53 protein-coding genes and 1 pseudogene (2 of these 54 running past the window's edge) are annotated in these 57671 nt (G+C 75.3%); 20 read left to right on the top strand and 34 right to left on the bottom strand.

All coding sequences use genetic code 11. The annotated features are described in order from the left end of the window. A protein-coding gene (locus WCD58_RS09105) for an NCS2 family permease (RefSeq protein WP_337702040.1) crosses the window boundary here: on the bottom strand, positions 1 to 672 show its start. Its footprint begins 774 nt before the window's first position; 672 of the gene's 1446 nt are visible here — the first part of the coding sequence; it begins with the start codon at positions 670 to 672; the stop codon falls past the left edge of the window. A 79-nt stretch (positions 673 to 751) separates the two neighbouring features. Here WCD58_RS09105 and WCD58_RS09100 point away from each other — a divergent pair, with 79 nt between their 5' ends. After that, entirely contained in the window at positions 752 to 1018 is a 267-nt protein-coding gene (locus WCD58_RS09100) for a DUF2530 domain-containing protein (protein WP_337701815.1), read from the top strand. Here the strand turns inward: WCD58_RS09100 and WCD58_RS09095 are convergent. The 3 genes from WCD58_RS09095 to WCD58_RS09085 form a co-directional block, all read right to left on the bottom strand. Then, a complete protein-coding gene (locus WCD58_RS09095) occupies positions 996 to 1838 on the bottom strand; it encodes an SDR family oxidoreductase (protein WP_337701813.1) in 843 nt (280 codons plus the stop codon). The two genes, WCD58_RS09100 and WCD58_RS09095, sit on opposite strands and share 23 nt — an antisense overlap. Before the next feature lie 75 nt (positions 1839 to 1913). Beyond that, the gene (locus WCD58_RS09090; protein ID WP_337701811.1) at positions 1914 to 4934 is read right to left on the bottom strand and encodes a sacsin N-terminal ATP-binding-like domain-containing protein; all 3021 of its coding nucleotides are present in this window, start codon (positions 4932 to 4934) and stop codon (positions 1914 to 1916) included. Positions 4935 to 4990: 56 nt separating this feature from the next. Beyond that, positions 4991 to 5806, bottom strand: coding sequence for a DUF3027 domain-containing protein (locus tag WCD58_RS09085; protein WP_337701809.1), 816 nt, complete (start codon positions 5804 to 5806; stop codon positions 4991 to 4993). A gap of 93 nt (positions 5807 to 5899) precedes the next feature. Here WCD58_RS09085 and WCD58_RS09080 point away from each other — a divergent pair, with 93 nt between their 5' ends. The 3 genes from WCD58_RS09080 to WCD58_RS09070 all read left to right on the top strand — a co-directional run bounded on the left by WCD58_RS09080 (position 5900) and on the right by WCD58_RS09070 (position 9795). Further along, positions 5900 to 7420, top strand: coding sequence for an MFS transporter (locus tag WCD58_RS09080; protein WP_337701807.1), 1521 nt, complete (start codon positions 5900 to 5902; stop codon positions 7418 to 7420). Continuing rightward, entirely contained in the window at positions 7417 to 7926 is a 510-nt protein-coding gene (locus WCD58_RS09075) for a DUF2771 family protein (RefSeq protein WP_337701805.1), read from the top strand. The genes WCD58_RS09080 and WCD58_RS09075 overlap by 4 nt, the downstream gene beginning before the upstream one ends. Positions 7927 to 8064: 138 nt before the next feature. Continuing rightward, on the top strand, positions 8065 to 9795 hold the full coding sequence (locus tag WCD58_RS09070) for a ricin-type beta-trefoil lectin domain protein (protein WP_337701803.1): 1731 nt from the start codon (positions 8065 to 8067) through the stop codon (positions 9793 to 9795). 61 nt (positions 9796 to 9856) lie between these two features. Here WCD58_RS09070 and WCD58_RS09065 read toward each other — a convergent pair whose 3' ends face one another. After that, positions 9857 to 10243: a cold-shock protein gene (locus WCD58_RS09065; protein ID WP_337701801.1), complete on the bottom strand. Its 387-nt coding sequence runs from the start codon at positions 10241 to 10243 to the stop codon at positions 9857 to 9859. 155 nt (positions 10244 to 10398) lie between these two features. Continuing rightward, a complete protein-coding gene (locus tag WCD58_RS09060) occupies positions 10399 to 12048 on the bottom strand; it encodes an AMP-binding protein (protein ID WP_337701799.1) in 1650 nt (549 codons plus the stop codon). 132 nt (positions 12049 to 12180) lie between these two features. On the opposite strand from WCD58_RS09060, the gene WCD58_RS09055 reads away from it, so the two are divergent. Then, positions 12181 to 13365, top strand: a complete 1185-nt coding sequence (locus WCD58_RS09055; RefSeq protein WP_337701797.1) for a phosphorylase family protein — start codon at positions 12181 to 12183, stop codon at positions 13363 to 13365. Between the two features lie 49 nt (positions 13366 to 13414). Here the strand turns inward: WCD58_RS09055 and WCD58_RS09050 are convergent, their stop codons facing one another. Continuing rightward, the gene (locus tag WCD58_RS09050) at positions 13415 to 14074 is read right to left on the bottom strand and encodes a hemerythrin domain-containing protein (RefSeq protein ID WP_337701795.1); all 660 of its coding nucleotides are present in this window, start codon (positions 14072 to 14074) and stop codon (positions 13415 to 13417) included. Between the two features lie 48 nt (positions 14075 to 14122). Further along, positions 14123 to 15502 (bottom strand): FAD-dependent monooxygenase, encoded by a 1380-nt coding sequence (locus WCD58_RS09045; RefSeq protein ID WP_337701793.1) that lies wholly within the window; start codon positions 15500 to 15502, stop codon positions 14123 to 14125. 60 nt (positions 15503 to 15562) lie between these two features. On the opposite strand from WCD58_RS09045, the gene WCD58_RS09040 reads away from it, so the two are divergent. Further along, entirely contained in the window at positions 15563 to 16177 is a 615-nt protein-coding gene (locus WCD58_RS09040) for a TetR/AcrR family transcriptional regulator (RefSeq protein WP_337701790.1), read from the top strand. Between the two features lie 41 nt (positions 16178 to 16218). Here WCD58_RS09040 and WCD58_RS09035 read toward each other — a convergent pair whose 3' ends face one another. From WCD58_RS09035 to WCD58_RS09020, 4 genes are all read right to left on the bottom strand, one after another. After that, a complete protein-coding gene (locus WCD58_RS09035) occupies positions 16219 to 17292 on the bottom strand; it encodes a sulfate/molybdate ABC transporter ATP-binding protein (protein ID WP_337701789.1) in 1074 nt (357 codons plus the stop codon). A gap of 134 nt (positions 17293 to 17426) precedes the next feature. Further along, a complete protein-coding gene (locus WCD58_RS09030) occupies positions 17427 to 18245 on the bottom strand; it encodes an ABC transporter permease (RefSeq protein WP_373696196.1) in 819 nt (272 codons plus the stop codon). Further along, positions 18242 to 19027 (bottom strand): molybdate ABC transporter substrate-binding protein, encoded by a 786-nt coding sequence (modA, locus tag WCD58_RS09025; protein ID WP_337701787.1) that lies wholly within the window; start codon positions 19025 to 19027, stop codon positions 18242 to 18244. Before modA ends, WCD58_RS09030 begins: the two co-directional genes overlap by 4 nt. Beyond that, complete coding sequence (locus tag WCD58_RS09020) at positions 19024 to 19428, bottom strand: TOBE domain-containing protein (protein WP_337701785.1); 405 nt, start codon at positions 19426 to 19428, stop codon at positions 19024 to 19026. Before WCD58_RS09020 ends, modA begins: the two co-directional genes overlap by 4 nt. 131 nt (positions 19429 to 19559) lie before the next feature. On the opposite strand from WCD58_RS09020, the gene WCD58_RS09015 reads away from it, so the two are divergent. Next, positions 19560 to 20765 (top strand): acyl-CoA dehydrogenase family protein, encoded by a 1206-nt coding sequence (locus WCD58_RS09015; RefSeq protein WP_337701783.1) that lies wholly within the window; start codon positions 19560 to 19562, stop codon positions 20763 to 20765. Positions 20766 to 20820: 55 nt separating this feature from the next. Here the strand turns inward: WCD58_RS09015 and WCD58_RS09010 are convergent, their stop codons facing one another. Further along, positions 20821 to 21474, bottom strand: coding sequence for a response regulator transcription factor (locus WCD58_RS09010; RefSeq protein ID WP_337701780.1), 654 nt, complete (start codon positions 21472 to 21474; stop codon positions 20821 to 20823). A gap of 336 nt (positions 21475 to 21810) precedes the next feature. Here WCD58_RS09010 and WCD58_RS09005 point away from each other — a divergent pair, with 336 nt between their 5' ends. Together WCD58_RS09005 and WCD58_RS09000 are read left to right on the top strand one after the other, a co-directional pair. Next, on the top strand, positions 21811 to 22986 hold the full coding sequence (locus tag WCD58_RS09005; RefSeq protein ID WP_337701778.1) for a DUF8814 domain-containing protein: 1176 nt from the start codon (positions 21811 to 21813) through the stop codon (positions 22984 to 22986). After that, positions 22970 to 23998, top strand: coding sequence for a hypothetical protein (locus WCD58_RS09000; RefSeq protein WP_337701776.1), 1029 nt, complete (start codon positions 22970 to 22972; stop codon positions 23996 to 23998). Before WCD58_RS09005 ends, WCD58_RS09000 begins: the two co-directional genes overlap by 17 nt. Here the strand turns inward: WCD58_RS09000 and WCD58_RS08995 are convergent, their stop codons facing one another. From WCD58_RS08995 to WCD58_RS08980, 4 genes and pseudogenes are all read right to left on the bottom strand, one after another. Then, the gene (locus tag WCD58_RS08995) at positions 23999 to 24502 is read right to left on the bottom strand and encodes a hypothetical protein (protein ID WP_337701774.1); all 504 of its coding nucleotides are present in this window, start codon (positions 24500 to 24502) and stop codon (positions 23999 to 24001) included. Continuing rightward, complete coding sequence (locus WCD58_RS08990) at positions 24499 to 25551, bottom strand: efflux RND transporter periplasmic adaptor subunit (RefSeq protein WP_337701772.1); 1053 nt, start codon at positions 25549 to 25551, stop codon at positions 24499 to 24501. Before WCD58_RS08990 ends, WCD58_RS08995 begins: the two co-directional genes overlap by 4 nt. 77 nt (positions 25552 to 25628) lie before the next feature. Beyond that, a complete protein-coding gene (locus tag WCD58_RS08985; RefSeq protein WP_337701771.1) occupies positions 25629 to 25841 on the bottom strand; it encodes an NAD(P)H-binding protein in 213 nt (70 codons plus the stop codon). 131 nt (positions 25842 to 25972) lie between these two features. After that, positions 25973 to 26200 (bottom strand): annotated as a pseudogene (locus WCD58_RS08980) (NAD(P)H-binding protein); the annotation flags it as partial. 94 nt (positions 26201 to 26294) lie between these two features. Here WCD58_RS08980 and WCD58_RS08975 point away from each other — a divergent pair. From WCD58_RS08975 to WCD58_RS08955, 5 genes are all read left to right on the top strand, one after another. Continuing rightward, complete coding sequence (locus WCD58_RS08975) at positions 26295 to 26897, top strand: TetR/AcrR family transcriptional regulator (protein ID WP_337701768.1); 603 nt, start codon at positions 26295 to 26297, stop codon at positions 26895 to 26897. Between the two features lie 218 nt (positions 26898 to 27115). Continuing rightward, complete coding sequence (gene moaA / locus WCD58_RS08970) at positions 27116 to 28207, top strand: GTP 3',8-cyclase MoaA (protein ID WP_337701766.1); 1092 nt, start codon at positions 27116 to 27118, stop codon at positions 28205 to 28207. Continuing rightward, positions 28207 to 28491, top strand: a complete 285-nt coding sequence (locus WCD58_RS08965; protein ID WP_337701764.1) for a MoaD/ThiS family protein — start codon at positions 28207 to 28209, stop codon at positions 28489 to 28491. The genes moaA and WCD58_RS08965 overlap by 1 nt, the downstream gene beginning before the upstream one ends. Before the next feature lie 96 nt (positions 28492 to 28587). Beyond that, a complete protein-coding gene (locus WCD58_RS08960; protein WP_337701762.1) occupies positions 28588 to 29064 on the top strand; it encodes a methylated-DNA--[protein]-cysteine S-methyltransferase in 477 nt (158 codons plus the stop codon). 88 nt (positions 29065 to 29152) lie between these two features. Beyond that, complete coding sequence (locus WCD58_RS08955; RefSeq protein WP_337701760.1) at positions 29153 to 30640, top strand: AMP-binding protein; 1488 nt, start codon at positions 29153 to 29155, stop codon at positions 30638 to 30640. Positions 30641 to 30647: 7 nt separating this feature from the next. On the opposite strand, the gene WCD58_RS08950 is transcribed toward WCD58_RS08955, so the two are convergent. Both WCD58_RS08950 and WCD58_RS08945 read right to left on the bottom strand, forming a co-directional pair. Further along, positions 30648 to 31115: an HAD family hydrolase gene (locus WCD58_RS08950; protein WP_337701758.1), complete on the bottom strand. Its 468-nt coding sequence runs from the start codon at positions 31113 to 31115 to the stop codon at positions 30648 to 30650. A gap of 4 nt (positions 31116 to 31119) precedes the next feature. Further along, the gene (locus tag WCD58_RS08945) at positions 31120 to 32007 is read right to left on the bottom strand and encodes a DNA-3-methyladenine glycosylase family protein (protein WP_337701756.1); all 888 of its coding nucleotides are present in this window, start codon (positions 32005 to 32007) and stop codon (positions 31120 to 31122) included. Between the two features lie 61 nt (positions 32008 to 32068). On the opposite strand from WCD58_RS08945, the gene WCD58_RS08940 reads away from it, so the two are divergent. Next, positions 32069 to 32467 carry a VOC family protein gene (locus WCD58_RS08940; protein ID WP_337701754.1) on the top strand — a complete coding sequence of 133 codons (399 nt, stop codon included), beginning with the start codon at positions 32069 to 32071 and terminating at the stop codon, positions 32465 to 32467. On the opposite strand, the gene WCD58_RS08935 is transcribed toward WCD58_RS08940, so the two are convergent. The 12 genes from WCD58_RS08935 to WCD58_RS08880 all read right to left on the bottom strand — a co-directional run bounded on the left by WCD58_RS08935 (position 32453) and on the right by WCD58_RS08880 (position 46435). Further along, positions 32453 to 33118: a helix-turn-helix domain-containing protein gene (locus WCD58_RS08935; protein ID WP_337701752.1), complete on the bottom strand. Its 666-nt coding sequence runs from the start codon at positions 33116 to 33118 to the stop codon at positions 32453 to 32455. The two genes, WCD58_RS08940 and WCD58_RS08935, sit on opposite strands and share 15 nt — an antisense overlap. 72 nt (positions 33119 to 33190) lie before the next feature. Beyond that, positions 33191 to 34207 carry a P1 family peptidase gene (locus tag WCD58_RS08930; RefSeq protein ID WP_337701750.1) on the bottom strand — a complete coding sequence of 339 codons (1017 nt, stop codon included), beginning with the start codon at positions 34205 to 34207 and terminating at the stop codon, positions 33191 to 33193. Positions 34208 to 34212: 5 nt separating this feature from the next. Continuing rightward, positions 34213 to 34857, bottom strand: coding sequence for a thiamine phosphate synthase (thiE, locus tag WCD58_RS08925; protein ID WP_337701748.1), 645 nt, complete (start codon positions 34855 to 34857; stop codon positions 34213 to 34215). A 91-nt stretch (positions 34858 to 34948) separates the two neighbouring features. Beyond that, on the bottom strand, positions 34949 to 35830 hold the full coding sequence (locus WCD58_RS08920) for an SRPBCC family protein (protein WP_337701747.1): 882 nt from the start codon (positions 35828 to 35830) through the stop codon (positions 34949 to 34951). A gap of 107 nt (positions 35831 to 35937) precedes the next feature. After that, positions 35938 to 36789 carry an FAD binding domain-containing protein gene (locus WCD58_RS08915; RefSeq protein WP_337701745.1) on the bottom strand — a complete coding sequence of 284 codons (852 nt, stop codon included), beginning with the start codon at positions 36787 to 36789 and terminating at the stop codon, positions 35938 to 35940. Then, a complete protein-coding gene (locus WCD58_RS08910) occupies positions 36786 to 39263 on the bottom strand; it encodes a xanthine dehydrogenase family protein molybdopterin-binding subunit (protein ID WP_337701744.1) in 2478 nt (825 codons plus the stop codon). The genes WCD58_RS08915 and WCD58_RS08910 overlap by 4 nt, the downstream gene beginning before the upstream one ends. Beyond that, a complete protein-coding gene (locus WCD58_RS08905; protein ID WP_337701741.1) occupies positions 39263 to 39784 on the bottom strand; it encodes a (2Fe-2S)-binding protein in 522 nt (173 codons plus the stop codon). The genes WCD58_RS08910 and WCD58_RS08905 overlap by 1 nt, the downstream gene beginning before the upstream one ends. Positions 39785 to 40192: 408 nt before the next feature. Then, complete coding sequence (gene ppdK / locus WCD58_RS08900) at positions 40193 to 42868, bottom strand: pyruvate, phosphate dikinase (RefSeq protein WP_337701739.1); 2676 nt, start codon at positions 42866 to 42868, stop codon at positions 40193 to 40195. A gap of 105 nt (positions 42869 to 42973) precedes the next feature. Further along, positions 42974 to 43609, bottom strand: a complete 636-nt coding sequence (locus tag WCD58_RS08895; RefSeq protein ID WP_337701737.1) for an MOSC domain-containing protein — start codon at positions 43607 to 43609, stop codon at positions 42974 to 42976. Next, a complete protein-coding gene (locus WCD58_RS08890; protein ID WP_337701735.1) occupies positions 43606 to 45261 on the bottom strand; it encodes a glycosyltransferase in 1656 nt (551 codons plus the stop codon). Before WCD58_RS08890 ends, WCD58_RS08895 begins: the two co-directional genes overlap by 4 nt. A 96-nt stretch (positions 45262 to 45357) precedes the next feature. Then, positions 45358 to 45990 carry a phosphoribosyltransferase family protein gene (locus WCD58_RS08885; protein WP_337701733.1) on the bottom strand — a complete coding sequence of 211 codons (633 nt, stop codon included), beginning with the start codon at positions 45988 to 45990 and terminating at the stop codon, positions 45358 to 45360. 10 nt (positions 45991 to 46000) lie between these two features. Next, positions 46001 to 46435, bottom strand: a complete 435-nt coding sequence (locus WCD58_RS08880) for a PaaI family thioesterase (protein ID WP_337701731.1) — start codon at positions 46433 to 46435, stop codon at positions 46001 to 46003. 92 nt (positions 46436 to 46527) lie between these two features. On the opposite strand from WCD58_RS08880, the gene WCD58_RS08875 reads away from it, so the two are divergent. Then, entirely contained in the window at positions 46528 to 47388 is an 861-nt protein-coding gene (locus WCD58_RS08875; RefSeq protein WP_337701729.1) for an ATP-grasp domain-containing protein, read from the top strand. On the opposite strand, the gene mftE is transcribed toward WCD58_RS08875, so the two are convergent. The 3 genes from mftE to WCD58_RS08860 form a co-directional block, all read right to left on the bottom strand. After that, positions 47381 to 48058, bottom strand: a complete 678-nt coding sequence (gene mftE / locus WCD58_RS08870) for a mycofactocin biosynthesis peptidyl-dipeptidase MftE (protein ID WP_337701727.1) — start codon at positions 48056 to 48058, stop codon at positions 47381 to 47383. The two genes, WCD58_RS08875 and mftE, sit on opposite strands and share 8 nt — an antisense overlap. Positions 48059 to 48128: 70 nt before the next feature. Further along, on the bottom strand, positions 48129 to 50012 hold the full coding sequence (locus WCD58_RS08865; RefSeq protein WP_337701725.1) for an oxidoreductase: 1884 nt from the start codon (positions 50010 to 50012) through the stop codon (positions 48129 to 48131). Next, entirely contained in the window at positions 50009 to 51907 is a 1899-nt protein-coding gene (locus WCD58_RS08860) for an oxidoreductase (protein WP_337701723.1), read from the bottom strand. The genes WCD58_RS08865 and WCD58_RS08860 overlap by 4 nt, the downstream gene beginning before the upstream one ends. A gap of 58 nt (positions 51908 to 51965) precedes the next feature. On the opposite strand from WCD58_RS08860, the gene WCD58_RS08855 reads away from it, so the two are divergent. The 4 genes from WCD58_RS08855 to WCD58_RS08840 all read left to right on the top strand — a co-directional run. Further along, positions 51966 to 52535, top strand: coding sequence for a DUF1707 SHOCT-like domain-containing protein (locus tag WCD58_RS08855; protein ID WP_337701722.1), 570 nt, complete (start codon positions 51966 to 51968; stop codon positions 52533 to 52535). Positions 52536 to 52727: 192 nt separating this feature from the next. Continuing rightward, complete coding sequence (locus WCD58_RS08850) at positions 52728 to 56714, top strand: Pls/PosA family non-ribosomal peptide synthetase (protein WP_337701720.1); 3987 nt, start codon at positions 52728 to 52730, stop codon at positions 56712 to 56714. Next, a complete protein-coding gene (locus WCD58_RS08845) occupies positions 56711 to 57325 on the top strand; it encodes a BPL-N domain-containing protein (protein WP_337701718.1) in 615 nt (204 codons plus the stop codon). Before WCD58_RS08850 ends, WCD58_RS08845 begins: the two co-directional genes overlap by 4 nt. Beyond that, positions 57325 to 57671, top strand: partial view of a M1 family aminopeptidase gene (locus tag WCD58_RS08840; RefSeq protein ID WP_337701716.1) — the 5' end (the start) only. 997 nt of this gene lie beyond the right edge of the window; the window shows 347 of its 1344 coding nt (coding positions 1-347); it begins with the start codon at positions 57325 to 57327; its stop codon lies off the right edge, out of view. The genes WCD58_RS08845 and WCD58_RS08840 overlap by 1 nt, the downstream gene beginning before the upstream one ends.

Raw genomic sequence — 57671 nt, 5'->3', positions numbered from 1 at the left:
CGTGGTGAGGACGCCGACCAGGATGCCGGCGCGCACGCCCCGCGCGACGAGCACGCCGGTGAGCAGCAGGCCGAAGCAGAACACGGCCGTCGGCCAGGACGCGATCGAGCCCTCGATGCCCAGGCCGACCGGCACCGTGGTGTTCGCGGCGTCGGGCAGCCGCCGCACGAACCCGGCGTCGACGAAGCCGATGAACGCGATGAACGCGCCGATCCCGGCCGCGATCGCGATCTTGAGTGGATCGGGGATCGCGTTGAACACCGCGGTCCGGAACCCGGTGAGACCCAGAATCACGATGATGATGCCGTTGACCACCACGAGGCCCATCGCCTCGGGCCAGCTCACCTGCGGCGCGATCGTGACCGCGACCAGGGTGTTGATGCCCAGGCCCGTCGCCATCGCGAACGGGAAGTTCGCGACGAGGCCGAAGATGATCGTCATGACGCCCGCGACCAGGGCCGTCACGGCCGCGACCTGCGGCACGGTCAGCGTCGCCCCGAGGATGTCGCGCTTCGCCGACGGCGAGGCCGGGTCGATGCTGCCGAGGATCAGGGGGTTGAGGACCACGATGTAGGCCATCGTCACGAAGGTGACGACGCCGCCGCGGACCTCCTGGCCGACCGAGGTCCCCCGCTCGTTCAGGCGGAAGAAGCGCTGCAACACGGGCGGCAGGCTAACCGGTTCACGCGAATCCTATGTGCGTGATCTTCACGGCCACAGCCGGGAATTCCACTCACGTAGGGTGTCCGGCGTGGCCCGCCGGTTCGATCTGCACGCCGAGCCGCCGCCCCTGCCGCGCCGGCTGACCGATCCGGTCCCCGTCGTGCTCGCGGGCTCGGCGGTGTGGGCGGCCGCCGCCGTCGTGCTCGGGGTCCTCGCCGCGCTCGGCGTGCGCCCGCTCGACGTCTGGTTCGCCGCCGCGCTCATCGGGGTCGGGCTGGGCGCGATCGGGCTCGGCGTGCTCGCCCTCCAGCGCCGCGCGATCCGCCGCGGGGTCAAGGGCGCGCAGAAGCTCTGACGGCCCGGAACGCGTCGGCGTTCTCCCGCGCCCAGAGCGCGAAGGTCCGGGGCGCACGGCCGGTCACCTCGGCGACGGTGGGCGCCGGGTGCGAGCCGATCGGCGGCGGGTCCTGCTCCAGCGCGATCGTGAAGTCGATCATCTCCGGCGTCAGGCCGGCGGCGGCGAGGTCGGCGCGGGCGTCCTCCTCGGAGAGCCGCGTCAGCGTGACCGGCTGCCCGGTGGCCGCGGCGATCGCGGCCAGCTTCTGCTCCAGGGTCAGCGCCTCGCCGCCGGTGAGCAGGTACTGCTGCCCGGTCGGCGCCGCGCCGGTGAGGACCGCGAGCGCGACCGCAGCGATGTCGGCCTCGTGCACCATCGCGCTCGTGCGGCCGACGTCGTGGACGCGGACCTCGCCGGTCGTGCGGATCGCCTCGGCGTGGTCCAGGGCGTTGGCCATGAACTCGACCGGCGAGAGCAGCGCCCACGGCACCCCGGCGGCGTCCAGCGCGGGCTCGACGGTGCTGGTGTCCCAGCCGCCGAGGACGCTGACCCGGGCCACGCCCGCCGCCACCAGCGCGTCGACGATCTCGGCGCCGTTCTCGAGGGTGGCGCCGAACTCCCCGCTGAACGTGATCAGGTGCGCGGCCCCGACCCCCGCGAAGGCCTCCGTCAGGGTGCCGACGTCGGTGAGGTCGCCGCGCACGACCTCCGCCTCGGCCGGCAGGTCGGCGCGGGCGGGGTCGCGGGTGAGCGCGCGCACCGCGTGCCCGGCCTCGAGCAACTGGCTCACCAGCGAACGCCCCACCGTGCCCGTCGCCCCGGTCACCAGGATCGTCATGCGGTCCTCCTCCTCGATCGGCTGCTGAGCTGATCGTCGCCGGAGGGGCGGACGGATTCGGTCCGCTATCGCGTCTCAGCCGGCCAGAGCGGCGAGCAGTCCGCGCACCGGGTCGTCGGCGTGCACGACGCCGTCGTCGTCGACCCACGCCGACGGCGTGTACTCGACGGGCGCGCCGCCGCGCTCGTCGTCGACGACCAGCACGCGCAGGCGCTCGTGCAGCACCAGCGCGCCGGCGGGCAGCGGGCGGCGCAGCGCCGACGCCCAGGCCACGGCCGCGGGCAGCTCGTCCCACGGCACCGCGCGCCCGCCCTCGCGCACGGTCACCCGCACGCGCTCGGACGCGGGCGCGAGATCGAGCAGGTCGGCGAGCAGCGCCGGGTCGCCGGTGCCGGGCAGCACCAGCACCCCGGGCGGGAGGACGCCCCCGAGCTGGGCGCGGTCGAGCACGGCGGGCGGGACGCCCCGGTGCGGGTCGGCGTCGTGCACCGCGCCGTCGGCGGTGCGCACGCGGTCGGGCGGCTCGACGTCGGCGACGCTGACGCGCCCGGCGGCCACCGCGTCGGCGAGCGCGGCGTGCGCGGCGGCCGCACGCGCCGGGGGCACCACGCGGGCGGGCTCGGCGAGGCGGGCGAGCAGGTCGCCGGCGTCCTCGGTCGAGTCCACCCGGGCCCGGGTGCGCACGCCGATCGCCGCGAGGAACGCGGGGTCGAGGCGGGCGGCGACGTCGCTGGGGACGGGGTCGTAGAGCCCGTCCACCGCGCCCGCGCCGGGCAGGCGCCAGGCCGTCGGCGCGTGCCCCGCGAGGCGCCCGTGCCGCCCGAGCCACCAGGCCGTGTAGGGGCGGGGACCGTCGGACGGGTCGACCGCACCCACCGGGCGCGCGCCGCCGAGCGCCTCGCGAACCTCCCGGTCGCCGGCCAGCACCGACCAGGCGGCGTCCCACCGGCCCTCGGCGACCAGCTCGAGGTCCCGCACGGCCACCATCGGACCCGGTGCGTCGCCGTCGGGACCGTCCGGGCGCTCGGCCACCGGGTCGATCTCCTCCGCCCACCACGTCTCCTCGTCGTCGAGGTCGTGGTCGGGGCCCGCGGGCTCGTCGTCGCGCAGGATCGCGAACCCGTCGAGCACGCCGACCGCGGTGAGCACGTGGCGCGGGTGGGCCCCGGCGACGGCGGGGTCGAGCACGCCGAGCGGCCCGTCGGGGTCGACGAGCCCGCGCAGCGCGCCGTCGGGCAGCACGAGCTCGTCGGCGCGCCGGTAGCCGCCCTCGGCGTCGCGCAGCGCGATCGCCCCCAGCCCTCGGTCGGCGTCTCCCCCGGCCGCCACGAGCGCGAGCACCAGGGCGCCGAGCGCGTCGAGGGTCTCGGTGTCGACGCCCGCCTCGGCGTCGTCGACGGAGCGGTCGACGGCCTCGCGCAGGGCCGGGTCGGCGAGCAGGGCGGCGCCGTCGACGCGGCGGGCGCCGAGGGCGACGAGGAGGTCGCCCACGGTGTCGTCGTCCCGCCCGCCCCCGTCCGCCAGCCCGGGCGCGGCGACCCGGAGCCCGGGGACGCCGGCGGCGGCGAGGCGGGCCGCGAGAGCCGGGTCGTCACCGGCCAGCAGGACCCCTCGCGCACCGCCGACCACCCGGCCGTCGGCCAGCGGGACGGGCAGGGCCGCGAGCTCGTCGCGCACGCCGGGCGTGGTCAGGAGCGCGAGCCGCCCGTAGAGCGCACGCCACCAGCCCACCGGGCGGTCGAGCCCGGCGAGCGCGTTGGCGAGCGCGGCGGGCCCGACCCGCGTGACCCCGACCGCGGCGAGCGCCGGGGCGTGCCGGGGCGCGGCGAGCCGGGTGTCGACGAGCCCGGGCAGGACGTCGGCGAGCTGATCAGCGAGCGCCGCGTCCTCGAGGTCGAGCACCTGCGCACCCGCCGGGGCGAGGTCGTCGCCGGACACGGCCGGGAGCCAGCTCGACGTCCGCAGCGCCTCGAGCACCGCGTCGCGCAGCGTGGCGTCGACCGCCGACGCGGGCAGCGCGGGCCGGGGCACCAGCGCCGGGCGCTCCTCGGCCGGGCGGGCGCGCACGAGGTCGGGGTAGCGGGCCGCGGCGGCGCGCAGGACGTGCTCGGTGACCGCGCCGGCCCGCACGTGGCGGCGGTCGGGGTCGAGCGGCACCGTCGCGAGCAGGCGCGCGGGCAGGGTGGTGCGCTCGTCGGTCGGGGTGGGGGCGTGGAACACCTCGTCGGTCGGGGTGGGGGCGTGGAGCACCTCGTCGGCGGAGGCAGGCGTCGCCCAGGTCGCCCGCCACCCGGTGCGCGCGCGGTCCTCGACGGCCAGGTCGGCGAGCAGCCCGGCGGGGATCGTGCCCTCGGCGCGCAGCACGTGCCAGGCGCGGTCGCCGACGCGCACGAGGTCGCCCTCCTCGCTGCGCGTCACCACCCCGTCCGGGAGGTCGACGGCGTGCAGGGCGGGCAGGGCGAGCAGGAGGTCGGGCGCCTGGGCCGCGGCGGTGGCGAGCAGCTCGCCGGCGTCGACGCCGGGGCGCAGCGGCAGCCGGACCTCGGTGTCCGTGCCGGGGGACGGCGCGGACTCGCCGGCGTCCGTGGGCCACACCAGCCGCAGGGCCGGGGCCGCGCCGTCGCGGCGGGCGAGCTCGTCGGTGAGGGCGGGGACGCCCAGGTCGGCGACCTCGGCGGCGGTGCGGGCGCGGTCGAACACGACCCCGCCGCCCCGGGTGACGACGCGCGGGGCGTCGCTGATGGCCGTGACCGCCGCGAACCCGACGCCGAACCGCCCGACCCCGCCGCCGTCGCGCTTGGCCGACGCGCGCAGCGACGCGAGGCCGGCGACGCCGTCGGCGTCCAGGGGGACGCCGGAGTTGGCGACACTCAGGACTTCGGAAGCGACCCGCACCCGCAGCACCGTGGTCGTCCCCGCCCGTTCCGCGGCGTCGGCGGCGTTCTGCGCGAGCTCGACGAACCAGCGGTCGCGGTACCCGCCGCGGAGCAGGTCCTCCTCGGCGTTGGCGTCCTCGCGGAAGCGCGCCGGCGAGGCAGCCCAGGTGTCGAGGACCGCCCGTCGCAGGGCGGTGGTGCCGAAGGGATCGGGGCTCACGGCTTCCCTTTCCCGCTCGGTGCCGTCACTCCCGCGACGACCGGGAGGGGCGGTGCTCAGCCGCCCGATCCGGCGGTCTCGGTCTCCATCTCGACCCCGTCGTCGTAGACGAGGTCGGCGACCGCGACGATCGCGCCGCTGTCGACCTGCAGCTCGGAATGGCCGCCGCAGCCGTACTCGGCGTGCACCACGCGGCCGTCGGCGGGCACGTTGCCGTTGCCGCACACGCCGAACGCGGCGCGCAGCGAGCCGGCGACCGGGAGGTAGAACCCGCAGGTCCCGCAGTGCGCGGACGCCGCGCGGGCCATGTCCGCGCCCGGGCCGAAGGCGCCGTCCGACCAGCGCACGGCCGCGTCGAGGCGACCCTCGCGGCTCATCACGCGCGGGCGGCCCATGCCGAGCTCGTCGCCCACCTCGCGGACGCCGGAGCCCGCGCCGTCGTCGTCCTCGGACTCGGGGTCCAGCGCCGCGGACGCGGGCACGAGGCGCTCGTCGTCGTCCTCGACCGGCAGCAGGTCGCCGGGGCCGAGGTCGTCGGCGGTGAGCCGCTCGGTCCACGGCACCCAGGTCGGCGCCACGACCGACTCCGGCCCGGGCAGCAGCACGACCTCGCTGACCCCGACGTCGCTCTCGGGGCCCGCGACGGTGACCGCCCAGTACCAGCCGCGGTAGCCGGGCTTGTCGGCCGCGAAGTAGTGGGTCGCGGCGTCGGGGACGTCCTCGGCGCGCACGGCGACCGACGCACCGACCTGGGCGGCGTCGCCGTCGGCGGTCTCCACCGCCGCGGCGCGCGCGAGGTCGGCCGCCGCGGCCAGGTGGGCGGCGACGGTGGGTGCGACGTCGAGGGTCGGGTCGGCGAGCTCGGGGACCACACGACGATTGTGCCCGTCCGTCGCGTGCGCGCGAGAGGCGGGCGCCCGCCACACGCGGTCGAGCGCCGGTCACCGCTCCGTCATCATGGGCGGGTGACCGGACCGTCCCCGCATCCGTACGGTCCACGGCCCCGGCGCCGCCCCGGGCGCCTGCCACCGACGGCCCGGTCGACGCGCCCGTTCCCTCCCGGGGACGACGAGGGGCCGCAGGACGAGGACACCCGCTACTCCACGCGCTACGACCCGCGCGCCGAGACGCAGTACGACGCGCCCCGCCCGGAGCAGGACGACGACCCCGGCCCCCGGAAGATCACCGTCACGCGGGTCGCGGCCTGGCGGGCCCGCCGCCTGACCCAGCAGGGCGCGCGGGCGTTCCACCGTGCGGCGTCGGCCGACGGCGCCGACCGCTCGGGGCTCACCGCCCTGACCTACGCCTGGATGGCGAACTACGCCTCCGACGCGACCCTGGCCGTCGCGCTCGCCAACACCCTGTTCTTCTCCGCCGCCAGCGCCGAGAGCAAGAGCCGCGTCGCGCTCTACCTGCTCATCACCGTGGCGCCGTTCGCGCTGGTCGCGCCCGTGATCGGACCGGCGCTCGACCGCCTGCAGCAGGGCCGGCGCGCCGCGATGGCGGCGTCCACGGCCGGTCAGGGCGTGCTGGCCGTGGTGCTCGCGCTGTGGATGGACACCTGGGCGCTCTACCCCGCCGCGCTCGGGATCATGGTGCTGTCGAAGTCGTTCGGCGTGCTCAAGGCGGCGGTGACGCCGCGGGTCCTGCCGCCGGGCATCACGCTGGTGACGACGAACTCGCGGCTCACCGTGTTCGGACTCGTCGCCTCCGGCGTCGCCGGGGGCGTCGCCGCGGGGGTCGCGTGGCTATTCGGCTCCCCCGGCGCCGCCTGGCTGACCGCGGCGATCTGCCTCGCGGCCGTGTGGCTCTGCCTGCGCATCCCCGCCTGGGTCGAGGTCACCGAGGGCGAGGAGCCGACGCGCATCCTCCCGGTGCACGACGAGACCGGGCAGCGCCGCCGCACGCCGCTGAGCCGCGACGTCGTCACCGCGCTCTGGGCCAACGGCACCATCCGCAGCCTCACCGGGTTCCTCATGCTGTTCTCGGCCTTCGTCGTCAAGAACGAGACCGAGGGTGCGCCGGGCGACCAGCTGATCCTGCTCGGGGTCGTCGGCGCCGCGGCCGGGGCGGGCGGGTTCGTCGGCAACTTCATCGGGGCCCGCCAGCGGTTCGGGCGCCCCCGCGTGCTGATGATCGTCTGTCTGGTGCTCGCGCTGGCCGGGGTCGTCCTCGCCGCGACGGTCACCGGCCTGGCCACCGCCGCCGTGGCCGCCCTGGTCGCCGCGTCGATGAGCGCGCTGCTCAAGGTGTGCCTCGACGCGATGGTGCAGCGCGACCTGCCCGAGGCCAACCGGGCGTCGGCGTTCGGGCGCTCGGAGACGATCCTGCAGCTGTCCTGGGTGTTCGGCGGCGCGCTCGGGGTGCTGCTCCCGCCGACGTGGTGGATCGGGTTCACCGTCATCGGCGTCGTGATGGCGATCGGTACCGTGCAGACCGTGCTGATCACGCGAGGGACGTCGATGGTGCCGCGGGTGGGGCGGTGAGGTCGCTCTCCCGGCGCACGGTCGTGATCGGCGCCGTGCTCCTCGTCGCCGTCGTGGCCGTGATCGTCGTGCTCGTCGTGCGGGCGACCGCCGGCCCGACCTCGCCCGGCGACGTCACGTTCGCCGCGGGCGGGGCGACGACGTCGGTGGGCGCGAGCCAGTTCTGCGACGTCCAGGTCACCGAGTGCGGCGACGACCCGGAGGCGAACGCCGTCCTGCGCGTCCCGCCGAACACGCCACTGACCGTCACCGTGCCGGAGGAGGTCGTGGGCACCCCCTGGCAGCTCGCCTTCACCTTCCGCGACCCGGCCGGCGCGATCCAGCAGGGCCGCAGCCCGGTGTTCGCGCCGGGCACGACGCCGAGCTTCACCCTGATCCTGCCCGTGGCGTCCGACCAGCTCGAGAGCGCCGAGGTCCAGCAGTACGGCGCGCGGATCAGCCAGGGTCCGAACGGGCTGGAGTTCGCCACCCGCTCCACCTGGGTGCTCAGCGTCGACGACCGCTGACACGCCGGGCCCGCCACCGGGTCCAGTGACATCCCGTCGAGTGGCGTCGCGTGCTTTCACCCGTTCGGCTCTGGGTACGTGTCTCCGCGAGGGCCACGGTGCACGACCACACAGGCGGCTCTCGGGGGGAGTACGGACATGGGGACGACGCGCGTCAGATCGGCACGATGGCTCGCCGCCGCCGGGGTGATCGTCGCGACGGTGCTCGCGTTCTCCACCGTCGTGGCGGCGCCGCAGGCCGAGGCCGCGACCGTGCTCGGCCAGTTCCGCAACGCCGCGGGCCGGTGCCTGGAGAACCTGAACAACGCGACCACCGCGAACAACAAGATCCAGATCGCGGCCTGCGGGGCCGCCACCAACCAGGCCCAGCAGTTCAGCCGGTGGGCGAACGACGAGGCGATCAAGACCCCGGCCGGGCGCTGCCTCGGCACGCTGAACAACGGCACGGCCGCGGGCACGTCGGTCGTGCTCCAGACGTGCGCGCCCACCAACAACAGCCAGCACTGGGTCGTGCGCACCGACGGGCTGATCGTCAACCGGCAGGCCGTGCGCTGCCTCGCCCCGCTGAACAACAGCACCACGGCCGGCACCCGCATGGTGCTCGCGACCTGCACCACGGCGACCGCGATGCGCTGGACCGTCCCGGCGGCCTCGACGCCCACGACGCCGCCGACCACGACCACCACCACGCGGCCCACCACCACGACGACGGTGCCGCCGACGACCACGACGACGACCACACCGCCGGCGACCCGTGACCCGCTGCGCCAGCCGTTCGCGTCGTCCTCGATCTGGAACATGCCGATCGGCAGCGGCGCCACCTACGTCCCCGCGAACCTGCCCGCGCTGCCCGGCGGCAGCACCGGCGCCCGCGTCCCGCAGGTCGACGACGAGCCCCTCGTGCTCACCCCGACCGCGCCGCTGACGCCGATCCTCGCGAGCCCCGGCGGCTGGGGCGGCGACCGCTGCGTCACCGACCCGGCGACGACGCTGGCGACGGTGCCGATCCCGGCGAACTACGTGCTGCCCAGCGACAACAAGAACCAGAGCGCCGCGTTCATCGCCGCCGACGGCCGCACGGTCGTCCAGACCCAGCCGCTGGCCCGCTGCGCCGCGGGCGGCCCGGCCACGAGCTACGTGCGCTACCCCGACCAGGACATCTACGGCCCCGGCATCCAGGGCTCGCACGGCGGGTCGGGCATGAGCGCGCTCGGCGGCTCGATCCGCATCGGCGAGCTCCGGCCGGGGCAGCAGGGCCCGCGGCACGCGCTGAAGATCAACCTGTACGCGCGCGGCGAGCTCGGCCGGTGCGCGTCGCGCCCGGAGTGCTTCCGGTGGCCCGCGGTGAAGTCCGACAGTTACGCGGTCGGCTGGTACGGCGCGGTCGGCAACAACACGAACACCGCGATGCGCATGGGCTCGCTGCTCGCGATCCCGCCGTCGGTGAACATCGGCTCGCTGGGCCTGACCACCGAGCCCGGTCGTCAGATCGCCTGGACGCTGCAGAACTACGGCGCCTACGTCGTCGACGACACCTACGGCCCGTCGTTCGCCTTCAACGCCGAGAACGGGCCCGCGGGCAACATGCGCACGCAGTTCCGCGCGGACTACGGCCAGGACTTCGAGGTGTACGCGAGCTCCCCGAACGCCTGGAGCCGCGACGTGCAGAAGCTCCGCCAGGTGCTGCAGGTGGTCGACAACAACGGCCCGAGCAGCGTCGGCGGTGGGGGCACGCCGCGCCAGCCCCTGCTGCCCGAGCTCGTCGCACCGCTCGTGTCGGTCCCGCCGACGCTGCCGACCCCGCCGGCGACGACGCCGTCGAGCGCACCGGTGCCCGCCACGTCGACACCGGCCATCCCGGCCAACTGAGGGGCGGAGGCTCGGGCGAGTGGTCCGGGTCGTCCTGACGACCCGGATCACTCACCTGGCGTCAGCCCTCGAGCTCCCGGGCGACGGCGCGGACGACCTCGGCGAGCCGCTTGGTGTTGCGGCGGTCCGGGTAGCGGCCACGGCGCAGGTCGGGCTGCACCTTGGCCTCGAGCAGCTTGATCATGTCGTCGATGAGGCCGTGGAGCTCGTCGGGCGAGCGGCGCGCGGCCTCGGCGACCGACGGCGCGGGGTCGACGAGCTTGACCTGCAGCGCCTGCGGGCCCCGCCGCCCCTCGGCGATCCCGAACTCCACGCGCTGCCCGGACTTCAGCGACTCCACCTCGCGGGGCAGCGCTCCCTTGGGCACGTAGACGTCGGACCCGCCCTCCTGCGACAGGAAGCCGAAGCCCTTCTCGGCGTCGTACCACTTGACCTTGCCGGTCGGCACCGTCGTCTCCCGGGTTCACATCGTCACGACAAAACGCCCCGGCGACCGCCGGAGCGCAGAGGCCCAGTTTATCCCCGCGCGGCCACCGCGAATCCGTGCGAGTTTCGCCGGGCACACGGCGGCCGACGGGGGTCACGACCCTGCCGGCGTGAGCCTCAGGCCGTCGGAGCGCTCGCGAGGCCGAGGAGCTCGACCGACTCCTCGCGCATCTGCACCTTGCGGACCTTGCCGGTGACGGTCATCGGGAAGTCCTCGACGACGTGCACGTAGCGCGGGATCTTGTAGTGGGCGAGCTTGCCGGTGGCGAACTCGCGCAGCGACTCCGCGGTGAGGGCCTCGGTGCCCGCCTTCTGACGCACCCACGCCATGAGCTCCTCGCCGTAGCGCTCGTCGGGGACCCCGATGACCTGCGCGTCGACGATGTCCGGGTGGGTGTAGAGGAACTCCTCGATCTCGCGCGGGTAGATGTTCTCCCCGCCGCGGATCACCATGTCCTTGATCCGGCCGGTGATGTTGATGTAGCCCTCGTCGTCCATGACGCCCAGGTCGCCGGTGTGCATCCAGCGGGCGCGGTCGATCACCTCGGCGGTCTTCTCGGGCTGCTCCCAGTAGCCGAGCATCACCGAGTAGCCCCGCGTGCACAGCTCCCCCGGCTCGCCGCGCGGCACGGTCAGGCCGGTCTCCGGGTCGACGATCTTGGACTCGAGGTGGGGCATCGTGCGCCCCACGGTGGACACGCGGCGGTCCAGCGAGTCGTCGACACGGGTCTGGGTGGACACCGGGCTGGTCTCGGTCATGCCGTAGGAGATGGCGACCTCGGACATGCCCATCCGCTCGACGACCTGCTTCATCACCTCGATCGGGCACGGCGAGCCGGCCATGATCCCGGTGCGCAGGCTGGTCAGGTCGTAGGACTCGAAGTTCTCCAGGCCCAGCTCGGCGATGAACATCGTCGGCACGCCGTAGAGCGAGGTGCACCGCTCGGCGGCGACGGCGTCGAGCGTCAGCGTCGGGTCGAAGCCGGGCGCGGGGATGACCATCGTCGCGCCGGAGCTGGTGCACGCGAGGTTGCCCATGACCATGCCGAAGCAGTGGTAGAAGGGCACCGGGATGCACACCCGGTCGGCGTCGCTGTAGCCGATGAGCTGCCCGACGAAGAAGCCGTTGTTGAGGATGTTGTGGTGCGACAGCGTCGCGCCCTTCGGGAACCCGGTGGTGCCCGAGGTGTACTGGATGTTGATCGGGTCGTCCGTGCTCAGCGTCGCCTGCACGTCGCGCACCCGCGAGACGTCGCCGTTCCGGACGAACAGCTCGTTCCACTCGTCGGAGTCGATGATCACGACCCGCTCCAGCGCGGCACGCTCGGGTCGGACCTCATCGATCATCGCGGCGTAGTCGGACGTCTTGAAGCTGCGCGCGGCCACCAGCAGCGAGATCCCGGCCTGGTCGAGCACGAACGCCAGCTCGTGGGTGCGGTACGCCGGGTTGATGTTGACGAGGATCGCGCCGATCTTGGCCGTCGCGTACTGCAGCAGCGTCCACGGCGAGCAGTTGGGCGCCCAGATGCCCACCCGGTCGCCCTTCTGGACGCCCAGGTCGAGCAGGCCCACCGCCAGCGCGTCCACCTCGGCCACGAACTGCGCCCAGGTGAAGCGCTCGCCGCGGGCCCGGTCCACCAGCGCCTCGGCGTCCGGGCGCGCCCCCGCGGTCCGGTCCAGGTTGTCGCCGATCGTGTCGCCGAGCAGCGGGATGTCGGAGATCCCGGACGTGTAGCTGGGCACGAGGGGCTGGGCTGGCGCCGTCACGATCTCTCCTCCGAGCATGCGGTGTGGTCCCGGCCACGATGTCACGTCGATCGCCCCGTCGTCACCGGATGTACCGACGGCCGGCGCCCTCCGGGGGCCGCCACCATCGGGTGCGGCTGCGACGATGCCGCCATGGGTGACGTGGTCGAGGTGGACGGCACCGGCCTGAGCAGTGAGGACGTGGAGAAGGCGACCGACCGGCTCGTCGACGTGCTCGTCGCCGCCGACGAGGACGGCTGGTACGGGCGGCTCGAGGTCGTGCGGCCGTGGTCGGAGCACAACCCGCACCTCGACGGGGAGTTCGCCCGCGCGGGCGCGATCCGCCGCTACCTGTGCCGCGAGCTGGCGTCGCTGCTGGCGACGGGCGCACGCATCACCGCACGCCCGTCGCGGGCCCAGCCGCCGTTCGACGACCCGGAGTTCTTCGTCGCGCTCGACGAGGACCGCGTCGACACCCGCTCGAAGAAGTTGTTCCTGTTCTCCCCCGAGCGGATGGCGCTCTCGATCGACCGGATCGGCCACTACACGGGCACACCGGCCGCGTCGTTCCAGCGCCACGTGCTCTTCACCAACTACGCGATGCACGTGGAGGCGTTCCTCGAGCGCTTCCCGGACGCCGTGCGCCCCGACCGTCCCGGCGCGCAGATGCCCGCCTACCACCACGTCACCGAGGCCGGCGACGGCGTGAGCCTGGTGAACATCGGCGTCGGGCCCGCCAACGCGAAGACCGCGACCGATCACGTGGCGGTGCTCCGGCCCGACACGATGATCATGATCGGGCACTGCGGCGGGCTGCGGAACCACCAGCACAAGGGCGACTTCGTGCTGGCCACGGGCTACCAGCGCGCCGACCACGTCCTCGACGAGGTGCTCCCGCTCGACGTGCCCGTGGTGCCCAACCACCGGCTGAACTCGTTCCTGCTCGACGCCCTGCAGCAGGCCGGCATGACCTACCGCCTGGGCATCGTGCACACCACCGACAATCGCGACTGGGAGTTCAACCAGCAGGCGACCCTGCGCGCCATGCGCCTGAGCCGCAGCGTCGCCGTCGACATGGAGTCGGCGACGATCGCGACCAACGGCTTCCGGTACCGCGTGCCGCACGCGACGCTGCTGTGCGTCTCGGACAAGCCGCTGCACGGCTCGCCGAAGCTCGCCGCCGGCGCCCAGGAGTTCTACGAGGCCTCCAAGCGCCACCACCTCGACCTCGCGCTGACCGCGCTGGACTCGGTGCGCCGCGAGCACCCCGAGGGCCTGCCCGGCCAGGAGATCCGTGCGGTCGACGAGCCGCTGTTCGGCGGCCCGCCCGACCTCTAGGCGCCCCGGGTACGTGAGCACTTTCCGGCGCTATAGCGCCGGAAAGTGCTCACGAGGGGCCGAACAGGCGCCGGACGCGGGCGCGGAAGCCGCGCCCGGTGAGCGCGAGGATCGCCCGCAACGGCGCCGGGGCGCCGGCGAGGAGCGCTCGGCGTTCGTCCGGGTCGGCGTGCGAGACCACCCACGGCACGACGAACGTCAGCGTCGCGAGCCCGAGCGTGCCGCGGAAGCGCTCCTGGAGCCGCGCGTAGTCCTCGACGCGGACCCGGTCGACGATGATCGGGAAGACGTCGCGCTCCTCGTCGGCGATGTGGCGGGCGAGCAGGTCCGCGAGCTCGTGGAGGGTCTCCGCGAGCGCGGGGGTCGGAGCCGCCGCGAGCGCACCGGCCCGGTCGAGCAGCGGGTCCAGCCGCTCGTGGTCCTCGGTGAGCGCGACCAGGCCGGTGCGGTCGCCGGCCACCGCCTCGAGCAGGGGCCAGACGTCGTCGTCCTCCACGCGGTGGTGGTTGACGATCTCGGCGGTCATCCCCCGCAGGTGACGGCGCAGCAGCCGCAGGCGCCGTCGGTCCGGGGCTCTGACCAGCTCCTCGGCCACGGCGGCGAGGCGGGCCGTGTCGGTGGTCATGGCGCGGTGCACCACGCGGTAGTCGAGCAGGTCGGGCACGGGCTCGCCGGGCCGGCGGGAGGTGGCGGTGTACGCAGCGGTCATGGTGGTCCCCTTCGCGGGTTCAGGTGGGTCTCGGTCGGAGCACGGCGTTCAGGCGGCCGCGAGCGGTCGCGCCGTGGTCGCCCGGTGGCGGGCGACGGGCACGCCGTCGGGGCGGGCGAGCAGGGCGCCGTCGGCACCGAGCCCGAGGGCGCAGGCGGTGCCGGCGTCGAGGGTGTGGACGGTGACGGGCGCGCTCCCCGAACGGCCGGCGGCGAGGAGCCGGGCGCCGGCGTCCGCCCGGGGCCCGGCGAGCACCGTCCAGCCCTCGCCGAGCAGGTCCAGCGTCGAGCGCCCGTCCGGGAGCACGAAGTGCGGCAGGCGGGCGCCGAGGTCGACGGCGAGCTCGGCGGCGACGTCGCGGCGGCTGCCGTCGGGGTCGGTCGAGCGCGCGACGACGTGCTCGGCGACCGGGCGGCGCTCGACCTCGTAGGTGTCGAGCAGCTCCGGGCCCGCCCAGCCGCGCAGCACCCAGGCCAGCTTCCAGGCGAGGTCGACGCCGCTCTGCAGCGCGGTGTTCATCCCGGTGCCGCCGCGCGGGGTGACGCGGTGCGCGGCGTCGCCGGCGAGGAAGACGTCGCCGGCCCGGAAGGTGTCCGCGACGTGGGCCGCGGCGTGGATCCGGCGGACGCTCTCGACGCGCACGTCGAGGTCGGGCACACCGGCACTGCGCCGGAGCAGGTCGGCGGCCTCGTCGGGGTCGTCGGTGTCCTGCCCGGGCACGTAGATCCACCGGTCGTCCCCGGCGGGGAAGAAGAGCCCCGGCGAGTCCGAGACCCAGTACAGCCCGAAGCGGACCGCCCCCAGGACCTGCGCGAGCGGCGCGTGCACGACCGCCTGGGTGCCGGACAGCACGCCGTCCTCGTCGCCTTGGACGTCGATGCCCACCGCCCGGCGCACCGCGCTGTGCGCGCCGTCGGCGCCGACGAGGTAGCGGGCGTGCACCTTCCGGCCGTCGGCGGTGGTAGCGACGACGCCGTCGGGATCCTGGGTGATCGTGTCGATCTCGATCCCGGAGGCCGTGCGCACGGAGGGCAGCGTCGCGAGGTGGCGGCGCAGCACCGCCTCGAACCGGTCCTGGGCGACGACCGCCGGCGCGGTGGGGCTGACCAGGGCGGCCTGCTCGCGCGTGGGGTAGCCGACCGCGACCGCCCGGCCCTCGTCGGCGGTCGCGAGCGAGGCGCACTCCCACAGCCACACGTCGGCGTCGGGACCCTGCGCGCGGACCGCCCGCTCGAGTCCCCAGGAGCGCACGTGCTCCATGGCCCGCGTGCTGATCACAGTGGCCCGCGGCCACGTGGACGGCGTCGGGCGCTTCTCGACGACGACCGTGTCGATGCCGTGCCGCCCCAGCGTGACGGCGGCGGCGAGGCCGGCGGCACCACCGCCGACGACGAGGACGTCGCACTTCCAATGAACATGTTGTCTCATGGAAGACAGGCTGTGCAGTCGAATACAGAGTGTCAAGCGAAATCTGCTAGGTTCGGCCTCGTGGCCACCCGGAAGTACGAGCAACGGTTGCGCGCCGTGTCCGCCGAACAGACGCGCCGGGACGTGCTCACCGCGCTGGAGGAGCGCCTGCAGGAGAAGCCGGGCGCCGCGGTGAGCCTCGAGGACGTGGCCCGGCGGGCCGGGGTGTCGCGGTCGACGGTGTACCTGGTGTTCGGGTCGCGGGCGGGCCTCTTCGACGCGCTGGCCGACGACCTGTGGGTGCGGTCCGGGCTCCCCGACCTCACCGAGGCGGTGGCTCACCCGGACGCCCGCGAGCACCTGCGCGGCGGTCTGCGGGCCGGCACGATGATCTACGCGGCGATGCGGGACGTCGCCGCGGTGCTGTTCGCGATGTCGGCGCTCGACCCGGACTCGGTGGGCGGCGCCATCGTCCGCATCGAGGACCACCGCTGGGGCGGCATGCTCCACCTCGCCCACCGCCTCGCCGAGCAGGGCGTGCTGCGCGACGACGTCACCGAGGCGGACGCCGCCGACACCCTCTGGGTGCTCGCGGGCTTCGAGAGCTTCGACGCGCTCTACACGGGCCGCAAGCTCTCCGCCGAGGAGGTCGCGCGCCGCCTCGTCCTCACCGCCGAGCGGGCCCTCTGCACGTGAGTGCTTTCCGCCCCTATAGGGGCGGAAAGCGCTCACATGGGTCAGCGGCGGCGCGGGTGCACGGCGACCTCGGTGGCCTTGACCGCGAACCACAGGTCGTCGCCCGGCTCGACGCCCAGCTCGGCGACCGCGGCCGGGGTGACGTCGGCGGCGAGGCCGTCGGCCCACGGCGGGCCGTCCGGCGACGCCGCCGCGCGCAGGCGCACGACCTCGCCCTGCGGCTCCAGCGCCGCGAGCCGGACCGGGAGCACGTTGCGGGGACTGCCGTCGGGGCGGTGGCGGTGCACGGCGACCGCGCTCGGCGGGAACACCGCGACCGCGGGCTCCCCGCCGGCGATCTTCTCCGAGGCGATGCCGTGCACCGTGGTGCCCTCGGGGGTGGTCAGCCCGTCGCCCGACGCGGTGCCGGTGACCAGGTCGAGCCCGGCGATCCGGGCGGCGAACGCCGAGCGCGGGCGCGCGAGCACCTCGGCGGTCGGGCCCGCCTCGACGACCCGGCCCTCGGCGAGCACGACGAGCCGGTCGGCGAGCACCACGGCGTCGACGACGTCGTGGGTGACGAGCAGGGTGGTCTGGCCGGTGTCACGCACGAGGCGGCGCAGCACCGAGCGCACGGCGGGCGCGGCGTCGACGTCGAGGGCGGCGAACGGCTCGTCGAGGAGCAGCAGGTCGGGCTCGACGGCCAGGGCGCGCGCGATCGCCACCCGCTGCGCCTGACCTCCCGACAGCGCCGACGGCCTGCGGTCGGCGAGCTCCCCGATGCCCACCTCGGCGAGCCGCTCGCCCGCGGCCTCCAGCGACTCGCGCCGCCCGCGCCCGGCACAGCGCGGGCCGAACGCGACGTTGTCCCGGGCGGTCAGGTGCGGGAAGAGCAGCGCCTGCTGGCTGAGCAGCCCGACCCGGCGCCGGTGGGCGGGCACGGCGAGCCCGGTCGCGGTGTCGGTGAGCGTCCGCCCGCCGAGCGTGATCCGCGCGTCCTTGGGGATGTAGAGCCCCGCGAGCGTGCCGAGCAGCGTCGACTTCCCGGACCCGTTCGGCCCGAGCACGGCGACGACCTCGCCGGGCGCGACCTCGATCTCCACGTCCAGCGTGAACCCGCCCCGGCGCGTCGTCACCCGCGCGCGCAGCCCCCCGGATTCCGACCGAAGGTCCCCTTCGGTCGGTCTACCGGGCGAGGGGTGCCCTTCGCCGGAACCGCCGGCACGGTCGGCACGGTCGGCGGCCCACGGTCGGCGCCGGATCGGCGGCCTCATCGCACGCCCGTCACGTCGCGCGTGCGGGTGGTGACGATGATGAGGACCGCGACGACCACGAGCACGAGGGACATGGCGACCGCGCCGTCGAGGTCGTTCTGCGACTGGATGTAGATCAGCAGCGGCAGGGTCTGCGTGGTGCCCTGCAGGTTGCCGGCGAAGGCGATCGTCGCCCCGAACTCGCCGAGCGCCCGCGCGAACGACAGCACCGCGCCCGACACGAGGCCGGGAAGCACCACGGGGATCGTGACCCGGCGCAGGGCGGTCAGCGGCGAGGCACCCAGGGTCGCCGCGACGACCTCGTAGCGCTCGCCGGCCGTGCGCAGCGCGCCCTCGAGGCTGACGACGAGGAAGGGCATCGCGACGAAGGTCTGCGCGATGATCACGGCCTCGGTCGAGAACGGCACCGTGATGCCGAACCACGCGTCGAGCAGCTGCCCGACCGGCCCGGTGCGCCCGAGCAGGAACAGCAGGGTCAGCCCGCCCACGACCGGGGGCAGGACCAGCGGGAGCAGCACCACCGAGCGCAGCACCGGCAGACCGGGCAGGTGCGACCGGGCGAGCACGAGCGCCAGCGGCGTGCCCAGCAGCAGGCAGAACGCGGTCGAGATCAGCCCGGTGACCAGCGAGAGCCACAGGGCGTCGAGCGCCGCGGGGGTGCTGATGAGCGCGAGGAAGTTCGGCCAGTCGGTCCGGACCACCAGCCCGGCGACCGGGACCGCGATGAGGCCGAAGCCCAGCGCGGCGGGCACCCACACCGGCCAGGGCAGCGCGAGGGAGACCGCGCCACCCCCGGCCGGACGTGCGCGCGTCACTTCAGCGCGAACCCGGCCTGCTGCAGGACCGCGTCGCCCTGGGGGCCGGTGACGAACTGGATCCAGCTGTTCGCGAGGTCGGCGTTCCGGCTGCCGGCGACCGCGCCGACGAGGTAGTTCTGCGCCGCGCCCTGGGCCGTCGCCTGCGGGAAGTCGATGCCCTGGACCTGCCCGTCCGACGCCCGCACGTCGGTGACGTAGACGAGGCCGGCGTCGACGTTGCGGGTGACGACGCGCTGGAGCACCGAGCGGACGTCCTGCTCCTCGCTGACCGGGTCGAGCGTGACCCCGGCGGCGCGCTCGGCCGCCTCGGTCGCGGCGCCGCACGGGACGGCGGGGGCGCAGACCGACTCGGTGACCTGCGGCCCGACCAGCGAGGTCAGGTCGACGATCCCCTTCGGGTTGCCCGGCTGGACCGCGATCTGCAGCTTGTTGGTCGCGTAGGTCACCGGCTCGCCCTGGATGCGCCCGGCCTGCTGCGCGGTCTGCATCGTGCGCGTGCTCGCGGTGGCCAGGACGTCGGCGGGCGCGCCCTGCACGACCTGCTGGGCGAGCGTGTCCGAGCCGCCGAAGTTGAACACGACGGTCGTGCCCGGGTTGGCCTGTTCGAACTGCGGCTTGAGCTGGTCGTAGACGTCGGTCAGCGAGGCCGCCGCGGAGACCGTGAGGGTGCGGGTCGGCGGCGCCTGTTGTTCCCCACCGGAGGATCCGCCGCAGGCGGCGACCCCGAACGCCAGGGTGGCGGCCGCAGCGGCCAGGACGAGTCTGCGGGCGCTGCTCACGCCATGCCTCCGGGGGTCTCGACGATGATGTGCGACGCCTTCACGACCGACACGGCCAGCGACCCGACCTCGAGCCCGAGCTCCTCGACGGCCTCGGTGCTCATGAGCGAGACGACGCGGTGGGGCCCGCACTGCATCTCGACCTGCGACATGACCTTGTCGCTGACGATCTCGGTGACGAGCCCGACGAAGCGGTTGCGGGCCGACCGGCCCACCCCGGAGGGGTCGGGGGTGGCGTGGGCCTGGGCCCGGGCGAACGCCGCGAGGTCCGCCCCGGCGATCACCTTGCGGCCACTGGCGTCGGCGGTCACGGGCAGGGAGCCGCTGTCGGTCCAGCGCCGCACCGTGTCGTCGCTCACGCCGAGCAGCCGAGCGGCCTCGGCGATCCGGAAGTGCGTCACGGCGGGCAGTGTATGACCGTGAACGCGTCTGTACAGCCCCGCGTGAGCCGCATGTCCGGCGTGCGGCCGTCCCGACGGGTCGTCCGGCGCTTCCCTCGCGCGGTCGGGCCGGGCGGTGGGAAGGTGCGGAGGTGGACTTCGCCCCCAGTGCCGCGGCTCAGGACTACACCGACCGGATGCGCGCCTTCCTCGACGAGGTGGTGCTGCCCGCCGAGAAGGTCTACGACGCCTGGCGCGAGGAGCGCCGCGGGACGTCGGCCGAGCACGACCTGCCGCCGGTGATGGAGGAGCTCAAGAGCGAGGCCCGCGAGCGCGGGCTGTGGAACCTCTTCCTGCCCGACGTCTCGGGGCTGTCGAACCTCGAGTACGCGGCGGTCGCGGAGGTCTCGGGCTGGTCGCCGGTGATCGCGCCCGAGGCGATCAACTGCCAGGCGCCCGACACCGGCAACATGGAGACCCTGCACCTGTTCGGCACCACCGAGCAGAAGCAGCAGTGGCTCGAGCCGCTGCTCTCCGGCGAGATCCGGTCGGCCTTCGCGATGACCGAGCCCGCCGTCGCGTCGTCGGACGCCACCAACATCACGACCTCGATCCGCCGCGACGGCGACGAGTACGTGATCACGGGCAAGAAGTGGTGGATCTCCGGCGCGGCCGACCCGCGCTGCCAGGTCTTCATCGTCATGGGCAAGACCGACCCGGACGCCCCGACCCACCGCCAGCAGTCGATGATCCTCGTGCCCCGCGACGCGCCGGGCCTGACGATCACCCGCCCGCTGCCGGTGTTCGGCTACCAGGACCAGCACGGGCACTGCGAGCTCGAGCTCAACGAGGTGCGCGTGCCGGCGTCGAACCTCCTCGGCGAGGAGGGCGGCGGCTTCGCGATCGCCCAGGCGCGCCTCGGGCCCGGCCGCATCCACCACTGCATGCGCCTCATCGGCATGGCCGAGCGCGCCGTGGACGCGATGGTGCGCCGGGCCAACGACCGCGTGGCGTTCGGCAAGACCCTGGGCGAGCAGGGCGTCGTGCGCGAGCAGATCGCCGAGAGCCGCATCGAGATCGAGCAGGCGCGCCTGCTGGTGCTCAAGACGGCCTGGCTGATCGACAACGTCGGCTCGCGGGGTGCCGCCACCGAGATCGCGGCGATCAAGGTCGTCTGCCCGCGGATGGCGTGCGCCGTCATCGACCGCGCGATCCAGATCCACGGCGGCGGCGGGGTGTCCGACGACTTCCCGCTCGCGTACGCCTACGCCTGGGCGCGCGCCCTGCGTCTGGCCGACGGCCCCGACGAGGTGCACCTGCGCTCCGTGGCGCGCCAGGAGCTCAAGGCGCACGGCTGACCGGTCTACGTGAGCGAACTTTGGGGCTATCACCCCAAAGTTCGCTCACATGGGGTCAGGCGCCGGCGCGACGTGTCGGCGCGGGCACGAACAGGCCGAGGCGCCAGGCGTGGCTGACCGCCTGCGCACGGTCGCTCGCGGCCAGCTTGCGGAACAGGTGCCCGGTGTGGGACTTGACGGTGTGGTCGGAGAGGTAGAGCCGCCGGCCGATGTCGGCGTTGGTGAGCCCGCGGCTGACGCCGATGAGCACCTGCACCTCGCGCACCGACAGGTCGAGGCGCTTCTGGGCGTCCAGGTCGACGACGACGTCGTGCAGGCCGTCCTCGGGCGTCGAGAAGCCCTCGACCGGACCGCGCGCCGACGGGACCGCGGGCCGGGGCACCAGGTCGTCGCCGGCCGCCGTGGAGGCGAGGCTGCGGACCAGCGTGCGGATCATCGCGCGCGGCGCCTCCCAGCGCAGGAAGCCCGCGGCGCCCTCGGCGAGCGCCTGCTGGGCGGGCGCGTGCGCCTCCCCCGACCCGGCGACGAGCACCGCGGTGCCGGGGGCCTCGGCGAGCACGCGGCGCACCACGTCCAGCCCGCTCGGCTCGGTCTCGGCCAGGCCGAGGACCGCGATCGCCCGAGGGGTCGCCGCGAGGCGCGTCAGCAGGTCGTCGGCGTCGCGGGCGACCGCGACCGCCTCGGGACCCGCGACGGTGTCGACCAGCATCTGCAGCCGACGTCGCGCCTGTGGCCGCCCGTCGTGGACGACACACGTCTCTCCTGAGCCCCCGCTCTCGTGCACCCCGATAGACGTACCTCATCAGGGTGACGACCGGCGTGGCGACGCGCGGGGTGGAGATCAACCGAATCACAGTGTTGTAAGTCCCCTGCCCGGCTATCACCCACATGCGTCTCCCTGCTTTCGCTTGTCCACACAGAGTGGACGACCTTGCATGGGCGCCGACGTCCTCGACTCCACCGGGGACCCGGATTCGCGGGAGCACTGATGGCGGGAGGCCGGACCGGACACCGGACCCGGAGGGCAACCGGTACCGCCGTGGCGGTGGGCGCGGTCCTCGCGTCCGTCCTCGCCGCTCCCGTGGCGAGCGCCGTGCCCACGAGCGAGTCGTGGGTCGCCGAGCTCGCGATCGAGGGCGGCGACGACAGCAACGTGGTCACCGCCGACGAGGCCGTGCGGCTGCGCGACCGCGCCCCCCGCGCGACGAGCACCGGTGAGGCGCCGGCCGAGGGACAGCTCCTGCTCGCCCCGCGCCGCCCCGCCGCCGTCACCGACCAGGTGTCCGCCGAGGTCACCGCCGACGTCCCGGCGGGCGCGCAGGTCGTCGTCGCCGTGCGCGGCATCCGCGAGGACGACACGTGGAGCGAGTGGCGCGAGGCCGAGCCGGGCCGCCCCGCGCGCCTCGAGCAGGCGACGTTCCAGATCCAGGTGCGCGTCACGCTCGTCGCCGCGCCGGACGGCTCCGGGCCCGCGCTGCGCCGGCTGGGGCTGACCGCCGAGCAGGGCCCGCTGCGCTTCGCGGCGCCGGCCCCGGCGACCACCGTCCCGCTGACCTCCCGCGTCTTCGCGACCCGGATCGGGCTCGTCGGCAACGACACCGCCAACGGCCACGAGGTCGTGCGCGACGACCGCTTCGCCGCCCTGCCCTCCCGGCGCAGCCTGAGCCCGCGCGGTGAGGGCGACTACACCGCGCGCGTCTGCGCGTCCGAGACCCGCTGCACCTGGGTGCCGCTCTGGGACGTCGGCCCGTGGAACACCCGCGACGACTACTGGAGCGAGAGCGCGACACGGCAGGAGTTCAACGACCTGCCCCGCGGGCGTCCGCAGGCCGAGGCCGCGTTCACCGACGACTACCGCGGCGGCCGCGACGGCTCCGGGCGCCGCATCGCCAACCCCGCGGGCATCGACCTCGCCGACGGCACGTTCCGCGACGACCTCGGGCTCACCGACAACGCCTGGGTCACCGTCACCTACCTCTGGACGGGCACCGGCCCCTCGGGCACCGCGATCGACCGCACCGCGCGCCTCGAGGTCCGTGCCGCGCCCGCCGCCGACGCGGCCGTCGTCGGGGTCGTCGCCCCGCAGGCCCGCATGTCCTACGAGTGCGCGGTGGACGCCGCGGGCGGTCGCACCGGGGTCGGCACCCGGTGGATCCGCCTCGGGCCCGCCCAGTTCGTCCCGGCCGACCAGGTGGAGGCGCGCGATGTCCCGTCCTGCTGACTCCCGGCGCGCCAGCGCCCTCGCCGTCGCGGCCGGTGCCGTGGGGCTCGCGCTCGCGCTCGCCGTGCCCGCGGGCACGGCCGGTGCTGCGACCGACCCGCCGCGCACCGAGAGCTGGTCGCCCGAGCTCGCGATCGACGGCGGCGACGACCGCGGCGTCGTCCTCGACGGCGGCGCCATCCGGCTCGACGACACCGGCGCCCGCGACGGCGAACTGGTCCTCGCGCCGCGGCGCACCACGGGCGTCGTCGACTCCGTCGCCGGCGTCCCCACCGCCGACGTCCCGACCGGCGCGTCGGTGGTCGTCGAGGCGCGCGGGCTGCGCGGCGACGGCACCTGGGGCTCCTGGGTCACCGTGCCCCGCGAGGGACAGGCCCGCCTCGGCGGTCCGAGCACCGAGCTGTCGGTCCGCGTGCTGCTGCGCCGCGCCGACGGCGGCGACGGCCCCGTCCTGCGCGCCCTGTGGCTGACCACGACCGCCGTGCCGGCGCCGGTGACCACCGAGACGCGCACCGAGACGCGGACGAAGACGGTGACCCCGGACCCGACGACGACCACCACATCGACGACGTCGACGACGTCGACGGAGCCCACCACCACGACCACCGAGCCGACCACGACGACCACATCCGTCGAGCCGACGACCACGCAGCCGACGACCACGACGACGGCACCCACGACCACCACCACCGAGCCGACGACCACCACGACGACCGCCGGGTCTCAGCCGTCCCAGCCGTCCCAGCCGTCGCAGCCCAGCCGGCCGTCGCAGCCCAGCCGTCCCTCGCGCCCGTCGCAGCCCCCGGCCGACACGACGACGTCCACGACGACGAGCACGACGACCACCACCACCACGACCACGCCCGTCACGCCGCCGCCGGGTCTCGTGCCCGATCTCGGGATCCCGCAGCTCCTCCCGGCACCGCTCCCGCCCGCGACGCCGGTGAACGACGCCGGGGCCGGCACGTGGTGGGGCCAGGACGTGCTCGACTGGCTCGACCGGGCTCTGTGATCACCGGCCCGCGGCCGGAACCCCCACGCTCTCGGCGGTGACGACGCCGTCGGCGTCGGGCACGCCCAGCACACTCACCCGCGTGCCGCGCGTGAGGCCGCCGACCTGCTCGGGGCGCTGCTCCTGGCCGACGACGCGGGTGGCGGGCGAGGTCCGCACGGGCACGAGCCTGCCCTCCGGGGTCCGCACGGCGATCAGGCCGTCGCCGGTGCTCTCGAGCGTGCCGACGAGCGGGACGCCGACGCCCGCGGGCGGCGCGCAGGACAGGCAGCCGACCGCGAGGTAGCGGTCGGCGATCACTCCCCCGACGACGCCGAGCACGAACACGGTCAGCATCGCCAGGGCCGTCACCCAGCGCCGCGGGCGGGGCCGCTCCCGGCCCGCGGGCGGCTCGTCCTCGCCGTCGGGCCGCGAGCCCGGGTCGGTCGCGTACTCCCGGGCCCGGTAGTACTCGTCCTCCCAGTCGTCGCTGTGGTCGTACCCGGAGTCGTCGCGGTCGGTCACGGCCGCGGCCCCGGGTCGCGCGGGACGAGGACGCGGTCACCTTCCCGCAGCCCGGCACGGATCTCGATCGACGTGGCGTCCGCGATCCCGGTGGTGACCCCGACGACTCGGTCGGGGCCGCGGCCGTCCGCCGGGCGCACGAGCACCGTGCCCCGCCCCGGACCCGTGGGCCGCACGGCGGCGGGCGGCACGACGAGCACCCCGACCGCGCGGTCGACGACCACCCGCACGTCGGCGACCTGGCCGACCCGCAGCGTCGGCGGGGGCAGCGACGCCGCGACGGAGACGCCGTAGGCGCCGTCCGGGCCCGGCGCCGGCTCGACGCCGACGACCTCGCCGAGCACCGGGTCGCCGACGCCGTCGACGACCGCCGACGCCGGCTGCCCGGTCGCCGCGCGGGGGACGTCGCGGGGCGCCACCGCGGCCCGGACGACGAGCGCGCTGAGGTCCGCGAGGCGCACGAAAGGCCGGCGGCTCGGGGCGTCGTCGGGGGTGGGGGCGCCGGCGACGACGCGGTCGCCGACCTGCCCGGCGACCGCCGTCACCGTGCCGCCGCGCGGAGCGCGCAGCACGGTGCCCTCGAGCTGGCGGTTCGCCTCGGCCAGCTCCGCGCGGTCCCGGGCGGCGTCGGCCTCGAACCGCCCGACCGCGACGAGGTCGACGGGGACGGCGGCGCGGGCGGCGGTGATGTTGCGGGTGTCGGCGGCGAGGGCGGTCTGGGCGGCGGCGATCCGCCCGCGGACCGGGCCGTCGTCGAGGGTCGCCAGGACGTCCCCGGGCGCGACGACGGCGCCCGTGGCGACGTCGACCGTCCGCACGACGCCGCTGGTCACGAACGAGACGTCCGCGTCGCCCGCGCTGCGGACCGTCCCCGGCGCGCGGAGCTCGGTGACGACGTCGGCGCGCACCACCGGCACGACGGCGGCTCCCGGGCCGGGCAGGAGCTGCGGCGCGCGCAGCAGGACCGCCACCGTCCCGGCGCCGGCGAGCAGGACGACCACCAGCACCGTCGGCAGCAGCCAGCCCAGGCGGCGCCGACCGGTGGACATGGTGGCCGACGGTAGTGCCGGTCCCCGCGCACTCCGGGGAACCGCGGACCCGGCGTGTCACCCGTCCGAGCGAGGAGTCAGTCCGCGACCGCCACGAGGTGCCCCACCGCGTCACCTTCCCGAGCGAGGCGGAGCAGCTCCGCGGCGAGGTCGGCGCGGGCCACGCGGTGCCCCTTCGGCAGGTGGCGGTCGAGGATGCGCCGGTAGCTCCCGGTGCGCGGACCGTCGGTGAGCTGGGGCGGGCGCACGATCGTCCAGTCGCGGTCGCTCGCGCGGACGATCTCCTCCATGCGGGCCAGTCCGCATAGGGATGGCGGAACACCCGCTGCAGGATCGGCTTGACGAGCAGGCGGACGGCGAGGTCGTCGCCCTCGCCGGGCAGCCCGGAGGCGCTGACCACCACCAGCCGGCGCACCCCGGTCCGCGCCATCACCGCGAGGACCGCGGTGACGCCGTCGGTGCACACCGTCGTCGGGCCCCGCCCGCGCGCGCCCAGCGCCGAGACGACCGCGTCGGCGCCGCGGACCGCGCCGTCCAGGGCGTCGGGCTCGTCGAGGCCGGCCCGCACGACGGTCGCCCCGGCCGGGACCTCCGACCCCGCGCGCGCCACCGCCACCACCTCGTGGCCCTCCGCGAGGGCCTGCGTCACGACCTCGCGCCCGGTCCGGCCGGACGCCCCCAGCACCACGATCCGCACGACCCTCTCCTTGGTGAGTGAGTACTCACCAACCTAGGATGACGACGTGCCGAGGGACACGTCAAGCCGGTCGACGCGGGACCGCATGCTCGACGCGGCCCTCACCGTCATGCGGGACCGGGGGGTCGCGCGCGCCACCACCAGGGAGATCGCGCGCGAGGCCGGGTTCTCCGAGGCCGCGCTGTACAAGCACTTCGAGGACAAGACGGCGCTGTTCGTCGCCGTGCTCGTCGAGCGGGTGCCCTCGCGCTTCACCGACGTCCTCGACGGCCTGCCCGCGCGGGTGGGCACGGCGGACGTCGAGGAGATCCTCGTCGAGGTGGCGACCGAGGCGGTCGCCTTCTACCGCGAGACGTTCCCGATGGGGGCCTCGCTGTTCTCGGAGCCGGCGATCCTCGCCGCACACCGGGCGGCGCTCGCGCGGCTCGGGACCGGTCCGCACGTGGCCGTCGACGGTCTCGCGGACTACCTCGCGGCCGAGGCCCGGCTCGGCCGGGTCGACGCCGCGACCGACCCGCGGGCGGCGGCGCTGCTCCTGCTCGGGGCGTGCCAGATGACGACGTTCCTCGCGGCCTTCGGCGGCACCGACCGGACCGCCGACCCCCGCGGGCTCGCCCGTGCCGCCGTGCGAGGACTGCTCCCCCGCTGACCGGCGCACCCCGGGCCGTGTGTCGGCATCCGGCGCGGCGGACACCCCGAGGGTTCGGAGCAGGACGTGAGGCGCCTCTCCGATCGGACCGTTTCCCCGCACCGGCCGCCGCACCTGCGATCTTCTTCCGCCGCACCTCACCGCATCTGCGGACGAGGCCTCCGACCTGCGGAGATGTGGCTCACCGCCGGTGCCCGACACGGTTAGGGTGGATCGTGATGACCGTTCTCGACCTCGGAGTGCCGGCCGTCCCCGGGGCCGCCACCACCGCCACCACGGACACCAGCGGCCGTCCCGCCGACGCCCGCCTGGTCGACTCCTGGGGACGTGTCGCCACCGATCTGCGTGTGTCGCTGACCGACCGCTGCAACCTGCGCTGCACCTACTGCATGCCCGCCGAGGGCCTGGAGTGGATGCCGACCGAGCAGGCGCTCACCGACGACGAGATCGTGCGCCTGGTGCGCGTCGCCGTGGAGCTGCTGGGCGTGCGGGAGATCCGCTTCACCGGGGGCGAGCCGCTGCTGCGCAAGGGGCTCGAGGACATCGTGGCGGCCACCGCCGCGCTGTCGCCGCGCCCCGAGATGTCGGTGACCACCAACGCTCTCGGTCTGACGCGGCGCGCCGCCGCCCTGGCCGCCGCGGGTCTCGACCGGGTCAACGTCTCCCTCGACACCCTGCGCCCCGAGCGGTTCGCCGAGATCACCCGTCGCGACCGGTTGGGCGACGTCCTCGCCGGGCTGCGCGCCGCGCGCGAGCACGGGCTCGACCCCATCAAGATCAACACGGTCCTGATGCCCGGGCTCAACGACGACGAGGCGCCGGACCTGCTCGCGTGGGCGCTCGAGGAGGGCTACGAGCTGCGCATCATCGAGCAGATGCCGCTCGACGCCGGCCACTCGTGGCAGCGCGACCGCATGATCACCGCCGAGCAGATCCTGGCGTCGCTGCGCACCCGCTTCACGCTGCGCGAGGACACCGCCGAGCGCGGCGGGGCGCCGGCCGAGCGGTTCCTCGTCGACGGCTGGACCGGCCACGACGGCGGGCCGGCGAAGGTCGGCGTCATCGCCTCGGTGACCCGCCCGTTCTGCGGCAACTGCGACCGCACGCGGCTCACCGCCGACGGCCAGGTGCGCAACTGCCTGTTCTCCACCACCGAGAACGACCTGCGCAGCCTGCTGCGCGGCGGCGGCACCGACGACGAGATCGCCGACGCCTGGCGCGTGGCCATGTGGGGCAAGAAGCCCGGCCACGGCATCGACGACCCGGGCTTCCTGCAGCCCGACCGGCCCATGAGCGCGATCGGAGGATGATGACCGCTTCGACCGACGTCCGCGTCACCACGAACACCGTGACGGTGCGCTACTTCGCCGGCGCCAAGGCCGCCGCCGGCACGCGCAGCGAAGCCCTCGAGGTCCCCGCCGGCGCCACCGTCGCCGACCTGATCACCGCCCTGGCCGCCGACCACGGCGATGCCCTCGCCCGCGTCCTCGCCGCCGCGAGCTTCCTGCTCGACGAGACCGCGGTGCACGACCGCACCACGGTCCTCGCCGGCGGCGCCGTGTTCGACGTCCTCCCGCCCTTCGCCGGCGGCTGAACGTCAGCGTCCTACTGAGCACGCCGATAGGGTGGCGTCGCTGTCATTGAGCGTCCGTATCGCCACGCGCTCGACGTCGGCGGTGTTCTACAGGACATGAGCGTCGTCCACGAGACCACCATCGGCCCGCTGCACCTCGAGGCCTCCGCGCAGGGCCTCACCCTGCTCGGGTTCTCCCCCGTCGACGGGGACGCCGACCGCGACGAGGCCGCCGAGCAGGTCCTCGACCTCGCCCGCCGCGAGATCGACGCCTACCTCGACGGCTCGCTGCGGGAGTTCACCGTGCCCGTCGACCTGTCCGCGCACCCCGCCTGGGACCGCCGCGTCCTGGAGGAGCTGCGCTCGGTCGGCTACGGCGAGACGGTCAGCTACGGCAAGCTCGCCGCCGCGTGCGGGCTCGAGCCCGTCGACGCCCGGCGCGTCGGCGGGGCCATGGCCCGCAACCCCGTCGCCATCGTCGTGCCGTGCCACCGCGTCGTCGGGTCCGACGGCAGCCTGACCGGGTACGCCGGGGGCCTGGACCGCAAGCGCACGCTCCTCGACCTCGAGGCGCGCGACACCCTGCTGTTCTGACTCACCGCTCACATCCGGGGGCCGACCTCCCGATCATCGGGTAATCGTTGCTTCAGCTAACGATCACCGGCGATCGAGGAGGTCGGCCATGCCGCGCGCGGACGTCGAGACCCACCTGCAGGCGTTCTCGGAGCACCGCGAGGACCTCGCTCTCGTGCACCGCGACCGGCGCCTGAGCTTCGGCGACCTCGCCGACGCCGTGCACCGCACGGCGCGCGTCCTCGCCGGGCGTGGCCTGGCGCCCGGCGACCTCGCGGTGATCATCGGCGGCAACGAGCCCGAGGTGATCGTCGCCCGCTACGCCGCGAACCTCCTGGGCGCCGGCGTCACCCAGCCCTACGCCGGGCTCGCGGAAAGCGCCCGCGGCCGGATCGTCGACGACGTCGACGCCGCCCTGGTGCTCGTCGCGCCCGGCCACACCGCCGAGGCGGACGCGGTGCTCGCGCACGCCCGCCCCGTGCCGACCGTCGTCGTCGACGACGCCCTCGTCGCCGGCGTCGACGCGAGCCCCGTCGCGTGCGGGGCACGCCCCGGGGACGTCGAGCAGATCCGGCACACCGGCGGGACCACCGGCCACCCCAAGGGCATCACCTACACGTTCGGCCACCACCTGCGCATGACCGAGGAACCCGGCCGGTTCGCGGGGATGTTCGGCGACTCCCCGGGCCGCCAGCTCGTCTGCACCACCATCGCGCACGCCGCCGGCGGCATCGCCGACCGCACGCTGGCCGGCGGCGGCACCGTCGTCCTGCTCGACGGGTTCGACCCCGCCGAGGTCCTCGCGACGATCGAGCGCGAGCGGATCACCGACCTGTGGCTGCTCCCGCCGCTGCTGCACCGGCTGCTCGACCACGCAGATCTCGACCGCCGCGACCTCACCAGCCTGCGCACCGTCGTCTACGGCGGCGCGCCCGCGGTGCCCTCCCGCCTCGCCGAGGCCGTCCGCCGGATCGGGCGGGTGTTCGTCCAGTTCTACGGCCAGACCGAGGCGGGCGGCATCAGCATCCTGTCCCGCGAGGAGCACGACGACCCGGAGCTGCTGCTGACGGTCGGGCGCGTGCTGCCGACGACCGAGCTGGCCGTGTGCGACGAGGACGGCGCGCGCCTGCGCGACGGCCGGCCCGGCGAGCTGTGGGTGCGCACCGGGATGGCCATGGACGGCTACTGGAAGCAGCCCGAGCTCACCGCCCGCACGATCACCCCGGACGGCTGGGTGCGCACCGGCGACGTCGGCTTCCTCGACGACCGGGGCTACCTGCACGTCGTCGACCGGCTCGGCGACGTCGTCGTGGTCGTCGGCGGGCACGTGCACACCTCCGAGGTGGAGAACGTGCTGGTCGAGCACCCCGCCGTGCGGGAGGCGGCGGTGTTCGGCGCGCCGGACGCGGACGGGTCGGAGAGCGTGCACGCGGCGGTGGTCGCCGACGGGGCCGTGGACGCGGGCGAGCTCGCCGAGCACGTCGCCGAGCACCAGGGCGCGATGGCCGCGCCGCGCGAGGTCACGGTGATCGAGGAGATGCCGCTGACCGACACCGGCAAGGTCGACAAGACGGCGCTGCGGGAGCGGGCGAGCTAGACCCCGCTCAGACCCGGCGGCGCAGGCCGGCGAGCTCCTCGAGCAGGTCGGCGACGTCGTCGACGTCCTCGACCTCGTAGGGCGCCCCGGCGCCGAGGTCCTCGCCGACGCCCACGATCACGTCGCCGGACGCCCCGGCGATCGCGACCCCGACGCCGACGAGCGCGGTGGCCCCGACCTCGTCGCGCAGGGCGGGCAACCCCTCCGGCGCGACGACCCGCAGGCCGCCCTTCGCGCCGGACAGGAACATCAGCTCGGCGACCTCGTCGGCCGCACGGTCGGAGACGACGGCGACGGTCGTGTCCGCCAGGGCCACGAGCACGTTGAGCGCCTCCGACGACACCTGCTCGGCGCGCGCCTGGTCGGGATCGCCCTCGTCCGGCGCGAGCGCCCCGTCGAAGGCGCAGGCCACGAGCAGCGTCGGCGTCTCCGCCACCCGGTCGAGCGCGCCCCAGAGCGCGTCGTCCGTGTCCACTCGATCAGCCTGGCATGACGTTCACGGCGTGGTCCAGCGCCGCCCAGAGGTACTGCGTGGCGTAGGCGCGGTAGGGCCGCCAGGGCTCGGCGCGGGCGACGAGGTCGCGGTCGCGGGCCGGCAGGCCGAGGCGCTCGGCGGCCACCCGGATGCCGAGGTCGGAGGGCAGGAACGCGTCGGGGTCACCGAGCGCGCGCATCGCGACCGTGTCGACCGTCCACGGCCCGATCCCCGGCAGCCCGCCGAGCGCGGCCCGGGCGCCGGGCACGTCCGCGGGGTCGAGCACCACCTCCCCGTCGGCCAGCGCCCGCACCAGCGTGAGCAGCGTCCGCTTGCGGGTGCGGGGCATGCCGAGCTCGTCGGGGTCGACGGCGGTGAGGGCCGGCGCGCCGGGGAAGAGGTGGGTCAGCGTGCTGCCGGGCCCGGCGAAGCCCTCGGGCAGCGGCGTGCCGTGGCCGCGCACGAGGCGCCCGGCGTGGGTGCGCGCGGCGGCGGTCGACACCTGCTGGCCGAGGACGGCGCGCACGGCGAACTCGTCGGGATCCGGCGAGCCGGGCACCCGCCGGCCCGGGGCGTCGTCGACGAGCGCGGTCAGCACGGGGTCGGCGCGCAGGGTCGCGTCGACGGCCGCGGGGTCGGCGTCGAGGTCGAGGATGCGGCGGGACAGCCGCACGGCCTCGTCGGCGTCAGCGGGGTCGGTGAGCGTCAGCGTCGCGGCGACCTCGTCGGCGCCCGGGGTCAGCGCCACCACCCCCGGCCCGCCGGGCAGGGCGAGGGTGCGGCGGTAGGCGCCGTCGTGCCACTCCTCGACACCGGGCACGGCGGTGGCGACGAGGTGGCCGAAGAGGTTGTCGGGGCACAGCGGCGGGGTGAAGGGCAGCGCGCGGTGCACGCGCCGAGCATGTCCGATCGCTCCAAGCCCCCGTGCAGGGGCGGTCCCTACGGTGAGCGCCATGGCACCCCGACTCTCCGTCGTCGAGCTGGTCGTCGCCGACATGGCCGCCACGCTCGCGTTCTACCGCCGCCTGGGCATCGACGCCCCGCCCGAGGCCGACACGCAGCCGCACGTCGAGGTCGACCTCGGCGGCGGGCTGCGCCTGGCCTTCGACACCGAGGACACCATCCGCTCGTTCGACCCGTCCTGGACCCCGCCGACCGGCGGCCCCCGTAGCGCCCTCGCGTTCGCCTGCGACTCGCCCGCGGAGGTCGACGCGACCTACGCCGCCCTGGTCGACGCCGGGTACCACGGCGAGCTCAAGCCCTGGGACGCCTTCTGGGGCCAGCGCTACGCGACCGTGCAGGACCCCGACGGCGGGTCGGTGGACCTGTTCGCGCCCCTACCCGCTCAGTAGGCCGGTCGGCGTCGTCCCCGCCAGCGCCCGCACCTCGCGCGCCAGGTGCGGCTGGTCGGCGAAGCCCTCGACGGCCGCGACGTCGGCCCACGGCGTGCCCTCGCGGGCGCGGGCCAGTGCGCGCTGCAGGCGCAGGATGCGCCCGAGGTGCTGGGGCCCGTAGCCGAACACGGGCAGGCAGCGCCGGTGCAGCGTGCGGGGGGTGGTGCCGAGGTCGTCGGCGAGCCCGGCGACGTCACGGCCCCGAACGAGCGCGCCGAACACCCGCGCGCCGAAGCGCTCGTCGGCGCCCGGCGGGGTGGCGGTCGCGACGCCGAGCAGGGCGCCGGCCGGGTCGTCGGCCACCCGCTCGCCGAGCTCGCGCGCGTCGGCGTCGCCCCACAGCGCGTCGAGGGTGACGGTGGTGTCGCGCAGCTCGTCGGCGCGCAGCCCGAGCAGCGCGGGGCCGCGACCGTGGGAGAACCGCAGGCCCACGTGGCGCCGCCCGCCGCCGTCGTTGAACCGCGCGCCCCCGTCCGGCCCGGCGACGACCAGCCCGCGACCGTTCCAGATCAGGTCCAGGCAGCCGTCGGGCAGGATCGTCGCGGGCGCCCCGCCGCTGCTCCAGAGCACGACACCGGGCGCCACCCGGCGCTCGCGGTACCCGTCCACGCCCCCATGGTGCCCCGCGGTGGGAGCGAGGGTCACCTCGAGTGCGTGGCACGCAGCGAAGGTGACCCTCGCTCACACACCGCCGACGAGGTCGCGGTAGCTGCGCCAGTGCCCGGCGGGGGTCTCGACGCTCCGGGCGGCGAGGACGGCGTGGACGAGCGCGCGGGTCACGCAGTCCGCGCCCGCGGTGAGGATGTCCTGCACGCCCGCGAGGTCCGGGGCGGGCCGGGCGGTGGTCGCGAGCCCGAAGAACGTGTCGCCGTCGGTCATGCCGTGAGCGGGGTGCACGGCCCGCGCGAGGCCGCTCTGCCCGACGGCGGCGAGCTTGGCGCACTGCGCCACCGTGAGCCCGGCGTCGGTCGCCACCACGCCGATCGTCGTGTTCAGGGCCGGCGGGGCGGCGGCCGCGCGCAGCGCCGCGAGCAGGGTCTCCCGGTCGGCGGGCAGGGCCGGGGGCTCCGCGTCGCCGTCGCGGCGGTGGCGGGCACCCCACAGCTCGCCGGTCGCCGGGTCGACCGCGGAGCCCGCGGCGTTGGCGACGACGAGCGCGGCGACCACCGTGCCGTCGGCGAGCACCGACGACGCCGACCCGATCCCGCCCTTGAGCCCGCCGACCAGCGTCCCGGTGCCCGCGCCGACGACGCCCTCGGCGGGCGGCGTGTCGGTGCAGGCCGCGAGCGCCGCGGCGCCGGTCTCCGCCCCGGGCCGGGCGGTGAAGCGCCCGCCCCGCCCGAGGTCGAACACCACGGCGGCGGGCACCACGGGCACCACCTCGCCGGGCCCCCCGACCGGGAAGCCCCGCCCCTGGGCACCGAGGGCGTCGGCGACCCCGGAGGCGGCGGCCAGCCCGTAGGCGCTGCCGCCGGTGAGCACCACGGCGTGCACGCGCTCCACGAGCGTGCGCGGGTCGAGGGCGTCGGTCTCGCGGGTCCCGGGCCCGCCGCCGCGCACGTCGACACCCGCGACCGCGCCCTCGGGACCCGGGAGCACGACCGTCGTGCCCGACAGCGCCCCCTCCCCCGCGATCTCCGCGTGCCCGACCTGCAGGCCGGGGACGTCGACGAGGCTGTTGGTGGGTCCGGGGCGCACGGCGGTCAGCCTGTCACGCGCCTGTCGATCACCGCGCGCAGCGCGCGGGCCGCCGCGCCTGGGTCGGGCGCCGCCGCGATCGCCGAGCTCACGGCGAGCCCGTCGACGCCGGCGGCGAGCACGTCGGCGGCGTTGCCGGCGTCGATCCCGCCGATCGCGACGGACGGGACACCGAGCGCGGCCGCCTCGCCGGCGAGCCGGCGCAGGCCGCCGAGACCGGTGGCGGGCGCGGCGTCGGGCTTGGTCGCGGTCGAGAACACCGGACCGATCCCCAGCAGGCCGACCACCGCCGGGTCGACGCCCTCCAGGTCGTCGGGACCGGTCACCGACCAGCCGATCGCGAGGTCCGGGCCCGCGACCCGGGCGGCGGCGACGGGCGGGAGGTCGTGGCGCCCGAGGTGCACGCCGTCGGCGTCGGCGGCCAGGGCGACGTCGAGGCGGTCGTCGACGACGACGGCGACCCCGCGGCCGCGCAGCGTCATCAGCACCCCGAGCGTCGCCTCGTACAGCGCGAGCCCCGTCGCCCGCGGCGCGCGGACCTGCACGGCGGTCACCCCGCCCTCGACGGCGGCACGCACGACGCCGAGCGGGTCGGCGGGCCCGTGCACCGGGTCGACGACGAGGTACAGGCGCGGGTCGAGAGGAGTCACCGGTCCAGGCTGCCCGTTCCGGAACGAGCGAAGGGCCCCTTCGGTCGGACAGATCGACCGAAGGGGCCCTTCGCTCAGGACGGCGGGACGGCTACGAGGAGCGCCCGCGCGCGATCAGGATGATCGCGATGATCGCGGCGAGCACGCCGGCGCCGATGCCCACGGGCGCGAGGCGCTTGAGCACGGCCTCGCGCGAGCTGTCGAGCAGGTCGATCGCCTCGACCTGCTGGCGACGCGGCTGGCTCGGCTGCGCCGCGGCCTGACCCGCGGCGCTCGCCACGCCGCCGACCGACGCGCCGGGCTTGGCGCCCGAGTCGGCCTTCGCGGCCTCGGCGACCGTCGAGGGCATCGAGGCGGCCGCCGGGGCGCCGGAGCCGGACGCGACCGGGGTGGGGGACGGCGGCGCGGTGACCGGGGCGGCCCCGGAGTCCGAGCCGCCGGCGGCCACGGTCTCCGCGGCCGGGCCGGTGCCGTTGCCGCCGCTCGAGGCGGTGTCGGCGACGGTGGCGGCGGCCGGCCCGCTCGACGAGCTGCCGAACTCGTCGGCGAGGCAGGACGCGAACTGACCCAGGATCTTGTCGCCGACGTCCGACATGACGCCGCGGCCGAACTGCGCCGGCTTGCCGGTCACCTGCATCTCGGTGAGGACGGTGACCTTGGTCTTGCCGCCGCCGGCGTCGGCCATCGTCAGCGTCGCCTTGGCCGAGGCGGTGCCGTTGCCGCGGGAGTCGCGGCCCTGGGCGTCGACGACGACCTTGTGGTTGGTCTTGTCGCGCTCGACGAAGGTGCCCTTGCCCTTGTAGGTCATCGAGATCGGGCCGAGCTTCACCTTCACGGTGCCGGTGAAGTCGTCACCGTCGTGCGAGTCGAGGGTGGCGCCCGGGAAGCACGGAGTGACCTTCTCGGGGTCGTTCAGGGCGTCGAACACGGTGTCGATGTCCACCGGGACGGTGAACTCGTTCTCCAGCTTCACGTGCTCCTCCTCAGGAGGGTGCGGATCACGACGGCGGCCCGCCCCCGCGAGGCGGGGGCGGGCCGGGGCGTCGTGACGATCGGGTCGTCAGCGAGTGGTCGACGTGGTCAGCCCACGGCCGCGAGGACGGCCCGGCCCGTGAGCACCCGGGCGAGGTGCTCGCGGTAGTCCGAACCGGCGTCCGCGTCCGCGGTCGGGCTGGTGCCCTCGGCGGCGGCCTGGGCGGCCTGACGGACATTCTCCTCGGTTGCCGACTGCCCGACCAGCGCTGCCTCCACACCACGGGCACGCACCGGCGTGCCCGCCATGTTGGTGAGACCGATGCGCGCGTCGGTGATCGAGCCGCCGTCGACCTTGACGGTGGCGGCGACCGCGACGATCGACCAGGCCTGCGCGACGCGGTTGAACTTCTCGTACCGCGCGCCCCACCCGGTGTACTTCGGGAAGCGGATCTCCGTGAGGAGCTCACCCTCGCCGATGGCGGTGGTGAAGTAGTCCTCGAAGAAGTCCGCCGCCGCGACCGTGCGGGTCCCGTTCGGGCCGGCGATGACGAACTGCGCGTCCAGGGCCAGCGCCGGCGCGGCGAGGTCGCCGGCCGGGTCGGCGTGGGCCAGAGCCCCGCCGAGCGTGCCGCGGTGGCGCACCTGCGGGTCCGCCACCGTCTTCGTCGCCTCCTGGATGAGGGCGACGTGCTGGCGCAGGGTGTCGTCACGGGCGACGTCGTAGTGCGAGGTCATCGCCCCGACCACGACGCTGTCGCCGTCCTCGCGGACACCCTTGAGCTCCGCGATCCCGCCGAGATCGATGATCAGCGACGGGTCGGCCATCCGGAGCCGGAGCACCGGCAGCAGGCTCTGGCCACCGGCCAGGAGCTTGGCGTCGTCACCGCCGTCACGCAGGGCCTGCACCGCCTCCTCGACGGTGGTCGGCCGGACGTAGTCGAACTGGGCCGGGATCACAGGTTGCCTCCCTCGGGCATGTCGCGAGCGGTGGAGCCGAGGCCCGCGCCCGGCGAGGCCACGTTCGCCTCGTCGCCGCGCCCGGCGTGACCCGACGCGCTCTGGATCGCGGTCCAGACGCGGTACGGGGTGGTGGGCATGTCGATGTCCTTGACACCGAGGTGCCGGATCGCGTCGAGCACCGAGTTCACGACCGCCGGGGTGGAGGCGATCGTCCCGGCCTCGCCGACACCCTTGACCCCGAGCGGGTTGGTGGTCGACGCGGTCGTGGTGTTCGCGGTGTCGAAGTGGATCAGGTCCGCCGCGGAGGGCAGCGTGTAGTCGACCAGCGTGCCCGAGAGCAGCGTGCCCTGGTCGTCGTACGCGGCCTCCTCGTAGAGGGCCTGGGCGATGCCCTGCGCCAGGCCGCCGTGGACCTGGCCCTCCACGATCAGCGGGTTGATGACGTTGCCGACGTCGTCGACGCAGACGTACTTGTACATCTCGACGAAGCCGGTCTCGGTGTCGACTTCGACGGCGCACAGGTGCGTGCCGTGCGGGAACGAGAAGTTCTCCGGGTCGAACGTCGCGTGGGCGTCGATGTCGGGCTCGATGCCCTCGGGGTAGTCGTGGGCGGCGAACACCGCGAGCGCGATGTCCTGGATGCCCACACCCTTGTCGGTGCCCTTGACCGTGAACTTCCCGCCCGAGAACTCGAGGTCGCCCTCGGAGGCCTCGAGCATGTGCGCGGCGATCGGCTTGGCCTTCTCGATGACCTTCTCGGCCGCCTTGACGACGGCGATGCCGCCGACCGCGAGCGAGCGCGAGCCGTAGGTGTCGAGGCCCTTGTAGGACGACTGGGTGTCGCCGTGGAGGATCTCGACGTCGTCGAACGGCACGCCGAGCTGGTCGGCGACGATCTGCGAGAACGCCGTCTCGTGGCCCTGCCCGTGCGGGCTGACGCCGACGACGACCTCGGCCTTGCCGGTGGGCTGCATCCGGATGGACGCGGTCTCCCAGCCGCCGGCGCCGTAGTCCAGCGAGCCGAGCACGCGGGACGGGGCCAGGCCGCACATCTCGGTGAACGTCGAGATGCCGATGCCGAGCTGCTTGACGTCGCCACGACGGCGGCGCTCGGCCTGCTCACGGCGCAGCCCGTCGTAGTCGAACATCTGCTTGGCCTGCTCGGTGGCGGCCTCGTAGTTGCCCGTGTCGTAGGTCAGCGTGCTGACCGTGGTGTACGGGAACTCCTCGTGCTTGATCCAGTTCTTCTCGCGGAACTCGAGCGGCTCCATACCGAGCTCGAGGGCCGCCTCGTCCATCAGGCGCTCGATGCCGAAGGTGGCCTCCGGACGGCCGGCGCCGCGGTAGGCGTCGGTGAGCGTCTTGGTGGTGAAGACGTTGGTGCAGTCGAAGCGGTACGCCGGGATCTTGTAGATCGCGTTGAACATGAACGCGCCGAGGATCGGCACGCCCGGCCCGACGAGGCCGAGGTAGGCGCCCATGTCGGCGATCAGCTTCACGTCCAGGCCGGTGATCTGCCCGTCCTTGGTGACGGACATGGCCAGCTCCTGCACCTGGTCACGGCCGTGGTGGGCCGTGAGCAGCGACTCGGAGCGGGTTTCGGTCCACTTGACCGGCTTGCCCAGCTTGCGGGCCACCAGCAGCGTGAGGACCTCCTCGGGCGCGACGGCGATCTTGCCGCCGAACCCGCCGCCGACGTCCGGGGCGATGACGCGGATCTTGTGCTCGGGCAGGCCGAGCGTCAGCGCGAGCATCGTCTTGAGGATGTGCGGCACCTGGGTGGACGACCACATCGTCAGCTGCTCGCTGTTGGGGTCGACCACCGTGGAGCGCGGCTCCATGAACACCGGCACGAGGCGCTGCTGACGGAAGCGGCGCCGCACGATGATCTGGTCGTCGTCCGACTCGGCCTTCTTCAGGGCCTCGGCAACGCTGCCGCCGGAGCCCGCCTCGCCGGAGTCGAACACCCACTGCGCGTTGGCGTTCGTGCCGATCTCGGGGTGCACGAGGGTGGCGCCGTCCTTCAGCGCCTCCTCCATGTCGAGGACCGGCTCGAGCTCCTCGTAGTCGACCTCGACGAGCTCGGCGGCGTCCTTGGCGATGGCCGCGCTGCGGGCGACGACCACGGCGACGCCCTCGCCGGCGAAGTTGACGCGGCTGCCGGCGAGCGCCGGGCGCTGCGGGGACTTCATGTCCTTGGTGATCGGCCAGGCGCAGGGCAGCTGCACCTGGTCGGCACCGATGTCGGCGGCCGAGTACACCGCGACGACGCCGGGGACCTGCTTGGCCGCCGACGTGTCGATGCCCTTGATGTTCGCGTGCGCGAACGGGCTGCGGACGACCGAGATGTGCAGCAGGCCGGTGAGGGCCTGGTTGTCGGTCCAGCGGGTGCGCCCGGTGATGAGCCGACGGTCTTCCTTGCGCCGCCGGTCCCGCCCGATCTCCGGGGCCGGCTGCTCCGTCGTCGTCATCAGGCGCCACCCCCGGCCACGGGCTGGGCGGACGACTGCTGGGTGGCGGAGGCGCCCGGCTTCATCTTCGACGACGCGTCCTGGACGGCGCGCACGATGTTCTGGTAGCCGGTGCAACGGCAGAGGTTGCCCTCGATGCCCTCGCGGATCTCCTGCTCCGACGGGTCCGGGTTGTCCCCGAGCAGGTCGATCGACTGCATGATCATGCCGGGCGTGCAGTAGCCGCACTGCAGCGCGTGGTTGTCGTGGAAGGCCTGCTGCATCGGGTGCAGCTGGCCGTCCCGCTCGAGACCCTCGATGGTGAGGACCTCGGCACCGTTCGCCTGCACCGCCAGCACCGAGCAGGACTTCACGCTCAGGCCGTCCAGGTGGACGGTGCACGCGCCGCAGTTGCTCGTGTCGCAGCCGATCACCGTGCCCGTCTTGCCGAGTCGTTCCCGCAGGTACTGGACGAGCAGCATGCGGGGCTCGACGTCGTCCTCGTAGACGAGGCCGTCGACGGTGGTCCGGATGCGTGCCATGGACCTCTCCTCACTCGGTCGCCCGACGAGGTACCGGAGACCGACCGTCGTGCGCCGAGGACGTGGTGGTAGTGAGAACCGCGCCCGGCACCAGCGGCGACGAGCGCAGGTTGCCGACCACCTCCGGCGTGGTGGCGGACACATCACACCCCCCTCGCGAGGGCAGCGCAACATCCACTGCGGGGTCGGTCGGTGTGATCAAACACCGAGGTCGGAGCCCGTTCGGCGGCAGATTCCGCAGGCGCGGAACGATCGGCCGCCAAGCTCCGATTCTGCGGCGTCCCGGCCGCTCCGCGCCGTGATCCGACGCCCGAAAGAGACCGGTCCAGACAGTCCTGCCCCCCTCCGTTCGGAGGGGGGCGGCCGTCACGCGGAGCACACGTGGCGCGACGGCCCGAGATCGCCTCGTCAGCCCTCCGGCGAGGTGGCCGCGCGGCCCGCCTCGAGGCGCGCGACGGGCACCCGGAACGGCGAGCAAGACACGTAGTCGAGCCCCGCGCGGTGGAAGAAGTGCACCGAGTCGGGATCGCCGCCGTGCTCGCCGCAGATGCCGAGCTTGAGGTCGTGGCGGACCTCGCGCCCCCGCCACGACGCGATCTCGACGAGCTCCCCGACGCCCTCGGTGTCGAGCGACTCGAACGGCGACACCCCGAAGATCCCGGTCTCCAGGTACTCGGAGAAGAACGAGCTCTCCACGTCGTCGCGGGAGAAGCCCCACGTCGTCTGGGTGAGGTCGTTGGTGCCGAACGAGAAGAACTGCGCGGTCTCGGCGATCTGGGCCGCGACGAGCGCCGCGCGCGGCAGCTCGATCATGGTGCCGACCTGGTGCTCGACCGGCTTGCCGTCCACCGCGGACTCCGGCTCCGCCACCACCTCGGCGATCTCCGCGGCGACCGCCTGCAGCTCCTGCACGGTGCCGACCAGCGGCACCATGATCTCGGGCAGCACCGTCACGCCCTCGGCGGCCAGGGTCGCCGCCGCGCGCGTGATCGCGCGGATCTGCATCGCGAACAGCCCGGGCACCGCGATGCCCAGGCGCACGCCGCGCAGGCCGAGCATCGGGTTCTGCTCGTGCAGGCGCCGGACGTTGGCGAGCAGCTCCTCCTTCTCCTCGGTGAGCTGGCCGCGCTCGCGGTCGAGGGCCACCTCGACGGAGAGGTCGGTGTAGTCGGGGAGGAACTCGTGCAGCGGCGGGTCGAGCAGCCGGATCGTCACCGGCAGCCCCGCCATCGCCCGGTAGATCGCGGTGAAGTCCTCGATCTGCAGCGGCAGGAGCGCCTGGAGCTGCTTCTCGCGCTCGTCGCGGGTCTCGGCGAGCACGAGATTCTCGACGAGCTCGCGGCGCTCGCCGAGGAACATGTGCTCGGTGCGGCACAGGCCGATGCCCTCGGCGCCGAACGTCCGGGCGAGCGCGGAGTCCTCGCCGGTGTCGGCGTTGGCCCGGACACGCAGGCGCCGCACGCCGTCGGCGTGCTGCATGATCCGGTCGACGGCGTCGACGAGCTCGTCGCGCTCGCGCGACGTGCCCTCGAACCAGGCCATCACCGGGCTGGAGACCACCGGTACCTCGCCGAGGTAGACCTCGCCGTTGGTGCCGTCGATGGAGATCGTGTCGCCCTCGACGATCTCGCGGCCGTCGGGCGTCGTCATCTTCTTCGCGCGGACGTCGACCTCGAGCTCCTCGGCGCCGCAGACCGCGGTCTTGCCCATCCCGCGCGCGACGACCGCGGCGTGCGAGGTGCGCCCGCCGCGGCTGGTCAGCACGCCCTCGGCGGCGATCATGCCGTCGAGGTCGTCGGGGTTGGTCTCGCGGCGGACCAGCAAGACCTTCTCGCCGGCCTTCGCGCGGCGGACCGCGGTGGGCGAGTCGAACACCGCGATCCCGCTGGCGGCACCCGGCGAGGCGTTCATCCCCGTCGTCAGCCGCTCCTTCTCGGCGTCGCGGTCGAACCGGGGGAACATCAGCTGGGCGAGCTGGTGGCCGGTGACGCGCTGCAGGGCCTCGTCCATGTCGATGAGGCCCTCGTCGACCAGTTGGACGGCGACGGTGAACGCGGCGGCGGCGGTGCGCTTGCCGACGCGGGTCTGCAGCATCCAGAGCTTGCCGCGCTCGATGGTGAACTCGATGTCGCACAGGTCGCGGTAGTGCCGCTCGAGGGTCGTCATGATCCCCAGCAGCTCGTCGTAGGCGGCCTTATCGATCCGCTCGAGCTCGGTGAGGTGCAGGGTGTTGCGGATGCCGGCGACGACGTCCTCGCCCTGGGCGTTCTGCAGGTAGTCGCCGTAGATGCCCTGCTCGCCCGACGCCGGGTCCCGGGTGAACGCGACGCCGGTGCCGGAGTCCATGCCGAGGTTGCCGAAGACCATCGAGCACACGCTGACCGCGGTGCCGAGGTCGGCGGGGATGCGCTCCTGGCGGCGGTAGATGTGGGCGCGCGGGGAGTTCCAGGAGTCGAAGACCGCGCGGATCGCGAGGTCCATCTGCTCGCGCGGGTCCTGCGGGAAGTCGCGCCCGGCGTGCTCGCGGACGACGCCCTTGAACGTCTCGACGAGCGCGGTGAAGTCGCCGGCGTCGAGGTCGAGGTCGTTCGTGGTGCCCTTGGCCTTCTTGGCGTCCTCGAGGGCGTCACCGAAGTGCTCGGCCTCGATGCCGAGCACCGTGGCGCCGAACATCTGGATGAGGCGCCGGTAGGAGTCCCACGCGAAGCGGTCGTCGCCGGCCTGGGACGCGAGCCCGTGCACCGAGTGGTCGTTGAGCCCGACGTTGAGGACGGTCTCCATCATCCCGGGCATCGAGAACTTCGCCCCGGAGCGCACGGACACGAGCAACGGGTCGTCGGCCTGGCCGAGCTGCTTGCCCATCGCCTTCTCGAGCGCGACGAGGTGCTCGGTGACCTCGTCGGCCAGCCCCGGGGGTTCGCTGCCCTCGGCGAGGTAGACCCGGCAGGCCTCGGTGGTGATCGTGAACCCGGGAGGGACCGGCAGCCCGAGATTGGTCATCTCGGCCAGGTTGGCGCCCTTGCCACCGAGCAGGTCCTTCTGGTCGCGGTCACCCTCGGCGAAGTCGTACACGAACTTGGTCATGTGCTGCGTCCTCGTCCCCCGGTAGTCCGACCGAGAAACCTTGGCACGCGGGGGCGCCCTCAGACACGTCCGAGCGGCCTCGCCTGACCGGTCCAGTGGGCGACGTCAGTCTCTTGACACCAGCCGCTTCCGCGCCCAGTCGTGGTACCAGGAGGGCAGGCCGGGGGCGTCGAGCAGACGCGCCGCCCGGTCGCGGTGGTGGTGGTAGATGGCGAAGACGTCGGCGACGGTGGGGCCGTCGTCGGGCCTGTGGCTCACGGCGAGCGGGTCGCCGGCGGTGATCGTCCCGGTCCGTGTCACGCGGAGGTAGACGCCCGGCCGGGTGGCCGCGATGAACCTCCGGGGCATGGTGGGGTCGCCGGCGCGCAGACCGAGCTTGAAGCAGGGGATGCGGGGCTGGACGACCTCGAGCTCGGCGGTGCCGATGCGCCAGCGCTCGCCGATCCGCGCGTCGCGCAGGTCGTAGCCGGCGGTGGTGAGGTTCTGGCCGAAGACGAGGTCGTCGAGCCCGGGGAGCTGCTCGCGCCACCACGCGAGGTCCTCCTCGCCGTAGGCGTACACCGCCTTCTCGGGCCCGCCGTGGTTCTTCCGGTCGGCCTGCTCGTCGCCCGCCAGGTTCTCCGGGCCGACCTCGACCGGCCCGTCGACGGCGCGCTTCCAGATGGCGGTGCTGGTGGTCACGCCGTCCCGCGGGCCGGCGACCTCCTGCGGGCGGCCGACGGCGACGGTGCGGACGATCACTGCGGTGCCTTTCCACTCAGGTCAGGGAGCAGCGGGGCGAGCGTGCGGTGGCGCCACGCGCCCCACCAGAGCCCGGCGCCGTAGGCGAGGTCGTCGAGCCGGTGAGCGACGAGGTGGCCGAGGGCGTCTCCCGGCCCCGTCCCGCGTTCGCGGAAGCGGACCCAGTCGGCGAAGCCTTCGGCGAGGGCGGCTGCCAGGAGCGCTCTTCGAATCCTCGCCGAGACGAGCGCGCCGACGACGGCGGGGGGCCACCAGTGCCGCGTGAGCGCCCCGGCGGCCTGCCACAGCGCGCCGCCGAGCCCCCACGGGGCGAGCACCGCCGCCAGCCGCGCGGCTCCGAGGAGCTCGCGTGGTGTTCCAGCGTGGCGGCCACGCTGACGTTCAACGTCAGTTTTTCCACCCGCTCGATTCCTGCCGGCGCGCGCGTCGTACAGCCCCTTCGCGAGGCGGGCGGTGGCGACGGCCGTGACCGCGCCCGCCGCGGCCGTGCTCCAGCGGTGCTGGAACCCCAGCAGCGTCGCGGCGGCGGCGGTCCACGGGGCGAGCGCGACCGGCGGCACGCGGCGCGGGTGGCGCAGGGCCAGCGGCGCGGCGCCGGTGCCGTAGAAGGCCTTGCGCGCGAGCCACGGGCCGACGGCGTCGCGGTGCTCGTGCGCGACGCGGGAGGCGGGCTCGTAGCGCAGCCGCCAGCCCTCGGCGGCGACGCGCCAGACGAGGTCGACGTCCTCGGCGACCGGCATGTCCTCGGCGAACCCGGTACCCAGCGCCTCGCGGCGGACGACGAGCGCGGCGCTCGGCACGTAGGCGACCCGCGAGCGGGCGGTCACGGGGGCGGGCCGCGCGCCGAGGTCCAGGCTGGAACGTCGCTCCTCGTAGCGAGCCACCACCGAGCTGGTGGCTTTTCTGACGTTGGACGTGAGCGTGGCCGCCACGCTGACAGGCCCGGACCTCGCCGAACCGCTGGACCCGTCACGCGGCGTGTCGCGCGGCGACGACGTGGCGAGCCTGGCCCTATCGGCGTGCTGTATTGAATCTGCCAGCGATGCCGCATCGCTGGTCACGGCCCCGGACCACGCGACGATGCGGGGAGCGGCGAGGGCGACGGCGGGGTCGGCGAGGTGGCCCAGGAGCGGGTCGAGCCAGCCGGGTTCGGGGGCGACGTCGGAGTCGAGGAACGCGACGAGCGCGCCGCTCGAGGCCGCGGCGCCCGTGTTGCGCGCGGCGGCGGGACCCCGGGACACGTCGTGGCGCACCACGCGCGCTCCCCCGGCCGCGGCGGCGCGCTCGGTGGCGGCGGGGTCGGCGGAGCCGTCGTCGACGACCACGATCTCGCCCACTCCGGACCCGGACAGCGCCCCGAGCAGGCGCGCCAGCTCCCGCGGGCGGTCGCGCACGGGCACGACGACCGACACGTGCGCCGCGTCCGGGGCGTCGGGGTGCGCCGGCTCCGGGTGTGCGACGCCGGCGTCGGTGAGCAGGCGCGCCAGCGCCGCGGAGGTCGCGTCGGTGACGGTCAGCCGCGCGTCGGCGGGGGTGCCCGACGGGCCCGCGAGCCGGCGGTGGGCGGCCGGCGACAGGTGCAGCACGCGCGGCGGCGACCCGCCGACCAGCGTGCGCCCGCCGTCGACGCGCAGCACGCGACGGTCGAGCACGACGGTCCAGCCCTCGGGCAGGCGCGACGGTCGGGCGGGGGCGGCGACGGATGCGGTGGCGATGGCGGGCGAGTCTAGGCAGCGCCGCCGCGCCGGTCAGCGACCGAGGACACGTCCCACGTCGTCGTCGGTGAGCTGGCCGAAGTCGTCGTAGAGGTCGCTGACGGCCCGGAAGTCGTCCGGCACGAGGACCGCGACCAGCGCGTCGCGCCACCCGCCGAGGCGCTCCAGCGCGGGCGGCGACGCCACGGGCACCCCGAGCAGGAGGCGCGTGGGCCCGGCGGCGGCGATCGCCGCGAGGGCGGCGAGCACCGTCATGCCGGTCGCGATCCCGTCGTCGACGAGCACCACGTCGCGCCCCGGCACCCGGTCGCGCCACCCCGCGCCGTAGGCCTCCTCCCGGCGGGCGGCCTCGGCGCGCTCGGCGGCGACGACCTCGGCGAGCGCATCCGCGCTGAGGCCGGCGGAGCGCAGCGCGCGGTCGAACCACACCGGCTCACCGTCGACCGCGACCGCGCCGAGCCCCGCCTCGGGACGTCCCGGCGCGGTGATCTTGCGGGCGACGCCCACGTCGACCTCGGCCCCGGGCAGGACCGCCGCGGCGGCGACGGCGACCGGCACCCCGCCCCGCGCCAGCCCGACGAGCAGCGGGCGCTCGAGGCCCGCGCCCGCCAGCCGCTCGCCCAGGGCGCGGCCGGCGGCGGCGCGGTCGGCGAACGGGCGGGCCATCGGCGTGAGCCTAGGTCGCGCCCACGATCGACTTGGTGATCTGGCTCAGCGCGACCGGCCGGTCGGGACCGTCCTCGATGCTCGCGGTGACGCTGACGAACGCCAGCTCGCGGGCGCGCTTGGCCAGCCTGCCGACCACGCGGACCCGCCGGCCCGCGGGCGCCGGGCGCAGGTACTGCGTCGAGATCTGGTGGGTGACCGCGTGCTGCGCCGGCGTCAGCGTCGGGAGCACCGCGAGGTACCCGGCGAGCTCGATCGCGGCGCCGAGCGCGGCGGAGTGGGCGGTCGCGGCGGGGGTCACGGCGATCCCGGCGACGGGGAGCACCACACCGTCGAGCGGGGCGTACGGGTCGACGAACTCGACGCCCAGCGCGTCGGGGAGCGCCACCGCGAGCGCGGCCTCGGCGCGGGCCAGGAGATCGTCGCCGGCGAGCAGTCCGGTCATGCCGCCCGAGTGTCCGCCGGGCCCGTGAACGACGCGAGGACGGCCGTCGTCGTCGGGCCGAACCTGTCGGACCCGTCGGGGACGATCAGGGCATGCGCGTCGCCCTCGCCACCAGCCGTGAGGTCCCCGGGCTCCTCGACGACGAGGGCCGACTCCTGCAGGAGCGGCTGCGGGCGCTCGGGGTCGACGCCGAGCCCGCCGTGTGGGACGACGAGCACGTCGCGTGGGCGTCGTACGACCTCGTCGTGGTCCGCTCGACCTGGGACTACCCTGCCCGCCACGCCGCCTTCCTCGCCTGGGCGGACGCCGTCTCGCGGGTGACCGCCCTGCACAACCCGGCCCCGGTGCTCGCCTGGACCACCGACAAGCACTACCTGCTCGAGCTGGCCGCCGCGGGCCTGCCCGTGGTGCCGTCGGCGGTGCTGGAGCCGGGTCACGATCCCGCCGCGCACCCGTACCGGGACGTCGAGCACGTCGTGAAGCCGTGCGTGTCGGCCGGGTCGAGGGACACCCTGCGCTGCGGCCCGGACGAGGGGACGCGGTCGGCCGACCACGTGGCCGCGCTGCTCGACGCCGGGCGGTCGGTGCTCGTGCAGCCGTACCTGGCGGCGGTCGACGAGGTGGGTGAGACGGCGGTGGTCGCGATCGACGGCGTGCCGTCGCACGCCGTGCGCAAGGCCGCGATCCTGGCGCCCGGTGGCGGGCTCGTGGAGGGCCTGTTCGCGGAGGAGGACATCAGCGCGAGGGAGCCGTCGCCCGTGGAGTCGGCGGTCGCGGCGCGGGTCCTCGAGCACCTCGGGACTCCGTTGCTCTACGCGCGCGTCGACCTGCTCCCCGGACCGGAGGGCCCGCAGGTGCTCGAGGTGGAGCTCGCCGAGCCGTCGCTGTTCCTCGACCACGCGCCGGGCGCCGCGGACCGGCTGGCCGACGCGGTGGTGCGCCGGCTCAGGTGAGGCGGCCGGTCGCCTCGTCGACGGTCCAGCGCTCGACGGCGGTGACGAGCCCGGCGACCATGACCGACACCGTCTCGGCGCCCTCGACCCCGCTCGCGCCGGCGGGGTCGCCGAGCACGCCGTTGGGGCTCACGTCGCGCACCGAGCCGGCCGCGATGGCGGGCATGAGCTCGCGCAGCGGGGCGGTGTTGCCGGGCTCGGCGAGGTCCTCGCGGACGGCGTCCGGGGTGAGCGCGAGCATCACGGAAGTCTCGTGGCGGCCGGCGTGGGCGTCGGCACCCGGGACGCCGCAGGGGAACCAGGCGACGTCGCGGCCCTCGGCGCGCAGCATCGGCACGGCGACGCGCAGGGCGCCGACGTTGCCGCCGTGCCCGTTGACGATCACGAGCCGGCGGGCGAACCGGCACGCCGAGCGGCCGAGCTCGACGATCACCGCGGCGAGGGTCTCGGTGCCGATCGAGACGGTGCCGGGGAAGCCCTCGTGCTCCCCGGACGCGCCGTAGGGCAGGGCGGGCGCGGTCGGCAGGCCGCTGCGCGCGGCGACGGTGGCGGCGACGGTGGTGTCGGTGCCCAGCGGGAGGTGGGGTCCGTGCTGCTCGGTGGCCCCGACCGGCACGAGCAGCACCGGCACGTCCTCGCACTCCGCCCACCGCGCGTCCGCCAGATGCACGCACCCGACCCTATGTGAGTGCTTTTCGCCCCTATACGGGCGGAAACCACGCACGGACACCTGACCCGTCTCACGCACGTAGAGAGGTACCGGCGGCCGTGCCCTCGCGGACGGCGGCGTCGATGCCGCGGGGGGCCACGCAGTCGCCGACGCGGACGACGGGGACCTCCGTATTGAGATCCGGCGTGACGGGCGTCGGCGGCCCGGCGTGCACCACCCAGTCGGCGCGCCACGGCGTCACGGTCCCCGTCAGGTGCTCGAGCACGTCGACCACCAGCCCCTCGCGCGCCGCCAGCACCACACGGTCGGTGTGCTCGACGATGCCGACGTCGGCGGCCCGGCGGCGCCAGCGCTCGCGGTCGAGGGTCGGGGCGAGGTCACCGGCCGCGACGAGCGCCGGGGTCAGGGTCGCGACGTCGGCACCCCGGCGCGCGAGCAGCTCCGCGGTCGACGTCGCCGCGTGCCCGCGCCCCGCGTCGACCACCAGCACGCGCCCGCTCGGCGCCACCCGCCCGGCGAGGACGTCGGTGACGTCGACGACCCGCTCGAGCCCGCCCGCCCAGGACGGGAGCGCCGGGGTGGCGCCGGTCGCCAGCACCACGGCGTCGGCGCTCTCGACCGCCGTGATCTCCGTGCGCAGGCGCACGGTGACCCCGAGGTCGCGCGCCTCGTGCGCCAGGTCCGCGACGAGGTTCGCGAGCTCCCGGCGCTCCGGGGCCCGGGAGGCGAGCGCCAGCTGCCCGCCGAGGACGTCGCGGCGCTCCGCGAGTGTCACCGCGTGCCCGGCCCGCGCCGCCGCGACCGCCGCCGCCAGCCCCGCGGGCCCGCCGCCCACCACCAGCACGCGCGCGACCGGGGAGTTCGCGCGCGTGGAAGCAGCGAACGCCACGTTCGCTTCACGACCGGCCGCCGGGTTCACCGCGCACCCCAGACGCTGGTTGAGCCCCACGCGCGCGATGCACTCCTGGTTGCACCCGATGCATCGGCGCACGCGCTCACCGCGCAGGGTCCTGCCCGCGAAGCCGGGGTCGGCGACCTGCCCGCGCACGACCCCGACGAGGTCGCACGACCCCGACGCGACGGCCTCCCGGGCCTGGGCCGGCGTCGTGAAGCGCCCGACGCCGACCACCGGCACCGACACCGCCGCCCGCACCGCCGACGGCACGTGCGCGGCGTAGCCCGCCGGGACACCCATCGGCGGCTCGATCAGCGGGAGGGTCCGGGTGGCCACGCCGACGGCGGTGTTGACGTAGTCGACGTGCGGCTCGACGGCCCGCGCGATCGCCACGGCGTCGGCCGTCCCCAGCCCGCCCGGGATGCCCTCGTCCCCCTGCACCCGCACGCCGAGCACGCGGTCCGGACCGAGCGCCGCCCGCACGGACTCCAGGACCGCCACGAGGAACGGCAGCGCCCGCTCCGACCGCGACGAGAACAGCTGCCGGATCAGCGACGCCTGCGAGCACTGGATCTCGACGCCGTCCAGCCCGCCCGCCGCGATGTGCGCCGCGACCAGCCCGAAGCCGTCCACCAGCCGCTCGAGCCCGGCCGGGGACAACGCCCGCGGCACCTCCCGGAACATCGGGTCGGGCTCGTCGTCCGCGCCGTCCACCGGCGCGCGGGAGTAGATCGACGACGACTGCCCGCCGTTGTGCCCGAGCTGCGCGAGCACCAGCGCGCCGTGCTCGTGCACCGCGTCGGCGATCGCCCGGTAGCCCGGCACGACCGCGGGATCGGTGCCGTCGACGAGCTTCTCGTAGGGCCGGTCGGCGGGGTCCACCGACTGCTCCTCGGTGATGATCAGCCCCGCGCCGCCGGCGGCCCGCGCGCCGTAGTACGCCGCGTGCTGCGGGGTGGGGCGCCGCGCGACCGCCGCGTTGGTGAGGTGCGCGGGGAAGACGATCCGGTTCCGCGCGACGCGGGGTCCGAGACGGACGGGGTCGCCGAGCCCGCTCACGCCAGCAGCTCCCGCGCCGCCGCGCGGCCCTCGCGGATCGCCTCGGCCACGGTCCGCGGCGCCACGGCGTCGCCGACGACGACCAGCCCGGGCCGCGCCGGCACCGACGGCGCCCGCCGCGGCCCCGCGTCGACGAGGGCCGCGGCGGGCAGCGTCGACAGGGCGCCGGTCACGACGTCCTCGACGGTCACCACGCCCTCGGCGAAGGACGCCACCGCCGACTCCGTCACCCGCCGCACGCCCGCACGCGCGAGGCGCGCCTGGGCGTCGACGAGGTCGCCGGTGCGCGCCAGCCCCGGCCCGATCAGCAGCCCGGGCGCCACGATCGCGACCTCGCGCCCGTCACGGGCGAGGAGCTCCGCGAACGCCACCGCCGCCCCGTCGCCCACCGGGTCCTCGATCACCACGGGCCCCGGCGGGAGCCCCTCGCGCAGGGCCCGGGCCAGGGGCGTCCCGCGACCGGGCCGGTCGACACCGCCGCACGCGAGCACGACCCGCTCCGGCGCTACCCCGAGATCGTGGGTGATTTCCTGATGTCCAACGTCAGCGTGGCCGCCAGGCTGGAACACCTCGTGATCCACGCCGAGGGCGATCGGCACGTCCAGCGCCGCCAGCTCCGCGGCGTACCAGCCGACCAGCCTCGCGAACCGTTCCCGCCCGGGCAGGCCCGCCACCAGGGGCAGGAGACCGCCGACGGAAGAGCGACGCTCCACCATCCGCACCGGGCAGCCCGCGCGCGCCAGGGTCCGCGCCGCCTCCAGCCCCGCCGGCCCCGCGCCGACCACGAGCACGGGCTCCGCGGACCGGCCCACCACCCGCTCGGGCACCTCGGGCGCCGCGACCGTGCACGAGATCCGCGGGTTGCGGACGTCGCGCACCTGGCACTCCTGGTTGGTCAGCACGCACGGCCGCGGCGCGAACCCGGCGCGGACCTGGGCCACGAGGTCGGCGTCGGCGAGCTGCGCGCGGGTCATCTCGACGAGGTCGGCGTCGCCCTCGGCGAGCGCCGAGGAGGCGACGTCCACGTCCACCACGCTGCCGGCCAGCACCGTCGCCACGCCCGGCACGCGGACCTCGCGGCACGCGGCGCGCAGGAAGCCCGGGGGCGTGTGCGCGTCCGGCCGCGTCGCGCCGACCGAGAGCGCCGAGCCCCGCACGGGCACGACGAGATCGACCGAGTCCGCGACACGGGCCAGCGCCGCGCGAGCGAGCACAGGCGTGATGCCTGCCCACGGCGCCATCTCGTCCACGGTCAGACGCAGGCCGACCACGGCCTCGGAGCCCACCGCCGCCCGCACCGCCGCCAGCACCTCCACCAGCAACAACGCGCGGTCGGTGCCGTGGGCGTCGTCGCGGTGGTTGGTCAGCCCGGACAGGAACTGGCGCAGCAGCGCGTGCTGGCCCGCCTGGATCTCCACGCCGTCACAGCCCGCCGCCACCGCGAGCGCCGCCGCCGACGCGAACCCGTCCACCACGGACGCGATCCCGGCCGGTGAGAGCACCGCCGGCACCTCCCCGCTCGCCGGGTCCGGCACCGCCGACGGCGCCCACAGCGGCCCCCGCGTGTACGCCGACGAGCCCTGGCCGCCCGCGTGCCCGAGCCCGGCGAGCACGAGCGTCCCGAACGGCCGGCAGGCCCCGGCGACCGCGGACCAGCCGTCGGAGCAGAGGGCCGCCAGCGGCGCGTCCTCGTACGGATGGTCCTCGGCGACGACCGAGGCGACCTCGGTGACGACGACCCCGGCGCCTCCCGCCGCGCGGGCCCGGTAGTGGGCGACGTGGTCCGCGCCGAGCGCTCGGGGGCGATGCGGCGAGGCGAGGTGCGTGACGTGCGGGCCGAACAGCACCCGGCTCGGCGCGGTGCGCCGGCCGAGCACGATCTCCTCGCCCAGCACCCGCGGCACGGTAGTCGCGCACCGGACGACACGGCCGGCGACGTCTAGATTGTCCGGTATGTCAGGGGACCTGAAGGCGGGCGACGCCGACCGCGAAGCCGTCGCCGAGATCCTCCGGACCGCGCTGGGCGAGGGCCGCCTCGAGCTCTCCGAGGTCGACGAGCGCCTCGCGCAGGTCTACGCCGCGCGCACCTACGCCGAGCTCGAGCCCCTCGTCGCCGACCTCCCCGCCACGCTCCCCTGGCAACAGCACGCCGCGATCAGGCCCGCCGACGACGAGAAGCCGCTGCGGATCACCGCCGGCTGGTCGACCGAGAAGCGCACGGGCGCCTGGCGGGTGCCGTCGCGGATCGTCGCCGAGGCCTCGATGTCGGACGTGAAGCTCGACTTCCGCGAGGTCACGACGTCGCCGGCGCGCATCGACCTCGAGATCAAGGGCGGCATGGGCAGCGTCGTGCTCGTGCTGCCCGAGGGCTGGTCGGTCGACACCGACGAGCTGCGCTCGGCGTGGGGCACGGTGAAGAACCGCCACCACGCGCAGGCCGCTCCCGGCCGTCCGACCATCCTCGTCACCGGGTCGATCGGGATGGGCACGTTCAAGACGCGCGGGCCGTACTTCTACGAATAGATCCCCCGGTCGTGGCGACGGGTGGTCACGGAGAGCCCACCGACGTCACGCAGCGTGGTGCCGTTACCCGTCTGTGACATGGTCGACGGTCCCCTCTGGTCGCGTTTCGCAGCCGGCGCGGCCGAGGTATCGCCCCCGGCGGCCCTGCCGCAGATCCCCACGAGCGCGGGCCGAGGGGAGGGACACCGTCAGTTGACCGCCACCACCGCCACCCAGGAGCTCCCGGCCGGCGTCTCGCCGCCGCGCGTCCCCGAGGCCCGGCTCGAGCACGTCGTCGAGCGCACCGCGGACGTCACGCCCGAGGCCACCGCGATCGAGCACGAGGGACGGCCGACGAGCTACGCCGACCTCGACGCCCGGGCGAACCAGCTCGCGCACGTCCTGCACGACCGCGGTGTGCGCCCCGGCGCCCGCGTCGCCCTGTTCCTCGAGCGCTCGCCGGAGACCTACGTCGCCCTGCTCGGCACCCTCAAGGCGGGCGCGGCCTTCGTGCCCGTCGACCCCGAGTCGCCCGCCGACCGCGTCGCCTACGTCCTCTCCGACGCCGACGTCGACCTGGTGCTCACCTCCGCCGCGCTGAGCAGCGACGACCGGGGCCGTCCGCAGCTCGCCCTCGACGCCGAGGCCGCCGAGATCGACCGCGCCCCGACACACCGGCCCGGGCGCAGGGACGACCCCGACGACCCCGACGACCCCGACGACCCCGCCGCGTACGTCATCTACACGTCCGGCTCGAGCGGGCGCCCCAAGGGCGTCGAGGTCGCGCAGTCGAGCATCACGAACTTCGTCGCCGTCGCGACCACCGTCTACGACGTCCGCCCCGACGATCGCGTGCACCAGGGCATGACGGTCTCGTTCGACTTCTCGATCGAGGAGATCTGGCCGACCTGGGCCGCCGGCGCCACCCTCGTCGTCGGCCCGAACGACGAGCGCCGCCTCGGTGCCGACCTCGCCGACCACCTCGAGGCGGCGAGCATCAGCGTCCTGTACTGCGTGCCGACCCTGCTCGCGACGCTCCCCCGCGACCTGCCCGGCCTGCGCACGATCCTCGTCGGCGGCGAGGCCTGCCCCGCCGAGCTGGTCGAGCGCTGGGCGCGCCCCGGACGCCGGATGCTCAACACCTACGGCCCCACCGAGGCCACCGTGACCGCGACCTGGTGCGAGCTGGTCCCGGGCCGGCCGGTGACCATCGGGCGCCCGCTGCCCACCTACGGCGTCGAGCTCCTCGACCCCGACGACCCCGGCCACCGGCCGGTCGCGGCCGGCGAGGTCGGCGAGATCGCACTGGCCGGGCCCGGGGTCGCCCGCGGCTACGTCGGCATGCCGGAGAAGACCGCCGAGAAGTTCGTCGCGCACCCCGCCACCGGCGCCGCGGTGTACCGCACCGGCGACCTCGGGCGCTGGACCGCCGACGGCGAGGTCGAGTACCTGGGCCGCGCGGACGCCGAGGTGAAGGTCCGCGGGCACCGCGTCGACCTCGGCGAGATCGAGAGCGTGCTGCTCGCCGACCCCGAGGTCGGCAGCGCGGTGGTCGCCCTGCAGGACGAGGACCTGGCGGCCTACGTGGTCACGACGTCGACGCCCGACGCCCTGGCCCCGCGCCTCACCGACCTGCTGCGCGACCGTCTGCCCGCCTACATGATCCCGGCGACGCTCGACGTCCTCGACGCCCTGCCGACGCAGGTCAGCGGCAAGGTCGACCGCGCCCAGCTGCCCCCGCCCGCCGGCCGCCGCCTCGTCGCGGCCACCGGACCGGTCGTGGCCCCGCAGGGCGAGCTCGAGGAGCGGATCGCCGCGGTCTGGTCGGAGTCCACCGGCATCCCGGAGCGGGAGCTCTCGGTCGAGGCCGACTTCTTCGACGCGCTCGGCGGGCACTCGCTGCTCGCCGCCACCACCGTCACGCTGCTGCGCGAGCGTGGGATCGGCGGCAGTCCGGCCGTCCGTGACCTCTACGCGCACCCGACCGTCCGCGGGCTCGCCGCCCACCTCGGGACCGCCGGGGCCGGCGAGACCACCGCGGCCGCACCCCGCCCGGGACCCGTCCGCACGACGGGCCGCCGGATCGCCGCCGCGGGCGCGGCGCAGGCCGTGCTGCTCTACCTGCTGCTGCTCGTGGTCACGCTGCCGCTGAGCTGGGTGTACACGAGCAACGACGGCACCGTCTCGACGGCCGTGCTCGCCCAGGTGCTCGTCGCGGGCGCCGCGGCCTGGCTCGGCGTGCGCTGGGTGCTGCCCGTGCTGCTCGCCCGCCCGCTGGCCGCCGGCATCCGCCCGGGCCACCACCGCCTGTGGGGCGTCACCTACCTGCGCCTGTGGACGCTCGACCTCGTCCTGCGCCAGGCGCCGCTGCCGGTGCTCGCCGGGTCACCGTTCCTCGCGCCCTACCTGCGCCTGCTCGGCGCGCGCGTCGGGCGCCGCGTGCACGTCGCGGCCACCGACCTGAGCCTGCCCCGCCTGCTGCACCTCGACGACGACGCCGCCGTCGGCTACGGCGCGGTGCTGCACCCGTGGGCGGTCGAGGACGGCCGGGTCGTCGTCGGCCCGATCCACCTCGAACGGCGCGCGGTCGCCGGCGCCAACAGCGTGCTCGCCCCCGGCAGCCGGATCGCGGAGCGCGGGATGCTCGGCGAGCAGTCCGCGCTCGGCCGCGACGAGGTCGTCCCCGCCGACGCCACGTGGGCGGGCTCGCCGCCCCAGGAGGTCACGACGCAGGACGCCGGCCTCGCCGCCATGCGCTCGGCCGGCCCGCTGCCGGGCTGGCGGCCGCGGCACCTGCCCGGCGCGCTGGCCGGGCTGGTCGGCCTCGAGGTCGCGGCCGTGCTCATGGTCGTGCCCTCGGTGCTGGTCGTGTGGGGTGCGCTGCTCGGGGCGGGCGTGCTCGCCGGGCTCGTCGCCACCCTGCTCGCGGGTCCCGTGTTCGTCGTGACCGTCTGCGCCGTCGTCGCGCTCGGGCGCCGCCTCGTGCTGCGGCGCACGCCCGTCGGCATCCACCCGGTGCGCAGCGCGCTCGGCCTGCGCAAGTGGGTCGCGGACGCGCTGCTGGCCTACAGCCTCGCGTTCACCAACTCGCTCTACGCGACGCTCTACACGGTGCCGTGGCTGCGGCTGCTCGGCGCGCGGGTCGGGCGCGGCGCGGAGGTCTCGACCGCCGCGCACCTCGATCCCGATCTGCTGACGCTGGGCGACCAGAGCTTCGTCGCCGACATGGCGAGCGTCGGCGCCGCCACCTACGCCGACGGCCGGATGCTGCTGCGCCCGACACGGGTCGGCGACCGCGCGTTCGTCGGCAACGCCGCGCTCGTCCCGTCGGGCGTCGGGACCGGCGACGGGTCGCTCGTCGGCGTGCACACGGTGCCGCCGCCCGAGGGCGTCCCGGACGACTCGTCCTGGCTCGGCTCGCCGCCGATGCACCTGCCGCAGCGGCAGGACTCGGGCGACTTCGACGAGCAGGAGACCTTCCGGCCGGACCGCCGCCGGGTGCGCCAGCGCCTGGCCGTCGAGCTCGTGCGGGCGTGCCTGCCCGCGTCGCTGCTCGGCGTCGGGCTCTACGGCTACCTGCTGGCCCTCTCGCTGGTCGCCCGCGGCCGCGACCTGCTGCCCGTCGCGCTTCTCGCGCCGCTGATCGCGCTGGCCGCGAGCATCGCGATCGTCGCCTACGTCGTCGCGGTGAAGCGCCACGTCGCGGGGACCTACCGGCCGCGGGTCGCGCCGCTGTGGGACCCGTTCGTCCGCCGGACCGAGCTCGTCACCGGGCTCTACGAGGCCGCGGCCGTCCCGACGCTGCTCGGGATGCTCGCCGGTACCCCGTTCCTGCCCGTCGCCCTGCGCCGCTTCGGCGCGCGCATCGGGCGGCGGACCTGGATCGCGACGACCTACCTCACCGAGTTCGACCTCGTCGAGATCGGCGACGACGCCGCCGTCGGGCCCGCGGTCTCCCTGCAGACCCACCTCTTCGAGGACCGGGTGATGAAGATGTCGACCGTCCGCGTCGCGCCCGGCGCCACCGTCGGGGCCCGGTCGGTGGTGCTCTACGACGCCACGGTCGGCGCCGACGTCGACCTCGACCGGCTCTCGCTGCTGATGAAGGGCGAGGAGCTCGGCGAGGGCGGGCGCTGGCGCGGCATCCCGGCCCGCGGGGTCACCGAGCCGGACACGATCCCGATGGCGGCGATCCGGTGAGGGCGCTGGTGTACCGGGGCCCGGCGAGCCTGCCCGGCTGCCCGGAGGCGGTCGCGTCCGTGCTGGACGGGTCGGGGTTCGACGTGCGCTACGTCGGGCCGCAAGAGGACCTCGCGCTCACCGGGGACGTGCTCGCCGGCGCGACGCTCTACGCCCAGCCCGGGGGCGGCACGCTGCGCCAGGGCTGGCGCCGGATGCGCCGGCACCGGCGCGCGGTCCGCGGGTTCGTCGCGGGCGGCGGGCGCTACGTCGGGTTCTGCCTCGGCGCCTACCTCGCCGGCGCGACGCCCGGCTTCGGCCTGCTGCCCGGCGACACCGACCAGGCACTCGACACCGAGGACGACACGGTGATCGAGGTCGACTGGCGCGGCGAGCGCCGCGCGGTGTTCGCACAGGACCCGGCGGCGCTGCTGGTCGACGACCGCGCCGACGTGCTCGCCCGCTACGCCGACGGCTCCCCGGCGGCCGTCGTCGCCCCGTACGGCGACGGCCGCGTCGGCGTGGTCGGGCCCCATCCCGAGGCGACGCCCGACTGGTTCACCGACGCCGGGCTGCCGGTGGCGCCCGACGCCCGAGACCTGGCGCGTGACCTGGTCGCGAGCGCCGCCTGATGCGGCGCCTGGTCCTCCTCGCCCTCGTGCTCGTCCTCGCCGGCTGCGCGACCCCGCCCGCCGAGGCCGCGCCGTGGCCGCAGCGCCCGTCGGTCGACCTGAGCTACGACGTCGCGCCGGACCTGCGCGGCGCCACCGGTCGCGAGGCCGTGACGTTCACGCCCGACCGGCGGGTGTGCGAGCTGGTGTTCCGGAGCTGGCCGAACGCGCCGTCGCCGGCGTCGGAGGGCAACGCGCTGGAGGTCACCGACGCCGCGGTGGACGGGCGCCCGATCACGCCGGTCGTCCGCGCCGCCGGGACGCTCGTCGAGCTGCCGCTGCCGGCGTGCGTCGAGGCGGGCACGAC

Source organism: Actinomycetospora flava, assembly GCF_037400335.1.
GTDB classification, from domain to species: domain Bacteria; phylum Actinomycetota; class Actinomycetes; order Mycobacteriales; family Pseudonocardiaceae; genus Actinomycetospora; species Actinomycetospora flava.
Note: the sequence above shows the minus strand (reverse complement) of the source record. Positions and strands in the feature narration are given on the sequence as shown.

Coding starts and splice junctions, on each gene's coding strand:
- moaA (WP_337701766.1), top strand. CDS start 27,116: ATGACCGTTCTCGACCTCGGAGTGCCGGCCGTCCCCGGGGCCGCCACC.
- WCD58_RS09010 (WP_337701780.1), bottom strand. CDS start 21,474: ATGCTGGTCGACACCGTCGCGGGTCCCGAGGCGGTCGCGGTCGCCCGC.
- WCD58_RS09055 (WP_337701797.1), top strand. CDS start 12,181: ATGGGTGACGTGGTCGAGGTGGACGGCACCGGCCTGAGCAGTGAGGAC.
- WCD58_RS08905 (WP_337701741.1), bottom strand. CDS start 39,784: ATGGCACGCATCCGGACCACCGTCGACGGCCTCGTCTACGAGGACGAC.
- WCD58_RS09045 (WP_337701793.1), bottom strand. CDS start 15,502: ATGAGACAACATGTTCATTGGAAGTGCGACGTCCTCGTCGTCGGCGGT.
- WCD58_RS09000 (WP_337701776.1), top strand. CDS start 22,970: ATGTCCCGTCCTGCTGACTCCCGGCGCGCCAGCGCCCTCGCCGTCGCG.
- WCD58_RS08940 (WP_337701754.1), top strand. CDS start 32,069: ATGGCACCCCGACTCTCCGTCGTCGAGCTGGTCGTCGCCGACATGGCC.
- WCD58_RS08960 (WP_337701762.1), top strand. CDS start 28,588: ATGAGCGTCGTCCACGAGACCACCATCGGCCCGCTGCACCTCGAGGCC.
- WCD58_RS09070 (WP_337701803.1), top strand. CDS start 8,065: ATGGGGACGACGCGCGTCAGATCGGCACGATGGCTCGCCGCCGCCGGG.
- WCD58_RS08955 (WP_337701760.1), top strand. CDS start 29,153: ATGCCGCGCGCGGACGTCGAGACCCACCTGCAGGCGTTCTCGGAGCAC.
- ppdK (WP_337701739.1), bottom strand. CDS start 42,868: ATGACCAAGTTCGTGTACGACTTCGCCGAGGGTGACCGCGACCAGAAG.
- WCD58_RS08855 (WP_337701722.1), top strand. CDS start 51,966: ATGTCAGGGGACCTGAAGGCGGGCGACGCCGACCGCGAAGCCGTCGCC.
- WCD58_RS08990 (WP_337701772.1), bottom strand. CDS start 25,551: ATGTCCACCGGTCGGCGCCGCCTGGGCTGGCTGCTGCCGACGGTGCTG.
- WCD58_RS08875 (WP_337701729.1), top strand. CDS start 46,528: ATGCGCGTCGCCCTCGCCACCAGCCGTGAGGTCCCCGGGCTCCTCGAC.
- WCD58_RS08985 (WP_337701771.1), bottom strand. CDS start 25,841: ATGGAGGAGATCGTCCGCGCGAGCGACCGCGACTGGACGATCGTGCGC.
- WCD58_RS08910 (WP_337701744.1), bottom strand. CDS start 39,263: ATGACGACGACGGAGCAGCCGGCCCCGGAGATCGGGCGGGACCGGCGG.
- WCD58_RS08880 (WP_337701731.1), bottom strand. CDS start 46,435: ATGACCGGACTGCTCGCCGGCGACGATCTCCTGGCCCGCGCCGAGGCC.
- WCD58_RS09050 (WP_337701795.1), bottom strand. CDS start 14,074: ATGACCGCTGCGTACACCGCCACCTCCCGCCGGCCCGGCGAGCCCGTG.
- WCD58_RS09095 (WP_337701813.1), bottom strand. CDS start 1,838: ATGACGATCCTGGTGACCGGGGCGACGGGCACGGTGGGGCGTTCGCTG.
- WCD58_RS08885 (WP_337701733.1), bottom strand. CDS start 45,990: ATGGCCCGCCCGTTCGCCGACCGCGCCGCCGCCGGCCGCGCCCTGGGC.
- WCD58_RS08965 (WP_337701764.1), top strand. CDS start 28,207: ATGACCGCTTCGACCGACGTCCGCGTCACCACGAACACCGTGACGGTG.